The 57,225-nt window shown below is 66.1% G+C and carries 56 protein-coding genes and 1 pseudogene (1 of these 57 only partly in view); 39 read left to right on the top strand and 18 right to left on the bottom strand.

Annotated elements, in window-relative coordinates:
- Positions 1 to 169: 169 nt before the first annotated feature.
- Positions 170 to 952, bottom strand: coding sequence for a septation protein SepH (gene sepH / locus AWC19_RS13760; protein WP_085078621.1), 783 nt, complete (start codon positions 950 to 952; stop codon positions 170 to 172).
- 121 nt (positions 953 to 1,073) lie between these two features.
- The gene (gene serC / locus AWC19_RS13765; protein ID WP_085078622.1) at positions 1,074 to 2,192 is read right to left on the bottom strand and encodes a phosphoserine transaminase; all 1,119 of its coding nucleotides are present in this window, start codon (positions 2,190 to 2,192) and stop codon (positions 1,074 to 1,076) included.
- 220 nt (positions 2,193 to 2,412) lie between these two features.
- Between serC and AWC19_RS13770 the strand changes: the two genes are divergently transcribed.
- Positions 2,413 to 3,438 carry an AurF N-oxygenase family protein gene (locus AWC19_RS13770; RefSeq protein ID WP_085078623.1) on the top strand — a complete coding sequence of 342 codons (1,026 nt, stop codon included), beginning with the start codon at positions 2,413 to 2,415 and terminating at the stop codon, positions 3,436 to 3,438.
- Positions 3,439 to 3,454: 16 nt separating this feature from the next.
- Positions 3,455 to 5,143, top strand: a complete 1,689-nt coding sequence (locus tag AWC19_RS13775; protein WP_085078624.1) for an FAD-dependent oxidoreductase — start codon at positions 3,455 to 3,457, stop codon at positions 5,141 to 5,143.
- Here the strand turns inward: AWC19_RS13775 and AWC19_RS13780 are convergent.
- Positions 5,140 to 5,598, bottom strand: a complete 459-nt coding sequence (locus tag AWC19_RS13780) for a VOC family protein (protein ID WP_085078752.1) — start codon at positions 5,596 to 5,598, stop codon at positions 5,140 to 5,142. The genes AWC19_RS13775 and AWC19_RS13780 overlap by 4 nt on opposite strands.
- Positions 5,599 to 5,742: 144 nt before the next feature.
- The gene (locus AWC19_RS13785) at positions 5,743 to 6,864 is read right to left on the bottom strand and encodes a citrate synthase 2 (RefSeq protein WP_085078625.1); all 1,122 of its coding nucleotides are present in this window, start codon (positions 6,862 to 6,864) and stop codon (positions 5,743 to 5,745) included.
- 71 nt (positions 6,865 to 6,935) lie between these two features.
- Here AWC19_RS13785 and pdxH point away from each other — a divergent pair, with 71 nt between their 5' ends.
- The 3 genes from pdxH (at position 6,936) to AWC19_RS13800 (ending at position 9,947) form a co-directional block, all read left to right on the top strand.
- Positions 6,936 to 7,595: a pyridoxamine 5'-phosphate oxidase gene (pdxH, locus tag AWC19_RS13790; protein ID WP_085078626.1), complete on the top strand. Its 660-nt coding sequence runs from the start codon at positions 6,936 to 6,938 to the stop codon at positions 7,593 to 7,595.
- Positions 7,596 to 7,632: 37 nt separating this feature from the next.
- Positions 7,633 to 8,529 carry an amidohydrolase family protein gene (locus AWC19_RS13795; protein ID WP_085078627.1) on the top strand — a complete coding sequence of 299 codons (897 nt, stop codon included), beginning with the start codon at positions 7,633 to 7,635 and terminating at the stop codon, positions 8,527 to 8,529.
- A gap of 122 nt (positions 8,530 to 8,651) precedes the next feature.
- Positions 8,652 to 9,947: a citrate synthase gene (locus tag AWC19_RS13800; protein WP_085078628.1), complete on the top strand. Its 1,296-nt coding sequence runs from the start codon at positions 8,652 to 8,654 to the stop codon at positions 9,945 to 9,947.
- Positions 9,948 to 10,037: 90 nt separating this feature from the next.
- Here AWC19_RS13800 and AWC19_RS13805 read toward each other — a convergent pair whose 3' ends face one another.
- Both AWC19_RS13805 and AWC19_RS13810 read right to left on the bottom strand, forming a co-directional pair.
- Positions 10,038 to 11,606: a phytoene desaturase family protein gene (locus AWC19_RS13805; RefSeq protein WP_085078629.1), complete on the bottom strand. Its 1,569-nt coding sequence runs from the start codon at positions 11,604 to 11,606 to the stop codon at positions 10,038 to 10,040.
- A complete protein-coding gene (locus AWC19_RS13810; protein WP_085078630.1) occupies positions 11,603 to 11,866 on the bottom strand; it encodes a DUF2630 family protein in 264 nt (87 codons plus the stop codon). Before AWC19_RS13810 ends, AWC19_RS13805 begins: the two co-directional genes overlap by 4 nt.
- Positions 11,867 to 11,972: 106 nt before the next feature.
- Between AWC19_RS13810 and arfA the strand changes: the two genes are divergently transcribed.
- From arfA to arfC, 3 genes are read left to right on the top strand one after another with little or no spacing between them, the layout of a single operon-like run.
- Entirely contained in the window at positions 11,973 to 12,956 is a 984-nt protein-coding gene (gene arfA, locus AWC19_RS13815) for a channel-forming protein ArfA/OmpATb (protein ID WP_085078631.1), read from the top strand.
- An 11-nt stretch (positions 12,957 to 12,967) separates the two neighbouring features.
- A complete protein-coding gene (gene arfB, locus AWC19_RS29655) occupies positions 12,968 to 13,120 on the top strand; it encodes a channel accessory protein ArfB (RefSeq protein ID WP_158090867.1) in 153 nt (50 codons plus the stop codon).
- On the top strand, positions 13,117 to 15,198 hold the full coding sequence (gene arfC / locus AWC19_RS31610) for a channel accessory protein ArfC, sunset domain variant (protein ID WP_085078632.1): 2,082 nt from the start codon (positions 13,117 to 13,119) through the stop codon (positions 15,196 to 15,198). The genes arfB and arfC overlap by 4 nt, the downstream gene beginning before the upstream one ends.
- On the opposite strand, the gene AWC19_RS13825 is transcribed toward arfC, so the two are convergent.
- From AWC19_RS13825 to AWC19_RS13835, 3 genes are all read right to left on the bottom strand, one after another.
- Positions 15,195 to 16,535, bottom strand: a complete 1,341-nt coding sequence (locus AWC19_RS13825; protein ID WP_085078633.1) for a sensor histidine kinase — start codon at positions 16,533 to 16,535, stop codon at positions 15,195 to 15,197. The genes arfC and AWC19_RS13825 overlap by 4 nt on opposite strands.
- Positions 16,536 to 16,547: 12 nt before the next feature.
- Entirely contained in the window at positions 16,548 to 17,258 is a 711-nt protein-coding gene (gene prrA, locus AWC19_RS13830) for a two-component system response regulator PrrA (protein ID WP_120313517.1), read from the bottom strand.
- An 81-nt stretch (positions 17,259 to 17,339) separates the two neighbouring features.
- Positions 17,340 to 18,596, bottom strand: a complete 1,257-nt coding sequence (locus AWC19_RS13835; RefSeq protein ID WP_085078634.1) for an MFS transporter — start codon at positions 18,594 to 18,596, stop codon at positions 17,340 to 17,342.
- Positions 18,597 to 18,757: 161 nt separating this feature from the next.
- Between AWC19_RS13835 and AWC19_RS13840 the strand changes: the two genes are divergently transcribed.
- Positions 18,758 to 19,936: a glycosyltransferase family 4 protein gene (locus AWC19_RS13840; RefSeq protein ID WP_085078635.1), complete on the top strand. Its 1,179-nt coding sequence runs from the start codon at positions 18,758 to 18,760 to the stop codon at positions 19,934 to 19,936.
- Positions 19,933 to 22,059, top strand: coding sequence for an amylo-alpha-1,6-glucosidase (locus AWC19_RS13845; protein ID WP_085078636.1), 2,127 nt, complete (start codon positions 19,933 to 19,935; stop codon positions 22,057 to 22,059). The genes AWC19_RS13840 and AWC19_RS13845 overlap by 4 nt, the downstream gene beginning before the upstream one ends.
- 175 nt (positions 22,060 to 22,234) lie before the next feature.
- On the opposite strand, the gene AWC19_RS13850 is transcribed toward AWC19_RS13845, so the two are convergent.
- On the bottom strand, positions 22,235 to 23,725 hold the full coding sequence (locus AWC19_RS13850) for a carboxyl transferase domain-containing protein (RefSeq protein WP_085078637.1): 1,491 nt from the start codon (positions 23,723 to 23,725) through the stop codon (positions 22,235 to 22,237).
- 27 nt (positions 23,726 to 23,752) lie between these two features.
- Here AWC19_RS13850 and AWC19_RS13855 point away from each other — a divergent pair, with 27 nt between their 5' ends.
- Together AWC19_RS13855 and AWC19_RS13860 are read left to right on the top strand one after the other, a co-directional pair.
- A complete protein-coding gene (locus AWC19_RS13855; protein ID WP_085078753.1) occupies positions 23,753 to 24,487 on the top strand; it encodes an enoyl-CoA hydratase in 735 nt (244 codons plus the stop codon).
- A gap of 5 nt (positions 24,488 to 24,492) precedes the next feature.
- On the top strand, positions 24,493 to 25,611 hold the full coding sequence (locus tag AWC19_RS13860; RefSeq protein WP_142281162.1) for an MBL fold metallo-hydrolase: 1,119 nt from the start codon (positions 24,493 to 24,495) through the stop codon (positions 25,609 to 25,611).
- Here AWC19_RS13860 and AWC19_RS13865 read toward each other — a convergent pair.
- Positions 25,589 to 26,239, bottom strand: a complete 651-nt coding sequence (locus AWC19_RS13865; RefSeq protein ID WP_085078638.1) for a hypothetical protein — start codon at positions 26,237 to 26,239, stop codon at positions 25,589 to 25,591. The two genes, AWC19_RS13860 and AWC19_RS13865, sit on opposite strands and share 23 nt — an antisense overlap.
- A 126-nt stretch (positions 26,240 to 26,365) precedes the next feature.
- On the opposite strand from AWC19_RS13865, the gene AWC19_RS13870 reads away from it, so the two are divergent.
- The 6 genes from AWC19_RS13870 to AWC19_RS13895 all read left to right on the top strand — a co-directional run bounded on the left by AWC19_RS13870 (position 26,366) and on the right by AWC19_RS13895 (position 32,403).
- Positions 26,366 to 27,940, top strand: coding sequence for a serine hydrolase (locus AWC19_RS13870; protein WP_085078639.1), 1,575 nt, complete (start codon positions 26,366 to 26,368; stop codon positions 27,938 to 27,940).
- Entirely contained in the window at positions 27,937 to 30,339 is a 2,403-nt protein-coding gene (locus AWC19_RS13875; protein WP_085078640.1) for a cation-translocating P-type ATPase, read from the top strand. The genes AWC19_RS13870 and AWC19_RS13875 overlap by 4 nt, the downstream gene beginning before the upstream one ends.
- 35 nt (positions 30,340 to 30,374) lie before the next feature.
- Positions 30,375 to 30,572, top strand: coding sequence for an antitoxin (locus AWC19_RS13880; RefSeq protein WP_085078755.1), 198 nt, complete (start codon positions 30,375 to 30,377; stop codon positions 30,570 to 30,572).
- Between the two features lie 4 nt (positions 30,573 to 30,576).
- The gene (locus AWC19_RS13885; protein ID WP_085078641.1) at positions 30,577 to 31,050 is read left to right on the top strand and encodes a type II toxin-antitoxin system Rv0910 family toxin; all 474 of its coding nucleotides are present in this window, start codon (positions 30,577 to 30,579) and stop codon (positions 31,048 to 31,050) included.
- Between the two features lie 95 nt (positions 31,051 to 31,145).
- Positions 31,146 to 31,919 carry a VOC family protein gene (locus AWC19_RS13890; protein WP_085078756.1) on the top strand — a complete coding sequence of 258 codons (774 nt, stop codon included), beginning with the start codon at positions 31,146 to 31,148 and terminating at the stop codon, positions 31,917 to 31,919.
- A gap of 55 nt (positions 31,920 to 31,974) precedes the next feature.
- A complete protein-coding gene (locus AWC19_RS13895; RefSeq protein WP_085078642.1) occupies positions 31,975 to 32,403 on the top strand; it encodes a hypothetical protein in 429 nt (142 codons plus the stop codon).
- Positions 32,404 to 32,435: 32 nt separating this feature from the next.
- Here AWC19_RS13895 and AWC19_RS30610 read toward each other — a convergent pair whose 3' ends face one another.
- Positions 32,436 to 32,978 (bottom strand): helix-turn-helix transcriptional regulator, encoded by a 543-nt coding sequence (locus AWC19_RS30610; RefSeq protein WP_342743794.1) that lies wholly within the window; start codon positions 32,976 to 32,978, stop codon positions 32,436 to 32,438.
- Positions 32,979 to 33,289: 311 nt separating this feature from the next.
- Positions 33,290 to 33,559: pseudogene (locus AWC19_RS13905) on the bottom strand (NAD(P)-dependent oxidoreductase); the annotation flags it as partial.
- A gap of 215 nt (positions 33,560 to 33,774) precedes the next feature.
- Here AWC19_RS13905 and AWC19_RS29660 point away from each other — a divergent pair.
- The gene (locus AWC19_RS29660) at positions 33,775 to 33,918 is read left to right on the top strand and encodes a hypothetical protein (RefSeq protein WP_158090868.1); all 144 of its coding nucleotides are present in this window, start codon (positions 33,775 to 33,777) and stop codon (positions 33,916 to 33,918) included.
- Positions 33,919 to 33,990: 72 nt separating this feature from the next.
- Here the strand turns inward: AWC19_RS29660 and AWC19_RS13910 are convergent, their stop codons facing one another.
- The 4 genes from AWC19_RS13910 to AWC19_RS13925 form a co-directional block, all read right to left on the bottom strand.
- On the bottom strand, positions 33,991 to 34,449 hold the full coding sequence (locus AWC19_RS13910; protein ID WP_245848963.1) for a VOC family protein: 459 nt from the start codon (positions 34,447 to 34,449) through the stop codon (positions 33,991 to 33,993).
- 20 nt (positions 34,450 to 34,469) lie between these two features.
- A complete protein-coding gene (locus AWC19_RS13915; RefSeq protein WP_085078645.1) occupies positions 34,470 to 35,984 on the bottom strand; it encodes a carotenoid oxygenase family protein in 1,515 nt (504 codons plus the stop codon).
- Between the two features lie 4 nt (positions 35,985 to 35,988).
- Positions 35,989 to 36,186, bottom strand: a complete 198-nt coding sequence (locus AWC19_RS13920; protein WP_085078646.1) for a hypothetical protein — start codon at positions 36,184 to 36,186, stop codon at positions 35,989 to 35,991.
- Between the two features lie 214 nt (positions 36,187 to 36,400).
- The gene (locus tag AWC19_RS13925; protein ID WP_372508644.1) at positions 36,401 to 37,822 is read right to left on the bottom strand and encodes an MFS transporter; all 1,422 of its coding nucleotides are present in this window, start codon (positions 37,820 to 37,822) and stop codon (positions 36,401 to 36,403) included.
- Positions 37,823 to 38,132: 310 nt separating this feature from the next.
- Here AWC19_RS13925 and AWC19_RS13930 point away from each other — a divergent pair, with 310 nt between their 5' ends.
- Positions 38,133 to 39,638, top strand: a complete 1,506-nt coding sequence (locus AWC19_RS13930; RefSeq protein WP_085078758.1) for a glycoside hydrolase family 183 protein — start codon at positions 38,133 to 38,135, stop codon at positions 39,636 to 39,638.
- 120 nt (positions 39,639 to 39,758) lie between these two features.
- On the opposite strand, the gene AWC19_RS13935 is transcribed toward AWC19_RS13930, so the two are convergent.
- Entirely contained in the window at positions 39,759 to 40,577 is an 819-nt protein-coding gene (locus AWC19_RS13935; RefSeq protein WP_085078647.1) for an SMP-30/gluconolactonase/LRE family protein, read from the bottom strand.
- 993 nt (positions 40,578 to 41,570) lie between these two features.
- On the opposite strand from AWC19_RS13935, the gene AWC19_RS13940 reads away from it, so the two are divergent.
- From AWC19_RS13940 to AWC19_RS14025, 19 genes are all read left to right on the top strand, one after another.
- A complete protein-coding gene (locus AWC19_RS13940; RefSeq protein ID WP_308207191.1) occupies positions 41,571 to 42,728 on the top strand; it encodes an adenylate/guanylate cyclase domain-containing protein in 1,158 nt (385 codons plus the stop codon).
- A 376-nt stretch (positions 42,729 to 43,104) separates the two neighbouring features.
- Positions 43,105 to 43,242, top strand: coding sequence for a hypothetical protein (locus AWC19_RS29665; RefSeq protein WP_158090869.1), 138 nt, complete (start codon positions 43,105 to 43,107; stop codon positions 43,240 to 43,242).
- A gap of 523 nt (positions 43,243 to 43,765) precedes the next feature.
- Complete coding sequence (locus AWC19_RS13945) at positions 43,766 to 44,515, top strand: HXXEE domain-containing protein (protein WP_142281163.1); 750 nt, start codon at positions 43,766 to 43,768, stop codon at positions 44,513 to 44,515.
- A 383-nt stretch (positions 44,516 to 44,898) separates the two neighbouring features.
- The gene (locus tag AWC19_RS13955; protein WP_245848964.1) at positions 44,899 to 45,729 is read left to right on the top strand and encodes an ABC transporter permease; all 831 of its coding nucleotides are present in this window, start codon (positions 44,899 to 44,901) and stop codon (positions 45,727 to 45,729) included.
- Complete coding sequence (locus tag AWC19_RS13960; protein ID WP_085078651.1) at positions 45,729 to 46,595, top strand: MlaE family ABC transporter permease; 867 nt, start codon at positions 45,729 to 45,731, stop codon at positions 46,593 to 46,595. The genes AWC19_RS13955 and AWC19_RS13960 overlap by 1 nt, the downstream gene beginning before the upstream one ends.
- 16 nt (positions 46,596 to 46,611) lie before the next feature.
- On the top strand, positions 46,612 to 47,652 hold the full coding sequence (locus AWC19_RS13965; protein WP_085078759.1) for an MlaD family protein: 1,041 nt from the start codon (positions 46,612 to 46,614) through the stop codon (positions 47,650 to 47,652).
- Positions 47,649 to 48,707 (top strand): MlaD family protein, encoded by a 1,059-nt coding sequence (locus AWC19_RS13970; protein WP_085078652.1) that lies wholly within the window; start codon positions 47,649 to 47,651, stop codon positions 48,705 to 48,707. The genes AWC19_RS13965 and AWC19_RS13970 overlap by 4 nt, the downstream gene beginning before the upstream one ends.
- Entirely contained in the window at positions 48,704 to 49,663 is a 960-nt protein-coding gene (locus AWC19_RS13975) for an MlaD family protein (protein ID WP_085078760.1), read from the top strand. Before AWC19_RS13970 ends, AWC19_RS13975 begins: the two co-directional genes overlap by 4 nt.
- Positions 49,663 to 50,757, top strand: coding sequence for an MlaD family protein (locus AWC19_RS13980; RefSeq protein WP_085078761.1), 1,095 nt, complete (start codon positions 49,663 to 49,665; stop codon positions 50,755 to 50,757). Before AWC19_RS13975 ends, AWC19_RS13980 begins: the two co-directional genes overlap by 1 nt.
- Positions 50,754 to 51,749 (top strand): MlaD family protein, encoded by a 996-nt coding sequence (locus tag AWC19_RS13985; RefSeq protein ID WP_085078653.1) that lies wholly within the window; start codon positions 50,754 to 50,756, stop codon positions 51,747 to 51,749. The genes AWC19_RS13980 and AWC19_RS13985 overlap by 4 nt, the downstream gene beginning before the upstream one ends.
- Positions 51,746 to 52,699, top strand: a complete 954-nt coding sequence (locus tag AWC19_RS13990; RefSeq protein WP_085078654.1) for an MlaD family protein — start codon at positions 51,746 to 51,748, stop codon at positions 52,697 to 52,699. Before AWC19_RS13985 ends, AWC19_RS13990 begins: the two co-directional genes overlap by 4 nt.
- Positions 52,700 to 52,711: 12 nt before the next feature.
- Positions 52,712 to 53,386 carry a hypothetical protein gene (locus tag AWC19_RS13995; protein WP_085078655.1) on the top strand — a complete coding sequence of 225 codons (675 nt, stop codon included), beginning with the start codon at positions 52,712 to 52,714 and terminating at the stop codon, positions 53,384 to 53,386.
- A gap of 44 nt (positions 53,387 to 53,430) precedes the next feature.
- On the top strand, positions 53,431 to 54,108 hold the full coding sequence (locus AWC19_RS14000; protein ID WP_085078656.1) for a hypothetical protein: 678 nt from the start codon (positions 53,431 to 53,433) through the stop codon (positions 54,106 to 54,108).
- A 38-nt stretch (positions 54,109 to 54,146) separates the two neighbouring features.
- Complete coding sequence (locus tag AWC19_RS14005) at positions 54,147 to 54,641, top strand: hypothetical protein (RefSeq protein WP_085078657.1); 495 nt, start codon at positions 54,147 to 54,149, stop codon at positions 54,639 to 54,641.
- A 33-nt stretch (positions 54,642 to 54,674) separates the two neighbouring features.
- Positions 54,675 to 55,073 carry a hypothetical protein gene (locus AWC19_RS14010; RefSeq protein WP_085078658.1) on the top strand — a complete coding sequence of 133 codons (399 nt, stop codon included), beginning with the start codon at positions 54,675 to 54,677 and terminating at the stop codon, positions 55,071 to 55,073.
- Between the two features lie 155 nt (positions 55,074 to 55,228).
- Positions 55,229 to 55,657: a hypothetical protein gene (locus AWC19_RS14015; protein ID WP_085078659.1), complete on the top strand. Its 429-nt coding sequence runs from the start codon at positions 55,229 to 55,231 to the stop codon at positions 55,655 to 55,657.
- A 218-nt stretch (positions 55,658 to 55,875) separates the two neighbouring features.
- Positions 55,876 to 56,292, top strand: coding sequence for a hypothetical protein (locus AWC19_RS29165; protein ID WP_142281164.1), 417 nt, complete (start codon positions 55,876 to 55,878; stop codon positions 56,290 to 56,292).
- A gap of 39 nt (positions 56,293 to 56,331) precedes the next feature.
- A complete protein-coding gene (locus AWC19_RS14020; protein ID WP_142281165.1) occupies positions 56,332 to 56,733 on the top strand; it encodes a hypothetical protein in 402 nt (133 codons plus the stop codon).
- Between the two features lie 342 nt (positions 56,734 to 57,075).
- Positions 57,076 to 57,225, top strand: partial view of an amidohydrolase family protein gene (locus AWC19_RS14025; protein WP_085078661.1) — the 5' portion only. 1,251 nt of this gene lie beyond the right edge of the window; only the first 150 of its 1,401 coding nucleotides appear in the window; it begins with the start codon at positions 57,076 to 57,078; its stop codon lies off the right edge, out of view.

A 57,225-nucleotide genomic window follows, 5' to 3' on the forward strand; every position in this document is an offset into this window, starting at 1 on the left:
ACACTCAACGCCGCCACAGCGCACTCAGCGGCCTACCACCCATCAGCCGCCTGTAACCAACGTTATGGCCGGGTACATCTAGCGGTCCGCGCTGGCGGTGACCGCAAGCGCGGCGTAGCCGGGCGCCGGGGGTGCCCCGCGGAGCTGGCGACGGGTCGCCGCTGTCGACCTAGCGTTGCCCGCCCGAGCGGACCCCGAGCAGCACGTCCTCCCACGCCGGAATGACCGGCTTGCCGCGGCGGGTGTGCACCGGCTTCTCGGGCGGCGGGGGGGTCACCGGCTCGGCGTTTTCCGCCTCGGGGGCGGGCGAGGCCGGCGCCTCGAAGTCGATGCGCGCCACCCGCGCGAGCGGCCGCAGCGGACGCTCGAAGTCGGGGTCGATCAGCTCGCTGGCCGCGTCGTCGATCGCGGTGACCGTCCCGCCGTGCGCGCCGGGAGTGAAGCAAAAGTGCGCGATGTTGTCGGAACGGCCGACCTTCCAGGCCAGCTGCACGGTCCAGCGGCTGTCCTCGTTGCGCCAGGCGTCCCAGCTCAGCCTGTCCGGTTCCAGGCCACGGGCAACCAAGGCGGTGCTGACGGTTTCCAGCAGGGTCAGCACCGCGGGGCCATCGGCGAGCATCGGGTGAGCCGCGGTTGCCAGCTCCGCGGCACGCGCGCGTTCCAAGAGCACGGGATGCGCGAACCGACGGATCCGCGAGATGTCGGAGCCCGACGCCGCGGCCACCTGCTCGACGGACGCGCCGGCACGGATCTTGGCCTGAATTTCCTTGGGGCTCAACATGTTCGTCACCTGCATGTCGAGGGCGGGCTGTTCCGGCGGAAGCGGTTCGCCCCGCAGGGCGGCTCGCAATCGGTCGTCGACCACCAGCTTGAACTGTTGGGCGGGTTCGCCACCCTCGCAGAGGATGTGTTTGCCGTCGTGATCGAAACCGACCACTTTGAGTTCCCGCATGGCTTCTCCTCGCAGGCTCCGCGCCGGTCAGCGACGGACCCGTCAGGTCCGCACTCTAGTGCAGCAAACACCGACAACCCGATCTGACACGCGGGCGGGTTGCCGGCTCGTGACCGCGCGGTTAAAGCCGTTCGACCACCCAGTCGATGCACCGGGTCAGCGCGCTGACGTCCTCGGGGTCGACCGCGGGGAACATGGCGACCCGCAGCTGGTTGCGGCCGAGTTTGCGGTACGGCTCGGTGTCGACGATGCCGTTAGCCCGCAGAATCTTCGCGACGGCCGCGGCGTCGACGTCGTCGATTAGGTCGATCGTGCCCACCACCTGCGAGCGCAACTTCGGGTCGGCGACGAACGGCGTGGTGTAGGGCCGCTCCTGCGCCCAGGAGTACAACCGCTGCGACGAGTCGGCGGTGCGCTTGACCGCCCAGTCCAGCCCGCCGTTGCCCAGCATCCAGTCGAGCTGCTCGGCCATCAATGCCAGGGTGGCGATGGCCGGGGTGTTGTACGTCTGGTTTTTCCTGCTGTTTTCCACCGCGATCGGCAGCGACAGAAAGTCGGGAACCCAGCGACCCGACGCGGCGATCGACTCGACGCGGGCCAGCGCCGCCGGGCTCATGATGGCCAACCACAGCCCGCCGTCGCTGGCGAAGTTTTTCTGCGGCGAGAAGTAGTAGGCGTCGGTCTCGGTGATATCGACCGGCAAGCCGCCGGCGCCGGAGGTGGCATCGATGACGACCAGGGCGTCGTCGGAGCCGGCGGGACGACGGATGGGCACCGCGACCCCGGTGGACGTCTCGTTGTGCGCCCAGGCGATCACGTCGACCGACGGGTCGCCCTGCGGTTCGGGGGCGCTGCCGGCCTCGGCCTTGACCACGACGGGATCGCCGACGAAGGGGTTCTTTGCGACCGCCGAGGCGAACTTGGAGCTGAACTCGCCAAAGGACAGGTGCAGCGAGCGCTTGTCGATCAGTCCGAAGGCCGCGGCGTCCCAGAACGCCGTCGCCCCGCCATTGCCCAGGATCACCTCGTAGCCGTCGGGCACGGAGAACAGCTCGGTGATGCCCGACCTGACCCGACCCACCAGGTCCTTGACGGGCGCCTGCCGGTGCGAGGTGCCGAACAGGGGGGCCGCGGTGGTGGTCAACGCCTTCAACTGTTCGGGCCGGACCTTGGACGGACCGGAGCCGAAGCGGCCATCGCGGGGTTTGATGTCAGCGGGGATCTCGAGCTGGTCAGCCATATCGATCAGCGTAGTGAGCGGCGGCGCGGCGCACTGTCGTGGGCGGGTAACCCCTGCGTGAGCGCCCCGCGGGGGCCGCCGGTGTGAGACCGGCCACACCGGTGGCATGACCACTGGTCACGCCACAGCGCCCGCGGGGACCCTGGAAATTACCCGGTACCTGCGGTACTGTCTAGACACAGCACGTCCAAATGTAAACCTCGTTGGGGAGGGGCTCGGAATGGCCAGGACGCGAATGGTCCGGCGTTGGCGCCGCAACATGGAGGTGCGCGATGACGCCGAGTACGTGAACATGCTCGCCACACTGTCCGAGGGGTCGGTGCGGCGAAACTTCAATCCGTACACCGACATTGACTGGGACTCACCCGAATTCGCCGTCACCGACGACGACCCACGGTGGATCCTGCCGAAGACCGACCCGCTGGGCCGGCATCCGTGGTACCAAGCGCAGTCCGACGAGCGCAAGATCAAGATCGGCATGTGGCGGCAGGCCAACGTGGCCAAGGTCGGGCTGCACTTCGAGTCGATCCTGATCCGTGGCCTGATGAACTACACGTTCTGGGTGCCCAACGGGTCACCGGAATACCGGTATTGCCTTCACGAATCGGTCGAAGAGTGCAACCACACCATGATGTTTCAGGAGATGGTCAACCGCGTCGGCGCCGACGTCCCGGGCATGCCGCGGGTGCTGCGCTGGATCTCGCCGCTGATTCCGTTGGTCGCCGGACCGCTGCCGGTGGCATTTTTCATCGGGGTGCTGGCCGGCGAAGAGCCGATCGACCACACGCAGAAAAACGTTCTGCGCGAAGGAAAGTCGCTGCATCCGATCATGGAGCGCGTGATGGCCATACACGTGGCCGAGGAAGCCCGCCACATCTCGTTTGCCCACGAGTTCTTGCGGAAGCGGTTGCCGCAGTTGACCAAGCGGCAGCGTTTCTGGGTGTCGTTGTACTACCCGCTGACCATGCGGGTGCTGTGCCAAGCGATCACGGTGCCGCCCAAGGCGTTCTGGCAGGAGTTCGACATCCCGCGAGAGGTCAAAAAGGAACTGTTCTTCCGGTCACCGGACTCGCGAAAGTGGTTGAGCGACATGTTCGCCGACGTCCGGATGCTCGCCTGCGACACCGGCCTGATGGAAACGCGCTCCGCGCGGTTGATGTGGCGGCTCTGCAAGATCAACGGCAAGCCGTCGCGCTACCGCAGCGAGCCGCAGCGTCAGCACCTGGCCCCCGTCGCGGCGGCCTAGCGGTTTCAGGAGTTCCATGCCGCACGTAATTACCCAGTCGTGCTGCAACGACGGGTCCTGTGTTTTCGCGTGCCCGGTGAATTGCATTCACCCGACACCCGACGAGCCGGGCTTCGCCACCTCGGAGATGCTCTACATCGACCCGGTGGCGTGCGTGGACTGCGGTGCGTGCGTCAGCGCCTGCCCGGTCGGCGCGATCGCCCCCGCCGCCCGGCTCGAGCCCAAGCAGTTGCCCTTCGTGGAGATCAACGCGTCGTTCTACCCCGAGCGACCCGCCGGCGTGAAGTTGCCGCCGACGTCGAAGCTGGCCCCGGTGATCCCGGCCGCCGAGGTGCGTCCGCGACGCCGGCCGCTGACCGTGGCGATCGTGGGATCGGGGCCCGCCGCCATGTATGCCGCCGACGAGTTGTTGACCCAGCATGGGGTGCGGGTCAACGTCTTTGAGAAGCTGCCCACCCCTTACGGGCTGGTGCGGGCCGGGGTGGCACCGGATCACCCGAACACCAAAAACGTCACCCGGCTCTTCGACCGGGTCGCCGGCCATCGGCACTTCCGGTTCTATCTGAACGTCGAGATCGGCAGGCACCTGAGCCACGCCGACCTGCTGGCGCACCACCACGCCGTGCTGTACGCGGTCGGCGCGCCCGACGATCGTCGGCTAGACATCGACGGCATGGGTCTTGCCGGCACCGGGACCGCCACCGAGTTGGTCGCCTGGATCAACGGCCACCCCGACTTTGCCGATTTGCCAGTCGATCTCAGCCACGAACGGGTCGTGATCGTCGGCAACGGCAATGTCGCCCTCGACGTGGCCCGGGTGCTGACCGCAGACCCCGACGATTTGGCCCGCACCGACATTTCCGATCGGGCGCTGGAAGCGTTTCGCGCCTCGGCGGTCCGCGAGGTGGTGATCGCGGCCCGGCGCGGGCCCGCGCAGTCGGCGTTCACCCTGCCCGAACTGATCGGGCTCACCGGCGCTTCCGAGGTCGTGCTCGACGCCGCCGATCACGAACGCGTGGCGCACGACCTGGCGACGGTGTCGGACCCGTTGACCAAGAGCAAACTCGAGATCTTGACCAAGCTGGGCGACGGTTCGGCGGCGCCGTCGCGGCCACGGATCCGGCTGGCCTACCAACTCACGCCCAAGCGCGTTGTGGGTCAGCAGCGGGCCGCCGGGGTGGAGTTCACCGTCACCGGCACCGACGAGGTGCGCCGGCTCGATGCCGGCCTGGTGTTGACCTCAATCGGCTACCGCGGCAAGGCGATTCGCGATCTGCCGTTCGACGAGTCCGCGGGCGTCGTCCCCAACGACGGCGGTCGCGTCGTCGATTCGTCGGGACGCGCGGTGCCCGGCGCATACGTCGCGGGGTGGATCAAGCGCGGGCCGACCGGGTTCATCGGGACCAACAAGTCCTGCTCCATCCAAACCGTCCACGCCCTGGTGGCCGATTTCAACGCCGGCGCGCTGGCCGACCCGGCGGCCAACCCCGCGGCGCTGGACAGGCTGGTGCGCGCGCGTCAGCCCGACACCGTCGATTCGGCGGGCTGGCGCGCGATCGATGCGGCCGAGATCGCGCGCGGCAGCCGCGACGGACGGCCCCGCAACAAGTTCACCGACGTCGCAGACATGCTCGCGGCGGCGGCCACCGCACCGCCGGCGCCGCCGCGGCGACGCCGGCTGCTTGCCCGGCTGCGCGCGACCTAGCCGCTGGCCGGCGCGGCCATCGCCGCCTGCATCTCGTCCATGCTGACCTCGCGAATCGGCTGCCCCAGCGACCAGTGGTGGCCAAACGGGTCGGCGACCACGCCGTAGCGGTCTCCCCAGAACTGGTCCTCCAGCGGTGCCACCACGGTGGCGCCGGCGTCGAGGGCCCGCTGGAACTTGGCGTCGATGTCGTCGACCGTCAGGTGAATGGTGACCGGGGTCCCGCCCAGCGACTTGGGCGTCATCGACTTGCCGCCACACACTTCGGGGAAGTCGTCGTTGAGCATCACGGTGAAACCGTTGATGCGCAGCGCGGCGTGGATCAGCTTCCCGTCGGGACGCGGCACGCGGCCCAGCTCGTCGGCCCCAAACGCCTTGACGTAGAAGTCGATCGCCGCCGGCGCGTCGTCGACCACGAGGTGCGGGGACAGGGCGGGTTCGAAGTTGATCGCCATGATGGCCTCCTTGGTGTCGGTCTCCCGTGCCCGCACCGGGTGGGCGGGCTCACGGTTATTGACTCGCCCCGCGACACCAACTCATCGCCGTGGTCGCGGCGGCTTCAGTCAACCGCCGGGCACCGACAACTACCGGAGAACGCCTCAGGCGTGGGTGAGAACCCGGTCCCAGCCCTCGACGGCCTCGGGGCTGCGCGGGCCGGGGCCCACGTAGACCGCCGACGGGCGGACCAGCTTGCCGAGCCGCTTCTGCTCGAGGATGTGGGCGCACCATCCCGCGGTGCGCCCACAGGTGAACATGGCCGGCATCATGTTGGCCGGCACCCGGGCGAAGTCGAGGATCACCGCGGCCCAGAACTCGACGTTGGTTTCGATGGCCCGGTCCGGACGCCGCTCGCGCAACTCGGCGAGCGCCGCCTGCTCGACGGCCATGGCGACCTCGTAGCGCGGGGCGCCCAGCCGCTCGGCGGTGGCCCGCAACACCCGCGCCCGCGGGTCCTCGGCGCGGTAGACGCGGTGCCCGAAGCCCATCAGCTTTTCGCCCCGGTCCAGGATCCCCTTCACCAGGCCTCGGGCATCGCCCGTGCGTTCCACCTCTTCGAGCATGGGCAGCACCCGGGCCGGGGCCCCGCCGTGCAGGGGGCCACTCATCGCGCCGATCGCCCCGGACAGCGCCGCCGCGACGTCCGCGCCGGTCGAGGCGATCACTCGCGCGGTGAACGTCGAGGCGTTCATCCCGTGCTCGGCGGCCGACACCCAGTAGGCGTCGATGGCCTCGATGTGTCGGGGGTCCGGCTCGCCCTGCCAGCGGGTCATGAATCGCGCTGTGACAGTGGGGCATTCGTCGATGACGCGTTGCGGGACGGCGGGCTGATAGATGCCGCGTGCCGACTGCGCGACGTAGGACAGGGCCATCACCGAGGCGCGGGCCAGCTGATCGCGGGCGGTGGCGTCGTCGGTGTCGAGCAGGGGCTTGTAGCCCCAGATGGGCGCGAGCATCGCCAGTCCGGCCTGCACGTCGACCCGCACGTCGCCGGTGTGGATCGGCAGCGGGAACGGCTCGGCGGGCGGCAACCCGTGACCGAACTTTCCGTCGACCAGCAGCGCCCACACGTCACCGAAGGTGACCTGCTGATTCACCAAGTCTTGAATGTCGACGCCGCGGTAGCGCAGGGCGCCGCCGTCTTTATCCGGTTCGGCGATCTCGGTGGTGAAGGCGACCACACCCGCTAGGCCGGGGACAAAGTTTTCGGGGACAACGGTCATGGGAAAATTCTCGCACCCCGCCTCGGGGCCGACGCTACCGGCCGGTAGCGCCCGTCGGTAGCGTTGGCCCAATGGCCGGATCAAACGAGCAACGCCTGCAGACGATGCGCGTGGAATACGGGTCCGTGGAAAAGGACGGCAGCCCCGACCTGGACGTGGATTGGCTGGCCGACGGTTGGCTCACGCTGTTCCGTAACTGGATTGACGACGCCGAACGCGCCGGGGTCGCCGAGCCCAACGCTTTCGTCCTGGCCACCGTCGCCGAGGGCCGTCCCGTCAGCCGGTCGGTCTTGTGCAAGAGCGCCGACGAGACGGGAATCACTTTTTTCACCAACTACGACTCCGCCAAGGGGCTTGAATTGGCGGCGACGCCGTACGCCTCGGCGACCTTCCCTTGGTACGAGTTGGGACGGCAGGTCCACATCCGCGGCGGCGTCAGCAGGGTCGACCCGCAGGTTACGCAGGACTACTGGTCCAAGCGGCCGCGCGGCTCACAACTGGGCGCGTGGGCGTCGCACCAGTCGCGCCCGATCGCGTCGCGTGCCGCGCTGCTCGACCAGCTGAGAGAGGTCACCGAGCGCTTCGCCGACTCCGAGTCCGTCCCGGTGCCCCCCAATTGGGGCGGATACCTCATCGCGCCCGAGGTGGTCGAATTCTGGCAGGGGCGCGAAAACCGGGTGCACAACAGGATTCGGGTCATCGGCTCTCACGTCGAACGTCTGCAGCCCTGAAGGCCGCCGCTGACCCGTCCTGCCATCCTGGCTGACGATGGACGAGACGACGTTGGTGCGCGACATCTGGCGGCCGCTCGGGCTGCCGGGGCTTGTCGACGTGCACACGCATTTCATGCCCAAGCCGGTCATGGACAAGGTTTGGCGGTACTTCGACGACGTCGGCCCGCTGGTGGGACGGCGCTGGCCGATCGCCTATCGCACCGACGAGCAGCAGCGGCTGGCCGCGCTGCGCGGATTCGGCGTGCGGGCCTTCACGTCGCTGGTCTACCCGCACAAGCCCCAGATGGCGGCCTGGCTAAACCAGTGGGCGGCGTCGTTCGCCGCGGCGACGCCCGAGTGCCTCCACACCGCGACGTTCTACCCGGAACCCGGCGTCGAGGGCTACGTCGGCCAGGCGATCAGCGCCGGCGCGCGAGTGTTCAAAGCCCACATCCAGGTCGGTCGCTACCACCCGATCGATCCGCAACTCGACCGGGCATGGGGCGTCATCGAGGACGCAGCCGTGCCCGTCGTGATCCACTGCGGTTCCGGCCCCGTCCCTGGCGCCCACACCGGAGCGGAGCCGATCGCGGCGCTGCTCGCGCGACATCCCCGCCTGCGGTTGGTCGTCGCACACATGGGCATGCCCGAGTACTCCGACTTCTTAGACCTCGCCGAGCGGTACGAGGAGGTGCGACTCGACACCACCATGGCGTTCACCGCCTTCGTGGAGGAGACGATGCCCTTCCCGCACTCTGAATACGCACGACTTCGCGACCACGGCGACCGCATCCTCTTCGGGAGTGACTTTCCCAACATCCCGTATCGCTTCGTCGACGCCATGCGCGCCCTGACCGAGGTGCCCGGCGTCGACGACGAATGGCTGCGGAAGGTCTTCTACGACAACGCCGCCGAGCTCTTCGGTTTGGGTGCTCGCGACGGGGCCATCTGATGATTGGTTAAGGAAATCAGGCAGACCCACCCCGGGCAGGCGCGTGGTCGCGATAACGACTACCTTCAGCTGTAAGCACCTAGTCAGGGCAGCCATACCAGCCGGAGCGCAAAGGGGTTCTCGTGGCCGACACAGACGACACCGCAACTCTGAAGTACCCAGGGGGCGAGATCGACCTGCAGGTCGCCCGCGCCACCGAAGGTGCGGACGGCATTGCGCTCGGCTCGCTGTTGTCCAAGACCGGCTACACGACGTTCGACGTCGGCTTCGTCAACACCGCCGCGTGCAAGAGCTCGATCACCTACATCGACGGCGACGCCGGGATTTTGCGCTACCGCGGCTACCCGATCGAGCAGCTGGCCGAGAAGTCGACCTTCATCGAGGTGTGCTACCTGCTGATCTACGGCGAGCTGCCCAACAAGCAGCAGCTGGGCGAGTTCGATACCCGGATCCAGCGGCACACCATGTTGCACGAGGACCTCAAGCGGTTCTTCGACGGCTTCCCGCCCAACGCCCACCCGATGCCGGTGCTGTCCAGCGTGGTGAACGCGTTGAGCTCCTACTACCCCGACTCGCTGGACCCGATGGACCAGGAGCAGGTGGAGTTGTCGACCATCCGCCTGCTGGCCAAGCTGCCCACCATCGCCGCGTACGCCTACAAGAAGTCGGTCGGGCAGCCGTTCCTCTACCCGGACAACTCGCTGTCGCTCGTGGAGAACTTTTTGTGGATGACCTTCGGGTTGCCCGCCGAGCCCTATCACGCCGACCCGGAGATCGTGCGGGCGCTGGACATGCTGTTCATCCTGCACGCCGACCACGAACAGAACTGCTCGACGTCGACGGTGCGGCTGGTCGGGTCGTCGCGGGCCAACCTGTTCACCTCTATTTCCGGTGGCATCAACGCGCTGTGGGGGCCGTTGCACGGCGGCGCCAACCAGGCGGTGCTCGAGATGCTGGAGAGCATCCGCGAGAGCGGCGACGACGTGGGCGAATTCGTGCGCAAGGTGAAGAACCGCGAGGCCGGCGTCAAACTGATGGGCTTCGGGCACCGCGTCTACAAGAACTACGACCCCCGGGCGCGGATCGTCAAGGAGCAGGCCGACAAGATTCTGGCCAAGCTCGGCGGCGACGACGACCTGCTCGGCATCGCCAAGGAGCTCGAGGAGAAGGCGCTCACCGACGACTACTTTATCGAGCGCAAGCTCTACCCCAACGTCGACTTCTACACCGGCCTGATCTACCGGGCGCTGGGATTCCCCACCCGGATGTTCACGGTGCTCTTCGCGCTGGGGCGGTTGCCCGGGTGGATCGCGCACTGGCGCGAGATGCACGACGAGGGCGACAGCAAGATCGGCCGTCCGCGCCAGATCTACACCGGTTACACCGAACGCGACTACGAAACCATCGACGGGCGCTAGTCTCCTTTCCCTTCCGCGACGGTGCGTGTTTGGACGCGGACACGCCGCTGGGGCCGTGCAACTACGCACGCTCGTCGGATGAAGGGGTAGCTACACCGACGCCAGCACGGCCATGGCGGCGTTGTGCCCTCCGATGCCCGACACCGCGCCGCCGCGACGGGCACCCGAGCCGCACAACAAGATTCGCTCGTGGGCCGTGGCGACTCCCCACCGGCGCGCCGGGGTGTCCAGCGGCTCGTCGTCGTCGGCGAACGGCCACGCTAAGCCGCCGTGGAAGATGTTGCCCGCGGTCATTCCGAGCGTACGGTGCAGGTCCAGGGTCGTGGTCGTCTCGAGGCACGGGCGGTCATTGGCGTCGCGCATCAAGACGTCCTGAATGGGTTCTGCCAGAACCGAATTCAGCGAGGCCAGCACCGAATCGGTCAGCCGGTCGCGCAAGGCGCCGGAGTAGGTGCCCTCGAACAGCGAGTGCGGGGTGTGCAGGCCGAACACCGTCATCGTGTGAGCGCCCGCGTCGCGCAGCCCGGCCGACAGGACGCTCGGGTCCGCCAGCGAATGGCAATACGCCTCGCAGGGCAGAAGGTTCGGCAGTTGCCCGGCCTCGGCGCGCACGTACGCCGCGTCCAGCTGGGTCCACGTCTCGTTGGCATGGAAGGTGCCGGCGAAGGCCTGTTCGGGTGTGACGTTGCCGTCGCGCAACCGGGGTAGCCGCCGCAGCACCAGGTTCACCTTCACCTGCGCGCCCTGCGCCGGACGCGGCGGGCGTTCCCCGAGCAGGCCGGCCAGGACCGTCGGGGTGACGCCCGCCAGAACGAACCGCCCGCGGATTGCGCGTTCTTCACCGGCTTTGCGGTAGCAGACCCGACCGCCTGGCTCGATGGCGAAAACCTCTGCGCCCGTTGTGATTTCGGCACCATGACGGACCGCCGCCCTGCTCAGGGCCTCGCTGATCGCGCCCATCCCGCCGACGGGCACGTCCCATTGGCCGGTGCCGCCGCCGAGCACGTGATAGAGGAAGCAGATGTTCTGCTGCAGCGAGGGGTCGTCGAGGCGGGCGAAGGTGCCGATCAGCGCGTCGGTCGCCATGACGCCACGCACCAGGTCGCTGGACACCGAGCCGGTGATGGCGTGCCCGATCGGCTCGTCGACCATGGCCCGCCAGGCGCCCGCCGCGTCGGCGCCGCCAGACTCGACGACGTATCGGCGGGCCTGAGCGCGGGTCCGCAGCGGTTCGAGCAGCGTCGGCCAGAGTCGTTGGGTCACCAGCCGGCAGCGTTGGTAGAACGCCGCGAAACCGCGCTCGTCGGCGCCGGCGCCGATGGCGGCGAAGGTGTCGGGCCGCCCGACCAGCAGCCCGGTGCGGCCGCCGGTGGCCGGGTCCGGTGTGTACGACGAGAAGCGCCGCCGGACCAAGCGCACGTCGGCGCCGAGGTCGTCGACGATGCGGGGCGGCAGCAGGCTGACGAGGTAGGAGTAGCGCGACAGCCGGACATCGACGCCGTCGAACGCTTGCGCCGAAATCGCGGCCCCGCCGACGTGTCCCAGCCGCTCCAGCACCCGCACCCGAAGGCCCGCTCGGGCCAGGTAGCCGGCCGCCACCAGTCCGTTGTGGCCGCCGCCGACCACGACGGCATCGACGTTGGCTGGGCCCTCGCTCAGCTCAGGTAGCCCTCGACCTGGCCGGGCGGGCGCACCTCCGCTTCGCGGGGATCACCGCCGGTCTCGCGCAGTGCCCGGCGCTGTCGCAGCAGGTCCCAGCACTGGTCGAGCTCCACCTCTACCTGGCGCAGGCGATCGTGCTCCTCCGACGTGTCGATCTCGCCGTGTTGAAGCTGCTCGCGCAGGGACTTCTCCTCATCGACCAGGTGGCGGATGTAGGCCAGGGTGTCGCGGTCGGTCGGTTTTTTGCCGTTTCCCATCGCTCTAGTGTGCCCGACTTGGGAATTGTCGCCGCGCCGAATGGGTAGGCTGCATATCGCCTGCGGGACCGAGAAGTCCTCGGCGAGGGAATTAGGGGAGGGGAAAGTGGGCTTAGGCGCGGGTTTGCGGGAAGCGGCCGCAAGCACCGACTCTGAGCGGGCTCCGGAGGATTACCGGCGGTCGCTTGGCCTTCCCTGGCTTATTGCACTCGTGCTTATCCCATTGCTGATCGCGGCAATCGGCTACGGCGCGTCGCACCGGGCGAGATCGGCGGCGGGGCCCTCGGGCGCGCAACCCACGTCGGCGCCGTCCGGCAAGCCCGGTGCGCCGAAATTGTCGTTGGCGCCCCTGTCAATCACGCGCAACGGTAACGAATTCGTCCTCAGCGGAGAGTTTCCCGACGATTCCGCGAAGGGGGCCTTGATCAAGGCGCTTAACGGATCGTTGACACCCGACGTCACGATCATCGATCAAATCCGTATCAACCCCAATGTCGATGCGCTCGATTTCTCGAAAGCGGGACCGATCTTCAAAGACAGCGCGTCGATTCTCGATTTCGCCCTGACGGTGAGCGGAGACACCATCACGGTGACGGGCACCGCCGCGACGCAAGACCAGAAGAACACCGTCGAACAGGAGGCGACCCGCACCTGGTCGAATCTGAATGTGGTTGGCAAGCTTGCCGTTAACGTTCCGGTGCCGCCGATTGGACTGCCCGCTCCGGCGTCGTGCGCCAGCCTGGCGGAGGCCATCACCGCCCTGACGGGCGGACCGATCACGTTTGCCAACGACGGGTTCAGCATGACCCCGGTCGCAAACCAGATTTTGAGCGAGGTGGCGGACAAGCTCAAAGCGTGCCCGACCGCGCACGCGGCGATCAATGGCTACACCGATAATTCGGGCACCGAAGCCATCAACATTTCGTTGAGTAACCAGCGGGCCCAAACCGTCGCCAACTTCCTCATTGCCCATGGGGTTGCTGGCTCGCAGCTCGAAGTCAAGGGTCTCGGTTCGGTGAATCCCGTTGCCCCAAATGACACGCCCGAGGGGCGTGCCAAAAATCGCCGCGTCGAAATCGTTGTGAGCTAAGGAGAACCAGCATGGATTTCGTGATCCAGTGGTTGTGGTACCTGCTCGCTTTCCTGGCGGGCTCGGGTGTTGCCCGGGTAATCGCCAATATTTTGAACAAACGCCCCGGTGTCGAAATGTCTCCGGCCGATTCGCCTAAGCCAGGAGTAGGCGCGGGAAGATGAGCCAGGTGCATTGGTGGCTTTTTGTCCTGTCCTTTGTGATGGGATTGACGCTGACGCTGGCCCTCACCGTCCGCCCCGTCACACGCCGGGTGTCGGTGGGGGCGCCGGCGAAGGGGCCGGACCCCGAGCCCCATGCCGCGCCCGAGCCGTCCTGGCCCGAGGCTCCCGGCTGGCCCGACTTCTTCGGGGCCGACGTCGCGGCCAGGGATGACGTCGCGGGCAGGCATGAGGCGCCGACGACGACCATTGCGGCCGGGGAAGAGCGCGCGACGGTGGCGGCTACGGCCGAGCAGGAGCAACCGACCGTCGCGGTTGGCATCCGGCACGATTTGTTCGGGGTCGCTGACCCGGGCGAGCGTGAGGCGCCGACCGCGATGATTCCGGTCGAGCAGGAGGACCCGGCGACCCGCGAGCCAGTCGACGAAGGGTCGCAGACCTCCGAGGTGCCGGTCGGACCCGAATCGCCGACGAGAACCATCCCGGTGCCGCACGACTTGTTAGCGCCGATTACCCCGACGAGGAAGGACTCGCCGCCGGCGGCCCCGCCCGAGCACGAAGCGGAAGTGACCGACGCGCCTGTCGAGCCGGCGTCGAGGACATCTGAGGTCCCCGCGAAACCGTCGTTCCGGACCGCAGCGGTTCCCGTCCCGCACGACCTGTTCGGGCTCCCCGTGCCGCCCCCCGACGCATCGCCTTCGGCAAGCCCGGCTGAGGAAGAGTCCGAAGCGACTGAGGTTGATGCCGACCACGAGTCGCGGGTGTCCGTGGAGCCCGTCGACCCAAAGCCCGAAGCGACGGGAGCCGTTGTCGAGTCCGGCGATGTGGTGGCGCCCCACGCCGCGGCGGAAGTCGCATCGCCCCCGGTAAGCCCCGTCGAGGAAGTCGAGGAAGAGGCCGAAGCGACTGTCGTTCCTGCAGAGCCCGAGTCGACGACGCCCGAGCTCTCTTCCGAACCGGAGTTCCTCACCGCAACGATTCCCGTGCCGCGCGATCTGTTCGGGCCCGGCGTCCCGTCCGACGATGAGCCGCCAATGGCGATCCCGGTCGAAGACGGTGCGGAAGCGGCTGAGATTTTCGACGAGGAGCCGGCCCCGTCTGAGGTTCCTGTCGAGCCAGAGTCGCAAGTGGCTGCGATACCCGAGGACTTAGATCGCGAAGCGGCGAAAGGCGCCGTCGAGTTCGACGACTTGCCGGCCGCTGAGGTAGCGGCGGAACGTGCGTCGCTGACGGCGAACCCGGCCGAGGAAGGGCCGGAAGCGACCGAGGTTTTCGCCGAGCAAGATTTGCAGCCCGCCGACCCCGAGCTTCCGGGCGCCGTCACCGACGACCCGGCTGCTAAGGATCCGAAAGAACCGACGAAGTCCAAAGTTTCGTTCCTGCGCAGATTGCTGGGCAGGAAGGACCCCGCCGGCAAGAAGGCGCCGGCGCGCGAGATCCCACGCGAGCAAGAGACGCCGACGACGGAAATCCCGGTCCGGCATGACGTTTCGACGACGGAGAATCCCGTCGGGCAGGACCTCCCGACCACCGAGATCCCGATCGAGCATGACTTGCCCACGACCGAGATCCCGATTGCGAAAGATGCGTCGCGAGGCCGGCTTTCGTTCCTCGAGTGGTTTCTGGCGCCCGACGACTCCCCGACGACGAGACGTACCGCCGCGAAGAAGGCGCCACCGAGGAAGCCTCGGCCACCGGCCAAACGCGTGCCGGCGGGCAAGATCCCCGCGAAAAAGGTTCCACCGCGCAAGCTTCCGCCTGGCAAGGCGGTGCCGCCGCGGACGAAAGTCCCGCCCGCCAAGGCCGGGCCGGCTAAAAAACGTCCGATGCCCAAAACGCCGCCGGAAAAGTGGCCGGTGTTGCCATACGAGCCCTACGGCCCCGGTTCGGCTCGCGCCACCCCCGACGGGGGCGGACCGGACGGGTGGCTGGTGAAGGGCCGCTCGGACACCCGGCTCTACTACACGCCCGACGATCCCACGTACGACGCGATCGTCGCGCAGGTCTGGTTCAAGGACGAGCAGGCCGCCGCGCGCGCCTACTTCATCGCGTGGCGCAAGAGCTCCGGGAGTGACGCCTAGCCGGGTGCGGGGATGAACAGCAGCAGCCGCGCCCCGCCCAGCGGACTTTCTTCCAGCGACGCCGTCCCACCGTGCAGGTGCGCCTGCTGGGCCACCAGCGCCAGCCCCAGGCCCGACCCCGAATGCGACGCCGTCGACCCGCGGGAGAACCGCTCGAACACCACCTGGCGCTCGGCTTCCGGGACCCCGGTCCCGTTGTCGTCGACGGCGATTTCCACCCCGGCCCGCGAGCTGACCGCCGAGAGCTGAACCTTGGTGGCGCCGCCATGCTTGACAGCGTTGGCGATCGCGTTGTCGACGGCCAGGCGCAACCCCGCCGGCAGCCCCACGATGATGCAGGTCGGCGACGGCACCAGCGAGACGTCCAGGGCGGGGTAGACCCGCATGGCGTCGTGGGCGGCGCGGTCGAGCAACTCGGTGATGTCGACCGGCACGTGATCGTCGGAGGTGGACAGTTCGCCCTGGGCCAATCGCTCGAGGGCGCTCAGCGTGGCCTCGATCCGCGACTGGGTGCGGATGACGTCGTTGAGCACCTCTTTGCGCTGGTCGTCGGACATGTCCAGGGTGGACAACACCTCGAGATTGGTGCGCATCGCGGTCAGCGGGGTGCGCAGCTCGTGGGAGGAGACCGCCGCGAAGTCGCGGGCCGACGCGAGCGCCTCCTTGGTCCGGTTCTGCTCGTCCCAAATCCGCTGCAGCATGCCCCGCATCGCCTCGGCGATCTCGACGGCCTCGCTGGCGCCGTGCACTTCGACGCGCGGCGCCTCGTCACCCGCGTCGATCAATCGGGTCTGCTGGGCGAGCTGTTTGAACGGGCGCACCGCGAAAGCGGCCAGCAGCCAGGCGAAAACGGCCGCCGCGCCGATGGCGAAGCCACAGATCAGCAACACCCGACGGTGCAGGTTGTTGGTCTCGGCAATGGTGGCGTCATACGTCGCGCCCACCGCGAGCGACGTCGGCACCGGCCCGGGGATCTCGACCGTCCGGACCCGATAGCGCACCCCCCGGACGTAGGTGTCGGCGTAGTCGTCGCTCAGGCGGGGAAGCGTCACGTCGGAATTGGACTTGACCTGGTCGCCGTGGCGGATCGTCATGATGGCGTCGCGGTTGTTGGGCGAGCGTGGGATCTCGTCCAGGCCGCGCGGCAGGAAGGGGATTGCGAAGCCCGCGGCCTCGTCGAGTCGGCGGTCCAGGCGCTCCTTGCGGTCGTTGGTGATTCCCACCCACACGACGGTGCCGACGATGAGCACGGGAATCGCGGCGCCGATGGCCGTCGCCACCACTACGCGGGTCCGCAGCGAAGGCGTACGCGCGAAGATCCGGGACAGGACGTTCATGGCCGGTTCATGTCACTGCATTCGCAGCACGAACCCTACTCCGCGGACGGTGTGCAGCAGGCGGGGTCCGCCGTTGGCCTCCAGCTTTCGGCGCAGGTAGCCGATGAACACGTCGACGACGTTGGTGTCGGCGGCGAAGTCATATCCCCACACCAGCTCGAGCAGTTGCGCGCGCGACAGCACCGCGGTCTTGTGTTCGGCCAGCACGGCCAGGAGATCGAACTCCCGCTTGGTCAGGTCGACGTCGACGCCGTTGACCCGCGCCCGCCGGCCGGGGATGTCCACCTCCAGCGGACCGACCGTGATGGTTTCCGAGGACGACGTCGCGGTGGCGCCGCGGCGGCGCAGCAGCGCCTTGACCCGCGCGACCAGCTCGGCCAGCACGAATGGCTTGACCAGGTAGTCGTCGGCGCCGGCCTCGAGCCCGGCCACCCTGTCGTCGACCGAGCTGCGCGCCGAGAGCACACAGACCGGCACGTCGTTGTCCATGGCCCTCAGCGCCGTCACGACGCTGACCCCGTCCAAGACCGGCATGTTGATGTCGAGCACGATGGCGTCAGGGCGCGTCTCTGTGGCGCTGCGCAAGGCCTCGGCGCCGTCGACCGCCGTCGACACCTCGAATCCGGAGAGGCGCAAACCACGTTCCAGCGACGCGAGCACGTCGGAGTCGTCATCGACGACCAAGACCCGGGGTGAGGTGGGACCAGTGTCCATGCCGCCCATTTTGCCGGATTGTCGACGTCGGCTGGGGGAGGCCGGCGGCCGGTCGCCGCGGGATTGTCGAGTGCGTCGGATCCCGACTGCTCAGGCCGCGCCGGCGGGGGCGGGAACCGCGGCCGCGTTCTCGTCGACCCGCCGCAGCACGGGCCTGAACCGAAGCCAGATGAGCAGCGAGCCCAGCGACAGCGTCCCGAGCATCGTGAACGCGGCGGGGAATCCGAAGTGCTGGGCGACGACGCCGCCCAACACCGGGCTGAGTGCTCCGCCGAGACCCTGTGCGGCCATGATGGCGCCCTGGCCGGCGTTGACGTGTCCGGTGCCGTCGAGGATGCGGGCCACCAGGCCGGGGACCGCCACCGACAGCAAGCCCGTGCCGACCCCGTCGAGCACCTGCACGGGGATCACGCCCCAGGAAGTGACGAGGCAGGCGGCAACCAGTGCGCGTACCGGTAGGGCGGTGAACGCGACCAGGATCACCAGCCAATAGCCGCGTGCCTGGGCCAGCCGCATCGCGACCAGCGAAGTGACGATCATCATCGCCTGCGCGACGACCACGGTGCTAGCCACCGTGGTGAACGGGTTCGCGTGGGTGGCCACTACCGCCAGCCCGTAGAGCGGCAGCATCGCCGCGTTTCCCAGGTGAAACAGCACCAGGGCAGCCGCCAGCGCCAGCAGCGGCCGGGACTCAACCAGCACCCGCAACTTTTTGACCGGGGCCTGGTCCGTGTCCCGCAGCTCGCCGCGCGCGACATGATGGTCGATGCGAGCGGCCGGGATCGCCAGCACCGACACGACGGTCATTACCGCGAACCCGGCGGCCAGCCAGAACACGCCGGCGTATCCGAAGAGCCGGCCCACGAGCCCGGCGGCGGCGGCGCCGACCATGTTGCCGGCGTGGTTGTATGCCTGGTTTCGGCCGTTTTGGCCGGTGAAGCGGGCTTGGCCCACCAGGCCGAGCGTGATGCCGATCACGGCGGGGGCGATCGTCGCACCGGAAATGCACATGACGGCCTGCGCGGCGGCGATGACCCAGAAGTGCCGTGACGTCAGGATGACCGCCGAAGCCGCGACGGCGGACAGGCCGACCACGATGACACAGGCCCGCTTGCGGGTGGTGGCATCGACCAGCGCCCCCGCCGGTGCGACCGTGAGCATGCCGACGATCGCGCCCAGGGTGATTACCGCGCCGATAGCGCCGGTGGTCCAGCCGCGGCTGGCCAGCAAGACACCCAGGAAGGGGCCCATGCCGGCCTCCATGTCGGCCATGAAGAAATTGACCGCCTGCAGCGCGGCCCGATCGCGGGCACCTGCCTGAGGCGGCGGCGCGTTCCGGTTCGACATGCCTCGATTTTCGCGGTGCCCCGCCGGCTCGCCGCAAGTCCGCGGCGCGCGCGGGTGAGGGCCCGCCCCACTTGGCGGACGGTCCGCCGGCGGCCCATAATTAGCACTCATAGGTTGAGACTGCTAACGCGCGTGGTGAGTAGTTTAAGGAGGAACTGTCAATGCGCGGCGCCGATTCCGCCTTACCGACCGACATCTTGGACTCCAGTCGTCCCCTCCGGATCGTGCTCGTCGCGCCGCCCTATTTCGATATCCCGCCGAATGGGTATGGCGGAGTGGAGGCCGTCGTGGCCGACCTCGCCGACACGCTCGTCGCTCGGGGACACCGGGTCACCGTGCTCGGCGCCGGCGAAGGCGGCACGGCGGCCACGTTCGTGCCGCTGTGGGAGCGCACCGTGCCCGACCGGCTGGGTCAGCCGTACCCGGAGGTCATGCACGCGTTGAAGGTGCGCGCCGCGATCACCCGGATCGCCGCGACCGACGGCGTCGATATCGTGCATGACCACACCTTCGCCGGCCCGATGAATGCGCCGACCTACCATGCGCTGGGGGTGCCGACCATGGTCACCGTGCACGGCCCCATCGACGACGACCTGTATCCCTACTATCGAGAACTCAGCACCGACGTCGGCCTGGTGGCGATCAGCGACCGCCAGCGGGAGCTGGCCCCCGACCTCAATTGGATCGGCCGCGTGCACAACGCCCTGCGGGTCGAGGAGTGGCCATTTCAGGCCGAAAAGGACGACTACGCACTGTTTCTGGGTCGGTTCGCTCCGTACAAGGGCGCCCACCTGGCGCTGGAGGCGGCCCACGAGGCTGGGCTCCCGCTGGTGCTCGCCGGCAAATGTAGCGAGCCCCCGGAGAGGGAATATTTCGAGGACTGTGTCCGGCCGTTGCTGACCGACAACGACCATGTGTTCGGTGAGGCCGATGCCGTCAGCAAGCGGCGGCTTTTGGCCCGCGCGCGCTGCCTGCTGTTCCCGATCCGGTGGGAGGAGCCGTTCGGCATCGTAATGATCGAGGCCATGGTTTGTGGTACGCCCGTCGTCGCGTTGCGCGGCGGCGCCGTGGCCGAAGTCGTGGTCGACGGAGTCACGGGGTTGGTGTGTGACCGGGCCGAGGAGCTGCCCGCCGCGATCCGCCGGGCCCAAACCCTGGATCCGCATGCCTGCCGACGGCACGTTGCCACCAATTTCGGTGTCGCGCAGTTCGGCTCGGCGTACGAAAAGATCTACCGCGACGTCCTGCATCAGGCGTCGGGCGGGCGTCGGATGAGGTCTCAAGGCGTCGTCGAATCTCGCCGGCGAGGCGCCCACGACTTTCGGAAGGCCACCGCGTGACCGTGCCGGCGGCGCTCAACAGCGGCCCCCCGGTGTCCATCGGCGTCGGCAGCGAAACGGTGACCCTCATCGAGGGTGGGACGTTCTGTTTGTCCGACCGTCGCGGAGACGTGCTGGTCGGGACCTCGCACGGATTGTTCTTCCGCGATGCGCGGGTGCTGTCGCGGTGGGAGCTGAGGGTGGACGGCCAGGTCGCCGAGTCTTTGACCGTCGAGTCGACCGAGGGGTTCGCGGCTCAGTTCATCCTGCGCAGGGCCCCGGCTCCGGGCCGCGCGGACAGCACGCTGCTGGTGGTCCGGGAGCGCCTGGTCGCCGACGGGCTGCGGGAGACGATCCGGCTGCACAACCTGGACAAAGAGAGCACGGTGGTGTTCCTCGAACTGCACGCCGACGCCGACTTCGCCGACCTGTTCGCGGTGAAGGAGGGACGCGCGCCGGTGGCGGGCGCGGAGGCGACCGTGGTCGGCGGGGAGCTGATGCTGCGGGGGCGGGCCGACAATGTGCGTGGCCTGTCGGTGGCGGCCACCGGGGATCCGGTCGTGCTGCCCGGGTGCCTGAATTGGCGGGTGGTGGTGCCGGCGGGAGGGCAGTGGCAAACGGAAATCATGGTCCAGCCGACCTGGGCCAACCGCAAGATCCGAACCCGCTTCCCGCGTGGCGAGAATGTGCAGAGCAGCGCGCCGGCCCGCAAGATCGAGACGTGGCGCTACACGTCCACGACGGTCGAGACCGACCACGTCGTTTTGGCGCGGGTGCTGCGCCAGACCGAAAGCGACCTCGGCGCCCTGCTCATCCAGGACGAGGACGGGCGTAGCCGGCCGTACGTCGCGGCCGGGGCGCCGTGGTTCATGACCCTGTTCGGGCGGGACAGCCTGCTGACCGCGTGGATGGCTCTCCCGCTGGACGTGGGGCTGTCGCTCGGCACCCTGCAGCGGTTAGCGGCTGCGCAGGGGCGGTGCGTCGACGCACTCACCGAAGAGGAGCCCGGTCGCATCATGCACGAGGTGAGGCGGGGCCCGGCCAGCGCCGATGTGTTGGGCGGCAGCGTCTACTACGGCACCGCCGACGCCACCCCGCTGTTCGTGATGCTGCTGGCGGAATGCTGGCGGTGGGGCGCCGACGAAGCCGCCGTCCGGTCATTGCTGCCCGCGGCCGACGCCGCGCTCGCCTGGGCGGAGCATTACGGCGACCGCGACGGCGACTCGTTCATCGAGTATCAGCGCGCCACCGACCGGGGCCTGATCAACCAGGGCTGGAAGGACAGCTTCAACGGCATCAACGACGCCGCCGGCCACGTCGCCGAACCGCCGATCGCGCTGTGCGAGGTGCAGGGCTATTTGTATGCGGCTTTGCTGGCACGGGCCGAACTCGCCGAAGCGCTGGGCGATGCGTCGCATGCGGAGCGGTTGCGCGAGCGCGCGCGCCGGTTGCAGACCCGATTCATTGAGGCGTTCTGGTTGCCCGAAAAAGGTTGGTATGCGGTCGCTTTGGACGGACACAAGCGCCCGGTCGACGCGTTGACGAGCAATATCGGCCACTGCCTGTGGACCGGTATCGCGACCGACGAGCATGCCGCCGCCGTGGTGGAGCGGCTGGCGAGCGCCGAGATGGATTCCGGATTCGGGTTGCGCACGCTGGCCACGACCATGGGCGCATACAACCCCATGAGCTACCACAACGGCTCGGTGTGGCCGCACGACACCGCGATCGCGGTGGCCGGCCTGTTGCGATACCGCCACGTCCCCGGGGCGGTGGCGTTGGCCGAGCGGCTGACGTCCGGCCTGCTCGACGGGGCAGCGGCATTCGGCGGGCGCCTCCCCGAGCTGTTCTGCGGGTTCCCCCGTTCGCAGTTCGCGTCCCCGGTGCCCTACCCCACGTCGTGCTCGCCCCAGGCGTGGGCCAGCGCCGCGCCGCTGCTGCTGCTGCGGTCATTTTTGGGGCTCGACCCGCACGTGCCGCACCGCACCCTGTCGCTGTCGCCGCGTTTGCCCGGGGAGTGGGGCAGGGTCGCGCTGACCAACCTGCGGCTGGGCAATGCGACCGTTCAGATCGAGGCCGAGGGGGAGAAGGTCGACATTCACGGCGTGGGCGACGATTGGCAGCTGGTGACGCCTTCGGGCTGACATTCTCAATCGCCACCCCGGTTGCCGGCGGTGTTGCGGATCGGGCGCAACGACCGGGGGCCGTGGCCATACGGGTCGGCCGTCCGGTCAGTTTCAGCACCCGCTCGGCGCCTCGACACCGGCAGGCCTCGGCCGTAAGCCGCCGCCGGCGGCCGCGGCGCCATCGGCGTGTCGTTCATGTGTCGCGAGCAGAAGGGGGCAGCCCGATGCGCCGGTAGCGCCGCAACCGTGCGGCCATCCGTTCGGCGTCCGGTATTCCGCGCAGGGCGTGCACCTCGGCGGCGATGGCGCGCGAGAGTCGTTGGGAGAACTCCGCCGGTTCGTCGGCGGCGTCGGAGTGCTCCGGCACGATGGCGTCGACGATTCCGGATGCCAGCAGATCGGCCGATCGGATGCCTTGGGCCGCAGCGAGTTCGGGGGCGTGCGCGGTGTCGCGGAACACGATGGCGCTGGCACCCTCCGGCGGCAGCGGCGCCAGCCAGCCGTGCAGCGCGGCCAGCACCCGATCGGCGGGGACCATCGCCAGCGCCGGCCCGCCGCTGCCCTGGCCCAGCAGCACCGACACCGTCGGCGTGTCCAGCGTGACGAGCTCGGCCAGGCACTGGGCGATCTGGCCGGCCAGGCCGCCCTGCTCGGCCTCGGCCGACAACGCCGGCCCGGCGGCGTCGATCAGCAACACCAGCGGCAGGCGCAGCTCGGCCGCGAGCGCCATGCCGCGCCGCGCCTCGCGCAGTGCCGCCGGCCCGACGAGACCGCCGGTGATGCGTTGCTGGCCCAGCACCACCGCGGGCTGACCGTCGAAGCGGGCCAGCGCCAGCAGCGTCGTCGCCGCCTCGCCCCGACCGGTGCCCGACAACAGCACCCGGTCGGTGGCGCCGTGCCGCAGCAGATAGCCGACGCCCGGCCGATCCGGTCGCCGTGACGACACGACCGAGTCCCACGCCCGCACATCGGGCGTCGGCTCGGGTCGGCCGGGGCCCTGAGGCGGCCCGGGCGGGTCGGCGATCACCGTCAGCGCGCGATCGACCGTGCGGCGCAGCTCGTCGAGCGCGACGACGCCGTCGATCACCCCGTGGCGCTGCAGGTTTTCCGCGGTCTGGATGCCGGGCGGGAACGGTTCGCCGTAGAGCAGCTCGTACACCCGAGGCCCGAGGAACCCGATCAGGGCGCCCGGCTCGGCCACGGTGATGTGGCCCAGCGAGCCCCACGAGGCGAACACCCCGCCGGTCGTCGGGTGGCGCAAGTAGACCAGGTACGGCAGGTGTGCCCGCTTGTGAAGCTGGACGGCGGCGGCGATCTTGACCATCTGCAGGAACGCGACCGTGCCCTCCTGCATGCGGGTGCCGCCGGAGCTCGGCGAGGCCAGCAGCGGCAGCCGCTCGGCGGTCGCGCGTTCCACCGCGGCGGTGATTCGTTCGGCCGCGGCCACCCCGATCGAGCCGCCCAGGAAGCCGAACTCGCAGACGACCACGGCCACCCGGCGCCCGAAAACGCGTCCCTCGCCGGTGATTACCGCTTCGTCCAGCCCGGTGGCGGCGCGGGCGTCGGCCAGCTCCCGCGCGTAGGAATCCGACACCGGCAGCGCCAGCGGATCGCTGTCCCAGCTGACGAAGGATCCCTCGTCGAGCACCGCGTCCTGCAGCTGTTCAGTGGTGATACGAGTCACGCGATGAGGCTATATATGGTGGGTTTCATGATCGGTGTCACCCAGGCTGAAGCCGTCATGACCATCGAGCTGCAGCGCCCGGAGCGCCGCAACGCGCTCAACTCCCAGCTCGTCGACGAGCTGCGGGAGGCCATCGCCAAGGCCGGCGACGACGGGTCGACGCGCGTGATCGTGCTGACCGGTCAGGGGACCGTGTTCTGCGCGGGCGCGGACCTGAGCGGTGACGCGTTCGCCGCCGACTATCCCGACCGGCTCATCGAGCTGCACAAGGTCATGGACGCAGCGCCCATCCCGGTGATCGGTGCCATCAACGGCCCCGCCATCGGCGCCGGCCTGCAGCTGGCCATGCAATGCGACCTGCGGGTCGCCGCCCCGGACGCGTTCTTCCAGTTTCCGACGTCGAAATACGGCTTGGCCCTTGATAACTGGAGCATCCGTCGGCTGTCCTCGCTGGTCGGCCACGGCCGGGCCCGGGCCATGCTGCTGACCGCGGAGAAGCTGAGCGCCGACGCGGCGCTGCAGACCGGAATGGCCAACCGCATCGGCACGCTGGCCGACGCCCAGGCCTGGGCCGCGGAGGTCGCCGGCCTGGCGCCGCTGGCGATCCAACACGCCAAGCGGGTGCTCAACGACGACGGCGCCATCGAAGAGGCCTGGCCGGTGCACAAGGAGCTGTTCGACAAGGCCTGGGCCAGCCAGGACGTCATCGAAGCGCAAATCGCCCGCATCGAGAAGCGGCCGCCGAGGTTCCAGGGGGCCTGAGGGTCATGCTGCGCGGGGCGCTGCGACTGGCCGCCGGGACGGCCTCGCTCACCGCGGGCGGCTGGTTGGTGCGCGCGCTGCACGGAGCGCCGGCCGCCCTGGGCGCGTCGCCCGCGTCGATCCGCGCGGTGGTCCAGGGATCGCCGCACTACTCCGACGGCGCGTTCGTCAACCTCGAGCCCGCCTCGGTCTACAAGATGGACCGCGAGCAACTGCGGCTCATCCTGTGGGAATTAGCGGGCAATCGCGGCGGCAGCCGGCCCTCGGGGCCGATCCCGTTGGCCGCGCCGCAAATCTTCGACGTCGATCCGGGCCGGCTCGCCGTCAGTTGGTTCGGCCATTCGACGGCGCTGCTGGAGATCGACGGTTATCGCGTGCTCACCGATCCGGTGTGGAGCGACCGGTGCTCGCCGTCGGATGTCGTCGGGCCGCAGCGGCTGCATCCGCCGCCGTTGCAGCTGGAGGGGCTGCCCGCCGTCGATGCCGTGGTGATCAGTCACGACCACTACGACCACCTCGACATCGACACCGTGATGGCGCTGGCCGTCACCCAGCGGGCGCCGTTCTTTGTGCCGCTGGGTGTCGGTGCCCACTTGCGCGCGTGGGGGATTCCCGAGCAGCGCATCATCGAGCTGGACTGGCATCAGGGCGCAAAGCTCGACCAGCTGACCGTGGTTTGCGTTCCGGCACGCCACTTTTCGGGCCGCTTCCTGGACCGCAACAACACGCTGTGGGCGTCGTGGGCGTTCGTCGGTCCCCGCAATCGCGCGTACTTCGGCGGCGACACCGGCTACACCAAGAGCTTTTCAAAGATCGGCGACGACCACGGGCCCTTCGACCTGACGCTGTTGCCCATCGGCGCCTACAACACGGCGTGGCCGGATGTCCACATGAACCCCGAGGAGGCGGTTCGGGCACATCTGGACGTCACCGACTCGGGCTCGGGCTTGCTGGTGCCGATCCACTGGGGCACCTTCCGGCTGGCGCCCCATCCGTGGGCAGAACCGGTGGAACGCCTGCTATCGGCGGCCGAGCCCGCGGGAGTCGACGTGGCCGTACCTATGCCCGGTCAGCGCATCGATCCCGCCGCGCCGCGCCGATTCAATCCGTGGTGGCGGTTGTGAATTCTCGTCGCGTGTACACCGACACGCGGTCGCGCTGACCCCACCACCGCACCGGCCGGCGGGAGTCGACTTCGGCCCATTGGGTCTCGAGTATCGAATGCATGCGATCGTCGCCGGTGCCTCCGCCGCGGCCCTCGCCGACAAAGATGACCCGTTTCCCTTTGTAGGCCAACAATGTTCGGGCGCCCACGTCCCGGCCGTGCGGCGGCCACGAGAGCAACAGCGTCCGGTCGGGATGCAGCGCGGCCGCTTCGGCGCAGTCCTTCGCGCGGATTTCGACATAGACGTCGTCGCCGTGCCACCCGTTGGTGGTCAGCGCCGTACCGGGGTTGAGGTCGTAGCACACGACGTCCACGCCGAGCTGGCCGAGCAGGTAGGCCCAGTACCCGGTGCCCGCGATCGGATCGACCAGGCCGCCGTGCGCGTGCCCGGCCACAAACGCCACGGTGTCGGGGTCCGGAATGGTCCAGCAATACTTCCTGACCAGCAACTGCCGATTCGGTGTCCGGGCCATGCTCTCTTCCACGGACCGGTCCAGCCGGAACTCGCCGACCACGGGATTGCCGCGGAAACTGTCGGGCTCCACGCAATCCTTGACCGCATCCCAAAAAGGATTGTCGATGGTCATGTGCCATACACCCTCGTCAGCCGTCCCCCAGTTTTGACTGTGACGCCATCTGATGTCGATCGGAAGTCTTGGACGTAAATCGATTGTTATCCCGGGCGCGCATCGTCGTCGCGCTAAAGTGCGGCCATGACGAGGCGCGCGGCGACCATCGCAGTCGTGGCTTTGCTCGCGTTGGCGGCATGCGCGCCGGCCCCACCGATGTCCGGTCCGCCGCCGGCCGGCGCACCGCCCAACGAGGCGTCGGGCCTGACGATCCCCGCCGGTCGCATCGACGAGGCCATCGCCAAGGTCGACGGGCTGGTCACCGACTTGATGAAGTCCACCGGCGTTCCGGGAATGGCCGTCGCCATCGTTCACGGCGGAAAGACAGTGTATGCCAAGGGGTTTGGCGTCAAGGATGCCAGCAAAGGCGGCGGACAGGACAACAAGGTCGACGCCGACACGGTGTTCCAGCTGGCGTCGGTGTCCAAATCGGTCGGCGCGACGGTGGTAGCGCACGAAGTCAGCCAGAACGTCATCAACTGGGACGCACCCGTGGTGTCCAAGCTGCCCTGGTTTGCGCTGAGCGATCCCTATGTCACCGGCCACGTCACCATCGCGGACCTGTATTCGCACCGGTCCGGGCTTCCCGACCACGCCGGTGACAAGCTGGAGGATCTGGGCTACGACCGCCGCCAGACGCTCGAACGGCTGAAGTACCTGCCGCTGGCGTCCTTCCGAAACAGCTACGCCTACACCAACTTCGGGGTGACCGCCGCTGCCGAAGCGGTCGCGGCGGCCGCGGGCAAGCCGTGGGAGGACCTGTCCGACGAGGTGTTGTACCGCCCGCTGGGGATGGCGGCCACGAGTTCGCGCTTCGCCGACTTCATCGCCCGGCCCGACCACGCCGTCAACCACGTCAAGGTGGGGGATAGGTGGGAGCTGCGCTTTCAGCGCGATCCGGATCCGCAGACACCCGCGGGTGGGGTGAGTTCGTCGGTCAACGACATGGCGCGCTGGCTGATCATGCTGCTGGCCAACGGGACCTACCACGGACAGCGCATCGCGTCGCCGGAAGCGCTGCTGCCCGCGACCACCGCTCAGGTCGTCTCGGTCCCCGCGACGACACCCAAGGCGCGTTCCGGCTTTTACGGTTACGGTTTCAACGTCTCGGTGACCTCCTCGGGACGCACCGAGTACAGCCATTCGGGGGCCTTCGCGTTGGGTGCGGCGACGAACTTCGTGGTGATGCCGTCGGAGGACGTCGGCATCGTCGCACTGACCAACGCCGCACCCATCGGCGTGCCGGAGACGCTGACCGCCGAATTCATCGATCTCGTGCAGTACGGCCAGATCCGGGAAAACTGGGCGGACCTCTATAAGCAGGCGATCGGCTGGATGAACAACCCGGAGGGGTCGCTGGTCGGCAAGCAGCCCCCGCCCAGCCCCGCACCGGCCCGGGCGCTCAGCGACTACGCCGGCGTGTATGCCAACGACTACTGGGGACCGGCCGTCGTCGCCGAACGCGACGGCGCGCTGCAGCTGTCGCTCGGACCGAAGAACCGCACCTTCACCTTGGCGCACTGGGACGGTGACACCTTCACGTTCCCGGTGACGGACGAAAACGCCCCGCCGGGAACGCTTTCCAAAGCTAGCTTCGACGCCGACACGCTGAACCTCGAGTACTTCGACACCGAAAAGCTCGGGACATTCAGGCGATGACCCTCGCCAACACGACGGGACTCACCGACGCCGAGGTGGCACAGCGGCTGGCCGACGGCGAGGGCAACGCCGTCCCGGAACGCGCTACCCGCAGCATCGCCGCGATCGTGCGGGCCAACGTCTTCACCCGCATCAACGCGATCCTGGGCGTGCTGCTGGCGATCGTGCTGGCGACGGGCTCGGTGATCAACGGGCTCTTCGGCCTGCTCATCGTCGCCAACAGCGTCATCGGCATGGTCCAGGAGATCCGAGCCAAGCAGACGCTGGACAGACTGGCGATCATCGGGCAGGCGAAACCTATGGTGCGCAGGCAATCCGGAACCCGCGCCGTAGCGCCGAGCGAGGTGGTGCTCGACGACATCATCGAGCTCGGCCCGGGCGACCAGGTGGTGGTCGACGGTCAGATCGTCGAGCAAGAGAACCTCGAGATCGACGAATCGCTGCTGACCGGTGAGGCGGACCCCGTCGCCAAGGCCCCCGGCGACACGGTGATGTCGGGGAGCTTCGTGGTCGCCGGTATCGGCGCCTACCGCGCCACCCGCGTCGGCCGACAGGCCTACGCCGCCAAGCTGGCGGAGGAGGCCAGCAAGTTCACCCTGGTGAAATCCGAACTGCGCAACGGCATTAACCGGATCCTGCAGCTGGTCACGTACCTATTGGTGCCCGCCGGCCTGCTAACCATCTACACCCAGTTCTTCGCCACCCACGCGGGGTGGCGGCAGGCCGTCCTGCGGACGGTCGGCGCGCTGGTGCCCATGGTGCCCGAAGGGCTCGTCCTGCTGACGTCGGTCGCGTTCGCGGTCGGGGTCGTGAGGCTGGGGCGACGCCAATGCCTCGTGCAGGAACTGCCCGCCATCGAGGGGCTGGCCCGCGTCGACGTGGTGTGCGCCGACAAGACCGGCACCCTGACCGAAAGCGGGATGCGGGTTTCAGACGTCGAGCAACTGGCCACGCCGTCCGAGAACGTGGGCGACGTGCTGGCCGCGCTGGCCGCCGCCGACCCGCGACCCAATGCCAGCATGCGGGCGATCGCCGAAAGATACTACCGGGCGCCGGGCTGGATTGCCACCGCCACAGCGCCTTTCAAGTCCGCCACCAAGTGGAGCGGGATGTCCTTCGGCGACCACGGCGACTGGGTGATCGGCGCGCCCGACGTGCTGCTCGAGCCGGGTTCGGCCGCGGCGGAGCGGGCCGAGCGGGTCGGGGCCGAGGGGTTGCGGGTGCTGCTGTTGGGCGCGGCGGAGGTGGTCGTGGATCACCCGCGAGCGCCGGGCCGGGTCTCGCCGGTCGCTCTCGTGGTGCTCGAGCAGAGGGTACGGCCCGACGCCCGGGAGACGCTGGAGTACTTTGCGGCGCAGGGTGTTTCGGTCAAGGTGGTTTCCGGCGACAACGCGGTGTCGGTGGCGGCGGTGGCCGGCAAGCTGGGCTTGCGCGGCGACACGATGGACGCGCGGCGACTCCCGTCCGAGGCGGCCGACCTGGCCGACGCGCTGGACTCCCACACCACCTTTGGCCGGGTGCGGCCCGACCAGAAGCGCGCCATCGTGCACGCCCTGCAGTCGCACGGGCACGCCGTGGCGATGACGGGCGACGGCGTCAACGACGTGCTTGCCCTCAAGGATGCCGACATCGGCGTCGCGATGGGCGCGGGCAGCCCCGCGTCGCGCGCGGTGGCCGACATCGTCTTGCTCGACAACAGGTTCGCCACCTTGCCCTATGTCGTCGGAGAGGGCCGACGAGTGATCGGCAACATCGAACGCGTCGCCAACCTGTTCTTGACCAAGACCGTCTACTCGGTGCTGCTGGCGCTGTTCGTCGGCATCGAATGCCTGTTAGCCAGGCCGCTTAAGGCCGACCCCTTGCTCTATCCGTTCCAGCCGATCCACGTCACCATCGCGGCGTGGTTCACCATCGGGATCCCGTCGTTCATCTTGTCGCTGGCGCCCAACAACGAACGTGCCCAGCCCGGCTTTGTGCGCCGGGTGCTGACGTCCGCGCTGCCGTCCGGGTTGATCGTCGGCGTCGCCACGTTCGTCTCCTATCTGCTGGCCTACCGCGGCCGCCACGCGACCTTCCAGCAGCAGGACCAGGCGTCGACGCCGGCGCTGATCACATTGCTGGTGAGTGCGCTGTGGGTGCTGGCGGTGGCGGCGCGGCCCTACCAGTGGTGGCGGGTGGCGCTGGTGCTCTCCTCGGCCCTGGCCTACCTGGTGATTTTCAGCATCCCGCTGGCCCGCGAGAAGTTCCTGCTCGACCCGTCGGACGTGGCGGTGACGTCGACCGCGCTCGGCGTCGGGGTGCTCGGCGCCGCGGCGATCGAGGCGTCATGGTGGGTCAGGGCCCGGATGCTGGGGGTGCGGCCGCGCCTGTGGCGCGAGCCGGTGCCGGCCGCCAAGTAGGATTTGCGGGGGTCCTCGGGGAAGGAATGGCAAACATGGGATTCCTGGACAAGGCCAAAGACCTGTTGTCGCAGAACGCCGACAAGGTCGAGACGGCGATCGACAAGGCCGGCGAGTTCGTCGACGGCAAGACGCAGGGCAAATACTCCGACACGATCCACAAGGTGCAGGAAGGGGCGAAGAAGGCGGCCGAATCCGCGGCGTCCCCTCCCAAAGACGACCAGCAGAACTGAGCACATGGCGAAACTTTCCGGATCCATCGACGTACCGTTGCCGCCCGAGGTGGCCTGGAAGCATGCCTCCGACCTGTCCAGGTACAAGGAGTGGCTGACCATACACCGGGTGTGGCGCAGCAAGCTGCCCGACGACATCGAGAAGGGGACCGTCGTCGAGTCCATCGTCGAGGTCAAGGGCATGTACAACCGGATCAAGTGGACGGTGGTGCGCTACAAGCCGCCGGAAGGCATGACGCTCAACGGCGACGGCGTCGGCGGGGTCAAGGTCAAGCTCTTGGCCAAGGTTCAGCCGGCGGGCGAGGGCTCCGTCGTCAGCTTCGACGTGCACCTCGGCGGGCCGGCGCTGTTCGGGCCGATCGGCATGATCGTCGCGGCCGCGCTGCGCAGCGACATCAACGAGTCGCTGCAAAACTTCGTCACGGTCTTCACCCGGCCCGACCCGAGCTCGAACGGCGCCGGCGGCGTCCGGCGCTGACCGCTGGGGCCGATGAGTTTTTCCCTCGGCGCCGGTCAGCATCGGTGAACCCCGCTGAATTCCACTGTGGGGCCAGAAACACCGAGGAGGTCACCATGCCCATCCGTGATCGCGCGCCGCTGGGCGCGCCCTGTTGGATCGATCTGACGACATCGGACATCGACCGTGCCCGACAGTTCTACGGCACGGTCTTCGGCTGGACGTTCGAGTCGGCCGGGCCCGACTACGGCGGATACGTCAACGCCGCCAAGGACGGCCAGTCCGTGGCGGGCCTGATGCCCAACCGGCCCGAGGCCGGAGGCCCCGACAACTGGGCCACCTACTTTCACACCTCCGACGTCGACGCCACCGTAGCCGCGGCGACGGCCGCGGGCGGCTCGGTGTGCATGGGACCGATGGAGATACCGGCGAAGGGCCACATGTGCCTCGGGACCGACCCGTCGGGCGCATTCTTCGGGCTGTGGCAGCCGCTTGAGCACCGCGGCTTCCAGGTGATCGGCGAGGCCGGCGCCCCGGTGTGGCACCAGCTGACCACGCGCGACTACCGCGGCGCGCTCGACTTCTACCGCGAGGTCCTCGGCTGGCGCACCGAGCAGGTTTCTGACACCGACGAATTTCGTTACACCACTGCATCGTTCGACGGGGAGCAGCTGCTCGGCGTGATGGATGGAGCCGGCTGCCTGCCCGACGGCGTCCCGTCGAACTGGTCGATCTTCTTCGGAGCCGAGGACGTCGACAAGACGCTGCGGGTGATCGCCGACAACGGCGGCGCCGTGGTGCGCGACGCCGAGGACACCCCCTATGGCCGGCTCGCCGCGGCGACCGACCCCACGGGCGTCGTGTTCAACCTGTCGTCGCTGCAAAGCTAGCCGGGCCGGGCGAAGATCCCGCGGGGGCGGGTGCGAGTCGGCTAATCTCGCAACCGTGACTCGCCGGCTGCGCCCTGGGTGGCTGGTGGCATTGTTCGCCCTGCTCGTGTCGGCCAGCGCCTGGATGCCGTGGCTGACGACGGCGGTCAACGGCGGCGGCTGGGCCAGCGCCGTTGGCGGCACCCATGGCAACCTGGAGCTGCCGCCCGGGTTCGGGGCCGGTCAGCTGATCGTGTTGTTGTCCTCCATGCTGCTGGTGGCCGGCGCGATGGTCGGTCGCGGCCTGTCCGTGCGGCTGGCTTCGGTTGCTGGGCTTGTTATTTCGTTACTCATCGCGGCGCTTACGGTGTGGTATTACAAACTCAACGTCAACCCGCCGGTGTCGGCGCAATACGGCCTGTATGTCGGCGCCGTGGGCGCGATCGGCGCGGTGCTGTGCTCGATTGTGGCGGTGATCGCGGCGTTGGCCTCGGGTCGGCACTGACCGATAACAGACGCGATATCGACGTGACGCGTCTAGCACTCCAGCGTGTCACGCCCCGGTGCCGCGCGTAGCGCGGAGATCGCGTCGCGCAGTGCCGCGCGGGTGGTGATTCCCAACTTCGGATAGATGCGGTAGAGGTGGCCGCCGACGGTTCGCGGCGTGAGATAAAGTTGCGCGCCGATCTCCTTGTTCGACAGGCCTCCGGCGGCGAGTTCGGCGATGGTCCACTCCTGCGGCGTGAGGGAAGGCGTCACCTCGTGGCCGTCCAACTTGTCGCGGGCCGCGCGCAATTCGTTTCGTGCGCGCACAGCCCACGGGCGCGCCCCGATGGACTCGAACGTTGCCAGGGCTGCGTGCAGCACGGCTCTGGCTTCCTCGATGCGCATGTCGCGGCGCAGCCGGGCGCCGTAGGCCAGCTGCACCCGCGCATGGTCGAAGGGCCATGACGCGGCATCCACGGAACTCAACGCGTTCTTGAATGTCGTTAGAGCTTGCGGTGTTTGGTCGACCAGGGCGGCGCCACCGGTCAGTAGGCCCAGGCGCGGCGATACTTTTGCCAAGTTCGATTCCTGCATCGCCGCCGCGTGTGCCGCCGCCGCATCGCGCCGACCCGTGCGCAGCGCCGATTCCACCAGATCATAGGCAACCCAGAGCGCCTCGGGCGCATAGCGTTCGAGCGTTCCCGGCGCACTGAGGGTGGTCGCGTGCCGGTACGCACTCTCCCAATCCTCCAGCGCCTGGGCGATCAGCGTGCGGGCGTGGCGGGCGAGTCGGTTAGTGCCGAAAGCCTCGCGCGACAAGGCCGAGCGTTCGAGGCCAGATGCCCGCTTGCCGGCTTCCGTCACATCCCCGCGCACCGCGGCCAGTAGCGCCTCGGCGTAGACGTCGTCCGCCACGGGTGGTCCTTCGTGGGCGGTTGCGGGAACCACACGTCGCCGGCGTAGCCGGCGAGCTGGCCGCTTTCGAGCGCCGCGACAATGGCCCGCTGGTCGGTCTCTTCGGCGCGGGCGGTATTGACGATGTAGGAGCCACGCCGCATCGACTTGAGCAGCTTCTCGTTGAACATGCCGTGGGTCTGCGAAATCAGCGGCGAATGGATCGACACCACGTCGACCGACCGCGCCAACGAGTCCACGTCGGGGTGGTAGGTCGCCCCGTTGATCAACCGTGGCCGCGCCTTCGAAGGGCTGACGCCGAATCGGGTCGACGTCCTGAGTCATTTGACCTGTGACAGCCGGCCGCCCGGGGCGCGGTGACGCAGGAGTCAAATGACTCATGACGCCGACCCGGTCGTTGTGTTGTCCTGGGCAGAGCCGAGTTGTAGCGACGAAAGAACGTGCCCGCCATCCGGTTTGACGCACTGCTGGCCCGGTGTTGCCGGCAGAGGCGCGCTGCCTGGTGCTCACCCCGACGGACGACGGGGGAATCCTGATCTACGCGCGGGAAACCCACCATGGCGCCGTGTCCGGGTGGCTGCGGCCGATGCTGGCGCCAAGGATGCGCGAAATGCATTGACGCTGGGTCGACGGCCTGTCCCGCATCGCCGAGAGCGGACAGCGGCCGTAACCGCGTGCGGCACTGACGGTTTCACGCCGACGGGAATTCGTGTTTGCCGTTGCCGACGCTTTCCTCGGGTTCGTTGACGCCGAACACGAAGGGCGCGAACACGACTTCGCGTCCGTCCGGGTCGCGGTAGGTGACCGCTCCCGTCGCTCGCCAGTACGGGTGCTGCTCGGCGGGCGGTATGCTCGCCGCCTGAAGGCGCGCGATCGCTGCTTGCTGCGCCCGCTCGTTGGGGAAGTAGAGGCACAGCTGCTCGTGTTCGTCTACGGCGACGGGTTCGGTCGACTCGACGATCTCCAGCGTCAGGTTCCAGCTGGGCAGGCCGAAGATGGCGCCGTTGCTGCCATAGCTGCCCTCGAACGTCTCGAAGAGCGGCAGCCCCACCAACTCGCGGTAAAACCGCACCGTCTCCGCGAAATTGGAGGACCGGCGGGCGAAGCGCAGGCCGCCGATCGAGGCCAGCTGCGGGGGCCAGTGTGTCATACGACGGCGATGCGGCATCGTCACAGTCCAATCGCGCCGGCCGCCGATTCGGCGGTGTGCCAGCGCCGCAGCTGCGCGCCGGGCGCCCACGTCGAATGGGTTCCGCTGGAAATGCGTTCGGGGAGTTGGAGCTTGCAGACGGGGCCGTCGGCGATCCGCGCGGCGTCGAAGACCAGACAATACGATGCGTCGGCGTTCATGTCGGTAATCAGGGTGACCAGGTAGCCGTCGTCTTCGCCGCGGCCACCCGCTCGCGGTGCCATCGCGGTCTCGCTTCCGTAGACGCCCTCTCCGAAGGAGACGCCCTCGTGGTCGCCGGTGTGCAGGTCGTGTTTGACCAGCCCGTCGAACAGGAACCAGCCGGGTTTACCGGTGGCGGCGTAGGTGTACCGGTAGTCGCGTGCGGCGTAGTCGGGATTGATGGTTCCGAACTCGGTGATGGCCTCCGACAGCCGCTCTTCGGTCACCGCGCCGGTGGCCAGGTTGAAGCGCCACCGATGCAGCCTGGCCTGCAGCCGGTCCAGCGCCAGGAACCGAAACAGCTTGTCCCACTTACTCCGTCGCGTATCCAGCGGTTGGGGGTCGCCTTCGAAGAAGCCGTCGAGCACGATCTCGTCGCCGTCCTCGTAGGCGTTGACGAAATGCAGCACGAACGTCGGATCCGCCTCGAACCAGCGGATGTCGGCGGTCGATCCCCGGCGCGGGAGCACGGCGAAGCGCGACGGGATATCGGGATAGAACCGCGGCAGGTGCACGTCGTGCTCGAGCAGCCGCGGGTCCCAGAACAGCGGGAAATCGTTGAGGATAACGTAGTTTTCGGTGAACGCCATGTCGTGCGGCAGCCGTGGCCCCGGCAGCGGGATGTCCACATAGTGAGCCAGCTCGTTGCTCTGGTCGACCACGCCGTAGCGCATGTAGGGCTCTTGCTTGCTGTAGTTGAAGAACAACAGCTCGCCGCTCGTGTTGTCGACCTTGGGGTGCGCCGACACACCCCAGTCGGCCGGGAAGCGTCCGTTCCAGGTTTCCTTGCCCAAGGTGTCGGCCGAGTAGGGATCGAGCCGGTACAGGTCGCCGCACTGGTAGAAGCTGGTCAGCGCGATACCCCGGTGGACGATCACGTCGGTGCTCGACGCGTCCTTCATCAGGGTGCGCGCGCCCCAGCCGTCTTCCCGTTTGGCCAGCTGCACGGGCTCGGCCAGGCCCGGCCACAGCGGCTCGCCGGCGTCGTTCTCCGCCAGGAAGCCCTCCGTCCGTACAAAGCGGTTGCGGTAGAAGGCCGTTCCGTCGCGGAAGCCCACGACGTGCACCATGCCGTCGCCGTCGAACGGGTGATAGGTCCGCAGCACCGGGTGCAGCGGGTTTTCGGTGTTCCGCAAATAGACGCCGTCCAGGTCGCGTGGGATTTCTCCCGCCACGGCGGTGAGGTCGTCGGCGTCCCATTCGGCGGTCTGGGGCCGCCACGGCCCGGTCCGGTAGGGGTGGTCGTCGTCCTCGGGCAGGGTGGACAGGAACTTGCCGACGATCTCAACGTGCATGTCACTAACCTCGTTCGACAACGAAACCGATCGTCTTGGCGGTGCTGCCGCCGAAGCTGAGGGTGTTGAGGCTGACCGGCTTGGCAGCGTCCGGCAACAGGCGCGCGCCGGGGCCGCAGTCGCGCGCCGCGAACCCGTCCAGGTCGCCGAGGGTATCGCTTTGGTAGCCGCTGAGTATCCACACTTTCGCCGTGCGGTCCATACGCCGCACGGTACTCCTGGACGGCGCGCGCGTTCGTCCATATCCGCAAGGAGGGGATTGGCGAGGGCGGCCCCGTCGGCTCTCGGGCTGAACCGACGGGACCTCGGTGTGCGCGTAGGCCGGCCGACGCGCTCACCTCTGTTGCATCATTACCGCCGCGGGCAGTGGGCAAACATGCGGACTCGATCTCGTCGTCCGGCTTGGGCCGGCGACGCTAGACGGCGTCCTCGACGAGCTCGGTGGGCTCCGGGCCGTCCGGGCGCCGTGCCGGCGTCGCGTCGTGTCGTTGGAGCCGCTGGGCGTCGGCGCGGTCGACGGCCGCCAAGTCGATGCCCCGCGTCTCGCGCGCGACGACGGCGGACGCGGCGCTCACCGCCGCCGTCGCCGCCAAAAACCACGAGATCGGCACCGAGGATTTGTACGTGTCGAGCAGCCGAACCGCGATGATTGGGGCAAGCGAGCCGGCCACGATCGAGGTGACCTGGTAGCCCAGCGAGATCCCGGAGTAACGCATGCGGGTGGGAAACATTTCGGCCATGGCCGCCGGCTGGACGGCGTACATGAGGCCGTGGAACACCAGGCCGATCACGACGGCGGCCAGGATCAGCGCGTTGCGCCGGGTGTCCATCATCGGGAAGGCGAAGAAACCCCAGGTGCAGGCGCAGAGAGCGCCGATGAAATAGATTGGGCGCCTCCCGAATAGGTCGCTGAGCCGGCCGGCCAGCGGGATGACCGCAAAGTGCACGGCGTGCGCGGCCAGCAGCCACCACAGGATGACGTTGGTGTTGGCGTGCACGTGCACCTTGAGATAGGTGATCGAGAAGGTGACCACCAGGTAGTACATGGTGTTTTCGCCGTAGCGCAGCCCCATGGCGGTGAAAACGCCACGCGGGTAATGCTTTAGCACCTCCACGGCGCCCAAGCCGGTCCGCTTCTCGCGTTCGGCTTCCTTCTGCGCCTCGAGGAAGATGGGTGCATCGGTCACCTTGGTGCGGATGTAGTAGCCGATCAGGACGACGACCGCGGACAACCAGAACGCGACGCGCCAGCCCCAGCTGAGAAACGCCGCCTCCTTCAGCGTCGACGTCAGAACCAGCAGCACGACGGTGGCCAGCATGTTTCCGCCGGGCACGGCGGCCTGCGGCCAGCTGGCCCAGAAGCCGCGGCTTTCCTTCGGGCTGTGCTCGGCGACGAGCAGGACCGCGCCGCCCCATTCGCCGCCGACGGCGAAGCCTTGAATGAAGCGCAGGATCACCAGCAGCGTCGGCGCCCAGTATCCGATCTGGGTGAACGTCGGCAGGCAGCCCATCAGCACGGTGGCGGCGCCGACCAGCAGCAGGCTGAACTGCAGCAGCTTCTTGCGTCCGTACCGGTCTCCGAGCTGGCCGAACACCAGGCCGCCCAGCGGGCGGGCGGCGAAGCCGACGGCGTAGGTCACGAAGGCGGCCAGGATGGCGTCGAGGTCGCTGGCGCTGTGCGGGAAGAACACCTTGCTGAACACCAGCGTCGCGGCGGTGCCGTACAGGAAGAACTCGTACCACTCGACGACCGTGCCGGCCATGGAGGCGGCGACCACGCGGCGCAGGAACGGCGAGCCGTCGAATGGGTCGGGTTGCACTTGGTCGCGCACACTCACCGCAGCTCCTCCTCGCCGGATTGCCTGCGCAACGGCGGCGCTGGCGGATCGGAGCGTAACCCCGCCGGATGATCCGTTGACAGGTCGTCTACGCAGAGTTTGACCGCGGTTTGCCTGTTGGTTCCGTCGGAATCAGCGCGCTTATCCCACGGCTGCGATCCCTCGGACCGCGGCGCAACGCGGTTGCGACACGGTCACGGATGCATACCTATCCGCCGATCACTGGTCACATCAGCCCCGCAGATCACTATCGTCACATGAGCCAACTGCGGACGTCAATGCGGCGGCCTGCTCTGGGAAAGGTGTGACATTGCCGGCGATTCCTCGGATCGTTTCGCTATCGGTGGCGTCGTCGACGGTCATCGGTTTTTTGATCGCGGGGGCCCCCGCGCCGATGGCCAACGCCACCCCGTGCAGCGCGCCCGAAGCGAACGTTGATCCGCCGGCCGCGCCGCCGGCGATGCCCGCGCCGCAGCCGGTGGTGCAACCCCCGACCGGCCGCCGGCCCAGCCACACCAACGACCGTGCGCCGCTGCCCAAGGTGGGTCCGCTGATTTCGTCGTTGCTGAGGCCGGGGGCGGGGGGCCAGCGGTACTCCGCGCCGATCCAACAGCAGGCCGGGGTGGTGCCGCCGCCCGGCCCCAACCCGCCCGCACCCGGTGTCCCGCAGTCGCCGAACGCCACTCAGCTGCAACCCAACGCCGCCCCGGTTCAGCCGCAACCCGCACCGCAGCCGGCACCGCAGCCGGCACCGCCGCCACCCGCCAACATCGCCGGGGCGCCGACGTCGCTGGTGGACTGGGTGACCGGAACGAACGGGCCGAACAAGACCCTCGAGCGTTTCGGCATCTCCGGGACGGACCTCGGGATCGCCTGGGACAACGGCGATCCCGTCCACCGCCAGGTTCTGATGGCCTTCGGTGACACCTTCGGCTATTGCAAGGTGCACGGCCAGCAATGGCGTTACAACACCCTGTTCCGCAGTTCGGACCGCGACCTGTCGCACGGCATTCACATCGCCGATGGGGTGCCCAACGACCGGTACTCCGGTTCCCCGGTGTGGACGACCGGCCTGTCCAAGCAGGTCGTCAACACCATCCACAAGGCGGCACACGAGACGGGAATCATCCCGACCGCGGGCATGTCACTGGGCCGGACCCAGTACATGAGCTACATGTCCATCCGGCAGTGGGGCCGCGACGGCGAATGGTCGACGAACTACTCGGCAATCGCGAGATCGGTTGACAATGGCCAAAACTGGGGCATCTTCCCCACTACCATCCGCACGGCTTCGGCGGACGCGATCCCGGGAATGGGCTTCACCCCGGGTAACGAGAACTTCCAGATGGGCGCCTTCCTGAAGGGCAACGACGGCTATATCTACCAGTTCGGGACCCCGTCGGGCCGCGGCGGCGCGGCGTTCCTTTGTCGGGTTCCCCCCAACTACCTGCCCGACCTCTCCAAGTACCAGTACTGGAACGGCGACAATGGCGGGCGCTGGGTCCCCGCCAACCCCGCGGCGGCGACGCCGATCTTCCCGGGACCGGTGGGCGAGATGTCGGCCCAGTACAACAGCTACCTCAAGCAGTACCTGGTGCTCTACACCAACGGCGGCAGCAACGACGTCGTGGCCCGGACCGCCCCGGCGCCGCAGGGCCCGTGGAGCCCCGAGCAACCGCTGGTGTCGTCGTTTCAGATGCCCGGCGGCATCTACGCGCCGATGATCCACCCGTGGTCGTCGGGCCGCGACCTCTACTTCAACCTGTCGCTGTGGTCGGCCTACGACGTGATGCTGATGCACACCGTGCTGCCGTAGTCCCTAACGCACAAGTCGGAAGGGCGCTGGGTATTGCCGAGCGGATATAAGGGAACCCAGAAGCGCCATCCGGGTAGCGACGTAGCTGGCCTGTCGTGGAGGCCAGCCGCATGGCGTGGCTCATGGGAGCCCGCTGCCCGGAATGTCAACGATCGTCGCGCGCACTCGAGAGACTTTGGCCCCGCTGGGCTTATGACCTTGGGCGTCGGTGCTGGTGAGCAGGAAGAGGGTTTTGCGCTGAGGACCTCCGAGCGCGCACGCGGTCGCGACCTGGTCGGCCGTCTCGATGCGGTTGGTCACAGATCCGCCCTCGACGAGCCGCTCAAACCGGTTGGCCAGCGTCATCGAGACCCAGACCCCGTCGTCAACGTCAAGCGCGATACCGGCCGGCGGCCCGTCTAATCCGTCGGCGAAGATGCGCCGATCTGACAGCGACCCGTCCGGATAGACCGTGTACGCGGTTAATCGTCGCCCCGTCGACTCGGCCACAATGAGTCGTTTTCCGTCCGCGCTGATGGCCATTCCGCTGGGGTTTTCGAGGTCATCGGCGACGACCGCGACATTACGGTCGGGGTCGGCCCGCAAGATCACGCCACCCTGCGAAGTCTGGGAACCGATGTAGGCGCGCCCGCTATGGTCGACCACCATGTCGCCGAGATCGGTGTCGACCGCTTCGGAAAGCTCAGCGACCACAAAGATCTCCTCGCCGTCGTAGCACAGCAACTGACGGCTATCGGCCGACGCAATCAGGAGGGAGCCGTCCGGGCGAAAGCCGAGTCCGAAAGGACGATGGCCCGACACGGGTAGAGCGGTTATCGACCCCTTGAGGTCGACGGTGTGCACGCTCTCGCCAATCATGTCCGAGAACCACAGCAGCCCTTCGAACCAACGGGGGCTCACCCCGCAGCAGAAGCCGTTAGCCAATTCGACTAGAGTCATTTAGCCAAAGCCATTCGCTCAACCCTCTCGATCCTTCGAGGCAAGGCGCTGCCGGTAGGAAAACCGGGTGGACGCCGACCGTGTTCACTACCCGTAGCGAACAGCGTGCGTTGATGCCGTCCCCGTTGGGACCGGACCGCCTTGGGCCGCGCGAACTCGCACAGCGTGTCGGCGCGGACCTCCACCCATACCCGCTTTCCGGGTAAGCTCACGGATCATTCGCTTGTTTCCACAGTGCTTCTTCGGTAAACCGCCATTAACAATTTATAGCAGCCTATGCCGTGGACGCGCCCAACTCAGCTGCATGACCGTTGCCATGGGCAACCTCAAGCCACGGCAGAATCGCCCTTCCTACCCGGCGCACCGTCGCCCGTGACAGAGCAGATACCCGGTCTTACCGGCATAGACGCGTCCTGCCTCCGGTACAACGGCTGACCGAAGCTGCCTGCGCCGAAGCCACAGGGCAAATCGCGGAGCGCCTTCCAACGGCCCCATAACGCGGGCAACGAGACGGGGCGCGAACCTTAGTGGTTGCTAAGCGGAGATGGTCTCACGGATTATGCTCGACGATCAAGGCCAGAGTTGGACGCAGCGACCGCACGTTCGACGAACGACCCAGAGCGGTCGGTGGCTCCCACGGCTCGAAACGCAATTCGATGGCAAGGGTGCCCTAATGGCGATCGAGCGGCGGGCGTTGCTCGCCCGCTACACCGCGTGGCTCGCGGTTGCGCATCTCCTGACGGCGGCCGAAGTAACCACGGTCGCGGTATCGCTCAGCGGTCACACGACGGGCCCGGCGAGAACACTCGTTTCTGACAAGAACTCGGTTCTCGCCGCGGCGCTTGTCGGCGTCAGCTCGGTGGCCGTAGCAGTCAGCGGCGCTTTGATTCTCGGCCCATCCCTGCGGTGGTTTGCCGCCGGACTTCAGCCCAATCCGGCTCAGTGCCGGCAGGTCGCCGGCATAGTGCGCCGGCAAATGGCGGCCCTCGCTGGATGGCGACGAGAGCGGTCGCCCTCCTCGCCAACTTGAACGCCGGCTTTTCCGCCGCGGTGTTGATCACCTCCTCGGTCGTGTTCGGTGCCGCCGCTACGACGACGACGGGGGTGCTATTCACCCACCGCACATTTAGGCCGATAATGGCGGCCGCCTACGCGAATTTCGAGAGTCGCGAGAGAGTGCCCGGCGTGCTCACCCGGATGGCGCTGATGTGGAGCCTGCACAGCGGGCTTCCGGCTCTGGCGATCGTCGCCATTATCGTGATGCGGTCGCGGAAATGGATCATCGAGAAGAACGCACCGGTGGAAGCCCCAATCGTGATGCTGTCGCTCATATCCGTTTTGATCGGGGTGCGGGCAATGGTGTTGGTGACCCGGTCAATCTCGGATCCCATGCGTGATGTCATCGCGGCGATGGCCGATGTCGAACGCGGACAACTCGACCGCGGCGTCGATGTCTACGAGCAGTCCGAGATCGGTCGCCTGCAGCGCGGATTCAACCGGATGGTGGCCGGGCTCCGCGAGCGCGACCGGTTGCGTGATCTGTTCGGCCGCCACGTCGGCGTCGACGTCGTGCGCCTCGCCGTCGCACAGGACGAGAGCCTCGCAGGAGACGTCCGGGATGTGGCGGTGCTATTCATCGATCTCGTCGGGTCCACGAGGCTCGCGGCGACGCGCCCCCCGCGGGAGGTCGCCGATGCACTCAACGACTTCTTTCGGATTGTGGTCGCCGCGGTCGACGAGCACCGTGGCTTGGTCAACAAGTTCCAAGGCGATGCGGCGCTAGCCGTGTTCGGGGCGCCGCTGCGCACCGACGAACCAGCGTCGGACGCATTGGCCACGGCGCGGTCGCTTGCGGGAAAATTCGACCGGTTTCCCCTGCTGGACTTTGGAATCGGGGTCTCGGCCGGTCCCGTCTTCGCGGGCAACATCGGCGCAGAGAATCGCTACGAGTACACGGTGGTCGGCGATGCCGTCAACGAGGCGGCCCGGCTGGCCGATGTCGCCAAGACCGTCGATGGTCGCATCCTGTGCTCCGGTGCCGCCATCGAAAGAGCCGACGCGACCGAGCGCCAGCACTGGGTCGCGCGCGGAACGGTTGTGCTGCGGGGCCGTTCGGAAGCGACTGCGGTATCAGCGCCTCACTTTGGCTGACGGCGTTTGCCCACCGTTCGACAACGGAGCCCTCGATCAGGTCCGCAGAAAAGTGCGATTCGGCGATTTCGTGTTCGTCTCGTTGACGTCGTGACTTTTTGTAGCGGGCGCTGCGATTGCCGACCAAAACGGCGGGCAATGTAGTTATCCCCTCCGTTGCAGCCGTCGTTCAAACGAGGGCCGCGATACCCATGACATCGCCCTTATTCGCCACTAAGGTCATGCGCATCGTGGAGCCTCCATACGGGCATGGCCTCAACCTGGTCATGCAGAACGTTGCGACGATTGTGCTGTGGGCCGGGACCGCGACAGCCCTCGGCTGGGCCATCGTGGAGGCTCGGCGCAGAGGCGACCATGCCGCCCCGTAGTGCTCATCGTGGCGGTTGCGGTAAGAAGCATCCTCGAGCCGATTTGCGACATCACCTACCACTTGCTGTGGTACACCGGCGGCTTTGTCGACGGCAACATCATCGGACACCAGTGGACGCTGTTCACCCCGCCCCGGGCGAAGTGATGGACCTAGATTAGATCTGCGCTGGACGGTGCTCATACCATCACCGGCCTGTCGATCTCACGCCTTCCGGTCACGACGCAACTTTTGGTAATGTCGCGCCATGACTACAGCTGGCTTGCGAGATCTTGATCGAGCCACGGCTGAGGTCGTCGTGTGGCCGCGGCTGGCCGGATCGCTCATTGGGAGGACCGATTGGTTCGACGTAATTAACGGGCGCGGCAATGACCTGGCTGGGCCGTGCGTCGTTGAGGGAGAAGGTATCCAGGAAAAGACCGCGTTGGCGGAAACAAACCGCCACGCTGTTCAACCCAATCCGCTTGGGGCACCTCGGCGTTGGCCGGGGCAACCACGGTTCGTCCTCAAATCGGGGATCGGCCTGAGCGCCGGCAATCGACGCTTGCTGCTGTGGCGAAGCTCGCCGCCGTCTTGAATCCCACCACAGGCCAGCTAGCTACACCCGCTTCGACGGCGGGCAGGCGACTCTTTCAAAGCGACACAGCCCTGCAGCCTGAAGGACCTGATCGTGACGACGTGGTCACTCAAAAATTACCGTGAGAATTGGCCCTGGGTGGGCGCGGTGGCGGCGAAGGCACTGGCTGGAGCAAGTGTGCTGGGCGGCCGGGAAAAGATGACCAACCTGCGCGCCCTGTCCGTGATGAACGCTCTCGCGTTGGCGGTCCACCAATACGAGGAATACGTCGACCCCCGGTATTTCGTAGGTCAGGCCAGCGCCGGCGGCATGCGGAGCAGCCAGCCCCGCAACTACCCTTCGAACAGGCAATCATCACTGTGCACCAATACCGTCCTGGCCTACCCTTTTCACCTCGCGCCGATCGTCTTTCCGCGAATCAAGTGGCTGGGGCTGCCTCTGCTGTTCGGACTCGCTCAAGCGGTCGACCACGGGATTGTCCTTCCCGGCCTGGCCCGCGCAAGGTACAGCCCCGGCTTCCTTGCAGCGATCCTGCTGCACGTCCCGATCGGCTTGACCTACAGCCGTGCGCTGCGTACCGACGGGCCGATCGCACGCGGCACGTGGCGCAAGAGCGGTGGCGCTACGTTGCTGTTTTTGCGCTGCCTTGATGGTTCCGTTTTTCGGCTACCTAGACAAGAACAGCCCCTACGCCTTCAGCGCCAAACACATGGGCCGCTACGACACCGAGACAGATCAGTCCGTGGCCGGTGCGCCCAGCGTAACGAAAGCGAGCTAATCACGACAAACAGATACGGGCACTGCTGGACCCTTGATGGACTAGAGTCCGCGCTGTATAGATGACATGCTGGTGTTAGTGGCTGCTAAGTAATTGGGCGGGTCGGCGGCCCCGCGAGGCGGTGGTGGCCGGCACAGACAGGGGACAGACAGGGGGCAGGAGTGCAGCGCAAGCAACGACGCACTCACTGCCGCCAAGACAACTTTCACCGCATCCATTACAAGAGGCGGAGGCGGACCTTTGTGAGATTGGTCCTGGTGACGAAGATCCTGGTTGCTAGCGCGGCGAACGCTGCGCCGATGCGCTGTTGCGACGGTCCGACGTGACGGCCCGGGTCAGCCGCGACGGGAATCTCGTCGAAGAGCCAACCGTGCCGATCGGGGGGCTCCCCGGTACATCTGACCTCGCCCATGCTCACGACGGCCGTCCAGAAGCCTCGTGGCGAGCCGTGGCGACTCCCGCGCTCCTCGGTGCGCGCCGAGCGGGGTCGCGGATGGGTGCGATACCTGGGCGCAGCGCGGCATCAACCGGCCGCGGTTTGCAGATGCTGGTGGACGTTCTTCGGTACGCGGTGACCGACGCGGTCTCGTGGCGGTTGCCGGTCGGCGAGGCCGTGGTGCAGGCGTGGACGTTGTTCAAGGTGACGGCGGTCCCCGCGCTGCTGATGGCAATCCCGTTCGGCGCTCTGATAACCGTTGTGACTTCGGGGCTGGTCAACCAGATAGGAGCGACCTCGCTTCTTGGGGCGGCCAGCGGCGTGGGTGTTATTCGCCAGGGGGCGCCGATCACTGCGGGGCTGCTGATGGGTGGCGCAGCGGCGTCGGCCATCGCTTCGGACTTCGGGGCACGGGCCATCCGCGAGGAGCTCGATGCGATGCGCGTGTTAGGTATTGACCCGGTGCGCCGTTTGGTGATGCCTCGTTTCTTGGCGCTTCTGTCCATAGCTCCCATTCTGTGCGTCTTCATCATCGTGTCGGGAACAGCAACTGCTTTTGTGATGGCAGTGAACTTCACCGAAGTGACGCCAGGAAGTTTTTGGATGTCGTTCGGGACATTCGCAAAGATGGTAGATGTCTGGTTTGCCATCGGTAAGACGGTCGTGTTTGCGGCGATTGTCGTGATCGTTTCATCGCTTCGCGGCATGGAGGCAAAAGGCGGCCCGCGCGGCGTCGCCGATTCAGTGAATTCATCGGTAGTGCTCAACGTGGTTTGCATCGTTTTCGCCAACCTGGCTATCACGCAGTTGGAAACCATGTTCTTTCCGATGGAGGTGGCGTAGTGGTTTCCAGTACCAGCGCGGTACCGTCCAAGCATTGGAGCGCCCGACTCACGACAGCGTACGCACCGCCGCTCGAAGTATTTCGCTTAACCGGACAATGGGCACTGTTCGTCGCCCAGACCTTCTGGTTGCTGCCCATAACGGTCCGCAAATACCAGAAAGCCACGTTGCAGCAGATGAATAGCCTCGCCTGGGGCCGTGGATCGATCATCGTGGACGGCGGAGTGATAAGCGTTTTGCTGCTCCTCGGTGTTGCCGTCGGTGGCTCCCTGGCTGTGGAGGCTCTGGCCACGTTGAACCAGATCGGGTTCGGAGCGCTGTCAGGGATTATGTCCGGGGTGGGTTGTGTTCGCGAGATTGGCCCGCTGGTGGGGGGTATCGCGTTCGCGGCACAAACGGGATGTCGGATGACGGCTGAGATCGGCGCCATGCGAATCGGCGAAGAGATTGATGCTTTGGAGGCAATGGGGCTACGGCCGATACCGTTCGTAATTGGTACGCGCCTGATCGGCGGGTTGGCCTGCGTGATCCCGGGATATATGTTGACGCTGATTATGACTTTCCTGGTAATGGACCTGGTGATTGTCCAGTTCAACGGTGAATCGAAGGGTACATTCAACCACTACTTCGTCGAGTTTTTGACACCGCGTGACCTCATGTACTCCGTCCTAAAAGTCGCCGTCTTCTGTGTAATCGTGACGTTGATCCATTGCTATTACGGATACTTCGCTTCGGGCGGCCCGGTGGGCGTAGGTCGGGCATCGGGCCGCGCCGTACGCGCAAGCCTGGTCATGATCATGGTCGCTGATCTCGCCATGACCGTGACGTTGTGGGGCCTTCAGCCGCTGTTCGTGTTTAAAGGTTAGGTGGGCAGACGTGCTACTGGAAACTTCCGCAGAATCCGAGGCGCGAACGGTAACCATCATCGGCGCAGCACTGGTGCTGTGTTGTGTCGCGGTGGCGGGCTTCTTCGTTGTCAACCCCTTTGCCGGTAAGACACGTACTGACCAGATTTCGCTGGCAATAGACACGCCGTATCTCGTTCAAGGTGTGGTCCCAGGCACCGCACTGATCATGCACGGGGTTCAAGTCGGCAAAGTGGTGTCCGTGTCGAATCTGCCTGGCGGGGCGGTTCGGCTGGGGGCTGACCTGCAGAAAGCGTCGGTCGCCGGATTGACCGATTCCATGCAGATCGACTTCCGGCCCGCCAACTACTTCGGGGTTACCGGCGTCAATATCACCCCTGGGACTGGTGGCCAATTGCTCCGGGACGGGATGCAGATTGAAAAGGCGCCGACGGGCAATTTTACCCTTCAAGCGTTGCTGACTCGTCTCGGTCAGCTCTCTACCGGAGTCATAACACCGCAACTGGTCTCCGTGATTGATAGGACCACGCGGTACACGGCTGCGTTGGATCCGCTGATCGAAACTATCTTGATCGCCGCCAATGCGGTCGCCAAGGTGCAAACGGTGCCCACCGCACAACTCTTAGTCAATACCACGGGTTTGAGCGTCGCTTTTCCGGGTGCGCTCAATGCGACCTCTGATGTTGGGGACTATCTCGCGCACGGAAATGTCAATTATTTGCACAAGGGTCTCGGGGACGACAGCCCGGAAGAATTTCAAGCTATCATTTCCACGATTGAAGCGGTAGCAAATGGCCTATTTGGGTCAATCGGCAGGCTGGAATATTCGCATGTAGCCGATTTGCTTCCCTTGGTCAACGGGGTCCAGTCGATAACCGACGCCGTTCCTCCGCTGCTGCGGCCAGACGGCGTCGCGCAGACGCTGGTGGAGCTGCGTACCCGTTTTGAGAAGTTGTACAGCGGGACCCCGGAGCAGCGCGCTCTGCGGGTTCGAATTGTTCTTGACAGTCTGCCCGGCATCGCGGCACCGCTTGGTTTTGGGGGTGGCCAGCAATGAAGCCTGCGGCGGCGGTCTGGCGACTGGGAATACTCAGCGCCGTCACGATTGCTCTTTTCATCTTGCTTGCGAATGCCATTACGCAGCCGGTAGCGCCGAACGTGCGCGCCTACACCGCGGAGTTTACCGATGCATCCGGTTTGTATGCGGGCGCTGACGTTCGTGTTCGCGGAGTTCGAGTCGGCAAGGTTCAATCGGTCGAGCTCAAGCGAAGAAATGGGCAGAGCGTCGCCGCTGTGGCGCTCACTCTCGAGCGACGGTTCGGTATCGTGCCGGCGACGCGCCTTGCGATCAAATATCAGTCTCTCACCGGTTCGCGATATGTCGATGTCGTGAACCCGTCGGAAAGCTATAAAGACGCTGAGCTCGTTCGCAATGTCTCAACGGCGATGACGCAACCGTCATTCGACGTCACCGCCTTGTTCAACGGACTGCAGCCTGTGCTCGCCACCCTCAGTCCCGACGACATCAACGCTTTTGTAGCCCATGCAGTGGATTTTCTGTCTGGCAATGGTGGTGGCTTGGCGCCGATGCTGGACAGTATCCGTACCCTGACCAAGTTTGTGTCGGATCGCGAACAGGTCGTCGCAACGGTGATGCGAAATCTGTCCACGGTCGCCGACGCCATGGGCGGCCAGTCGCCGCACATGATCCAGATATTGGAATGGATTAACAGGCCGCTGGATGCGGCTCTTTCGGTCATAAAAGAGTTCAGGAAAACTGCGCTCAACCCCGATTATATGAGTGCCGCGGAGCGATTATTGGAGAATATCGGATTTCCATCCACCGGGAATCATGGTGATCACTTCGTCATGCAGCCCCCCGGCGCCCCAGCTACAGATCAGGTCACAAACCTCGATGAAGGACTCGACCGGGCGATCAACAATCTGGACGACTTCATCAGCGCGATCAAGCTCGTGCCGGTCATGTGGGACAACATCGGCCCCCCGCCGCACGCGAGCGCGCCCCTGCCGTGCTCGCACGGCCACTTCCAGCTTCCCGAGCAAATGGACATCCTTCTGAACGGGCAACGGGTGGTCTTGTGCAAACACTGAAAATTCTGCGACACCCAACATTGTGGGGCGCCGGTGCGCTTGTCCTAGCGACCGTCATCGCGCTGGTAGCGGCTTGGCTTTACGTGAGCCCACCAGGTCAGACGAGCGTCACGTTCTACACAACCGATGCGGCGTCGATCCGTGGCGGAGAGCAAGTCCGCATCGCCGGCATCCCAGTGGGCAAGGTCAAAGATCTGACGTTGGAGCGTGATCGGGTGCGCGTCCGCGCGCTGGTCGACCGTGACGCATTCGTCGGAGACCAGTCACAGATAGACGTGCGCATGCTCACCGTGGTGGGCGGATACTATGTGAACCTCACGTCGCTGGGCAACAAACCGTTGGGCGCTAATTCGATTCCGAAGGAGCGCGTGACGATGCCCTACAACCTGATGCAAACGCTGGCCGATTCGACCAAAATCACCGAAAAGATCGATCCTAAGCCGCTCAGACAGTCGCTAGATCAGCTCCAGAGTGGACTTTCGGGCGAAAATATAGAAGCGCTGTCGGCGATAGTCGATGCCGGCAACAGCCTCATGGCCACAATTGAACGACAGCGGGGCCAGGTATCGGCTATACTGAATTTCTCCGACGAGTACATCCGGGCCTTAAATAATTTCAGCGACGGGCTCCGCGAAATTGTGAACAAGGTCGCCATCGCCGAGCAGACGCTCGATCTCTACAGCAAGCAATTTGGGGATACGATGTTAGACTTTGGTCGCGTCTTCGATTCCCTGGCGCCGATGGGCCAATTTTATCTGAATCATCGCGAAGACTTCTTGGAAAAGGTGCGAAACTGGCAGGAAAAAGCGCGGATGTGGGCCGAGAACAATGGTGTGATAATCCGAAGCCTTCGCGCTCTGCGTAACAAGATCGAACGAGTCCTTAACGCGCAGAATGCACCCCCACAGCTACTCGCCACCGACATGTGTATCCCGTTACCGGGGAGTCCGTGCTGATGGCGGCGGCGAATGCACGTCGTGTCGGCCGGGCCGTCGCCTCGGCCCTTACAGCCGCGGGGTTGGTGGCCTTCGTCGGTTCATGTGCATCGGTAACCGGTGAATCCCGCGCCGACTACTGCGCGATCATGCCCGACAGTGTTGGGCTTTACCCGGGTAACGCGGTCACCCAGATGGGCTATCAGATCGGAACAGTCAAATCGATCGCCCCCGGTATCACCGACGTCCGTGTCGACTTCACGGTCACCGACCAACGCCAGTTGCCCAGGAATGTCAAAGCGATCGTCCGGTCGACATCGATTCTCGCCGACCGGTCCCTTGAACTGGTCGGTAATCCCGACGGAGGCCCGCCGCTGCGTCCATCCGAATGCATACCACTAAACCGATCGTTCACCCCCAAGAGCTTGTCTCAGACAATAGGTTCTGCGACAAATTTCGTGAATTCCCTTAACCCCTCCGGGTCAGCGAACATCGCTGATGTGGTCCGTGGGATTGATCGGGCGATCAATGGTAATGGCCCTGGCATCAATCGCCTGTTCACCACGACTTCGTCGGTGCTAGATAGTCCCGACCAAGTAATCAGTTCCCTGGGATCCGTCATCACGAATCTCGCACAGCTGACTTCGCTGCTCAGAGAACTCAGGGGACCGCTGAAACAGATTCTTCTCGATGTGCAAAAGACCACACCGGACATTGCTAGGGCGGTGGACGGCGGCAACCGGGTGTTCGTGAACATTCTTCCGATTGATATCCTGGTTTCAGATTTGGAGGTCAACCTCGGCCAGGAGACGCAGTTCACGCTGGATGCGACCGCTATGGCGGTGCGTAAGTTGGCGGCACATGCTCCGGCGATCGCGGATCTACTGACGCCAGTACCTTGGTGGATCAACACCATCGCCAACCACTACAACAATCGGCCTTGGAATCTTTTGCAATATCGGCCGCCGCTGTATCGTGTCCGGACGCCGGATGGGGTCGCGCTGTGCAACATCATGAACGCCTCGGCGCCGGGAAGCTGCGCAAACGTCCAGGGGCAGCCTTACGCGGTCGACGTTGCACTGTTGCAGTACGTCCTTACGCAGGCGCACCGATGAAGCGCCGGACCTGGCTGGCCGCCGTAGTCGTCGCAAGCGGCTTCGCGCTGTCGTCGTGTACATCCCTCAATCCCAATGCGTTGCCCCAGCCGGGCAAGAGCTTTCGCGGTGGTTACGACATCGTCATTGAATTCGACAATGTCCTCAATTTGCCAGAACGGGCGAAGGTGGTGATGGGCGGAACGGAAGTAGGGGTCGTGACTAATGTGGCGGTCAAAAGCCGTCTGGTGGACGTCACCGCACGTATTGCCCCCGGCGTCAACGTTCCGTCGAATATCAAGGCCGCACTGCAGCAGGCCACCGTCTTGGGCGACATCTACGTCACCCTCGACCGGCCTCAAAATGAAGCGGCTGCACCAGCATTGGCTCCGGGCGCCACGATCCCGTTGAAGCAGACCACCTCTCCGGCGCAATTGGAAGACACCATCGCGCACCTGGCGAATTTTGTGTCCAGCGGGTCCATTTTGCGAATCCAGAACACGATCATCGGCCTCAATCGGGTTGTGCCGCCAGAGCAAGGCGCGGTACGCAGGCTGGCGTCTCAGGCCGCTTCCGACATGGCGGACCTGTCGAATAACCTCGATACCGTCGACCAATGGCTTGACGGTGTGCGCGGAACAACCGACGTTCTGTACACCCGACTCCCGTCGGCTCAATTCTGGTTTTCGCCGAAGGGCATGTTGAGCTTCGATCGCGCGACGATCCTGGGAACCTATCTGTCTTCCATCTTTCCCTCTGTCGGCAGCGTGTATGAGGGCGGATACTGGCTGGTGCCCCTGCTGAATTCGCTGGCCGATGCCTTCGGGGCGCTCCAGCAGTCAAAATGGGCGTTCGAGGACGAGTGGCCGGCCTGGCGCAAGCTGTTCACCGACGATTTTTTGCCGCAAGACAAATACCCTGCGATCAACATCACCTCAATCGTCGGACCCGACGGTCGCGAAATGTCCGGTGATGTCGCAAATGTGCTACGAATTTTGGGGGCCGCGCCATGAGAATACGCGACGTCGTGACATTTATCGCCTTTGCATTGATGGTCGCCGGGGCAGTGGCGTATATTGCATTGCTCGGCGTGCGGGTCGGACCGCCTTCGCACCGCACCAATGTGTCGATGCAGGTGGCCGACATCAACGGCCTCGTCGTCGATTCGAATGTCCTGCTGCGGGGTGTGCCCGTCGGCAAAGTCACCAATATCCGATCCACGTTGAGCGGTGCAACCGTAGACTTTTACATTGATGGCCAATACGCAATCCCTGTTGACAGCGAGGTGCGGCTGGAAAACCTTTCAGCCCTCGGCGAGTCATATATCGGGCTTTTTCCGCAGACCCGCGGTGGGCCTACGTTGCGCGACGGCCAACGCATCGCCGCTGAGCGGGTGAGAGCGCCGGCATCGATCTCAGAATTGACAACAAGTGTCGTGCGCGTTCTCAACCAGGCCGATCCCGATGCGCTCAAACGGATCGTGAACGAAGTCGATACCGCATTACCCGACACCAAGGCGGTGCTGCCCAATCTGTCCCACACCAGCATGCTGTTGAGAAACGTCGCGGCCGATATGCACGGGCGCGGGCGCGACCTGCTCGACAACTTTCAAACTTTGCTTCAGAACGCGGGATGGGTGGGGCCCACGCTCGCTGACGTCACGCCAGTGCTCCCTTTGGTTGGCAGGGATACCGGCAGAATCTTTAGCGATGTGAATACTTTTCTCGCCTACAGGGCGGACCTGCTGGTCCCAAATTTGAACAAGTATCTCGACCGAATACAAAAGTTCTTAGATGACACCGGCGGCGATCTCAAACTTGTCGGAAACGCGATGCTGCCGAAGCTCAAGGGAATCGGCGGTGCATTGATGAACTTCGATACCGGTCAGATCCTTGCCAATATTCTGGCTACCATGCCGGAGGACGGCGCGGTCACGCTGCACGTCACCATCCCCCCGAAATAGGCGAGTTTCACCATGACAGATGAGAAATCAACCGTTACCGAACAATCTGCGAACGGCAGCGACGAGGCGGTGAGTGAGAAGCCGCCTGCTGTGACCGAGACAGTGGAACCCGAAGGTGACAAACCAAAGGTCCGTGCTGAGGTCGCCGATGAAAAGCCATCGCGCCGGCAGGTGTCGATTTCGATTCGTGGCCTGCTGCTGGGCATCTTGGTCGCGGCCTTGGCCGTCGGGGTGGGCGTGCTGGCTTGGCTCTATATCGGAGCCGAACGCCAAATCGACGCACAGGCTCGTCAATCCGACAATAAGGCTCGCGCCGAACAGGTCGCCCTCGACTATGCGGTGAACGCCGCGGCGATGAACGCCCAAGACCTCAATGGCTGGAAGAGCAAGCTGGTGGCGGGGACCAGTCCACAACTCAAGGAAAAGCTCAGCAAGGCCGCGGACCAAATGGAACAAATCCTGGTTCCCCTGCAATGGAATTCGACGGCACAGCCGATTGCGTCCAAGGTTCGGTCCAGCACCGGCGGCGTCTATGTGGTCGACTCTTTCGTTAGCGTCCTGACCAAGACCGCCCAAGGCCCCGAGCCGTTGCAGTCCACTGCGACCTACAGCATCACCATCGACAGCAACAAGGACTGGCAGATCACCGATGTCGGCGGAATCGGCGCTGCCATGCAGGGTAGATGAGGCCTCCTTGATGTCGGCGAAGCTGGCTGGGTGAAGGGAGCGGCATGAAAAAAACCGTTCGTTATGCCGGTGCGGTGTTGGCAGGCATGAGCATTGCGTTGTCCGCGGGTGTCGTCGTGTTCTCGGGGCCGAGGTCTAATGCGGATCCACCACCGCCACCCTGCATATTCCAGTGTCTCCGCCCTGACAGCGAGATGATCCAGCCGATGCCGGTTATCGTTCCCACCCCGAGCAACTGGCAGCCGAGATTCCCCTTTCCGTTTAACCAGACCCGGAACCGCGTGACGGATGCGGATATCACCGCCGAGAGGGAGATGTGTCAGTGGTACAACGCCCAGTATGAGCAGCTCAAGGATCAAATCGACAGGGTGCAATTCATCCGAATCCAACAGAATGGACCAGGCTCCCGAATCGGTTCCGGTACGGATTGGGACTACAGCGCCGGCGGCATTCAGCAGCAGGTCGACATCGTCGCCACCAACCTCGACCAGGCGGTAGCGTTTCTCACTCCGCGCGCCCAGGCGCTCACGGTCGATCAAGACATGGCCAACGACAATTTTTTCCCACTGTATGAGGGTGAAAGTTTCTACAGGCTGTGGCAGCAGCTGTCCAACGTGGACGACGGCATCAAAGCCCATCAGCCCGACTGGTTCACCGGACCGTCGGTCCAACAAGCAAAGCGGTGGGGCGAGAGGATCCACCGTTCACATGTGTGCGACTAGCGGTGCTCCGCACGCGTGGATCGAGGAAGTGAGGGCTCGTGAGCGATCAGTCGCTGCTTGAGGGACGCGGCGCCCGACCCCAGCTGGTGATGTCGGCAGCCGCAGTCATGACGGTGCTTTCGGTGGGCGTCACGCTGGCAGCGTCGGCCGGCGCCGATGAGGTGGACATGGTGACGAATGCGGTGACGGCGGCCCGCGCCGGAACGCCATGCGGGCCGCTTCACCCTAATCCCACAGTCCAGCGGGTAGCCGAGGTGATCAACAAGTCGTTCAAAGATTGGGCGGACCATGCCGCTTCGCACGCCCCGATCGAGGATCCGCTACCGGGCCTGAAGGAACTCGGCTACCGCGGCAGTAAGGGTGTCTATTTCGGAGGCGCCAGTACCAAGAGTCAAGCCGAAGCTATTCGTGCCGCCCTGCTAGAGGGCTACACCTCGATTCCCGATTGTTCGTACAGCGACATCGGGGCAACCATGGTGTTGGACGAGCGCAGTGGGCAAAACCTCGTCGCGGTGGTCTTAGCCGGCCCGTAGGGCGGCGTGAGTCGTTGAACTACAGGAGAACTCATGATTCGTCTTCTACTCGGCGTCGTCTCGGTCTTCGCTGTCATCTCGGCCGGGTGGCTGGCTCCAGCAGCCCGCGCCGCCGAGAACGTCACCTATGAAGTCGTTTCAGACAACGTCGCCGTGGTCGATGGGATCGAGTACTTCGACGGCACACGGAGAATACTGCTCCGGAATGTCCCGTTGCCCTGGCGCACCACGGCGCAGGTCGCCAACCCACGCAGCTTGGGCACAGACGGGGCCGAAGTGCGTGCCAACTGGTACACCGGTCGGCTGGGCAAGTTCGTGATGGTACGCATCTACTTTGGCGACGTCGTCAGATGCGAAAACGCACTCGACCTCGGCAATGCCGCTTGCTACGGCAGCACATCGTTTAGCACTGCGATTAATGGCGACGAATGAAAACTGTTCTTGCACAACGGCACAACACTAGTATTCGCGCTTTGGGGTACCGGTGGCTGATGGCGCTCGGGTCTGCGGTAGTCCTTGCGTTCGCCGGCGCAGTCCCGGTCCATGCCGACCCGCCTCCCGTCGGCCCGGGCAGTCCATTCCCCGACATGACGACCGTCACCTCCTACTACACTAAACGGGCGCCGGACGAATTCTTCATTCCCGACCATGCCGGCGTGTGGTTCCTAACCCCCTCGGGACTCAACTGCGGCATCTGGGATAGGGGTGGGTTCGGCTGCAGCGGTCCCTACCCCGGCGCCCCCGCGGGCGACGACCACATCGGGTGGTTCAACGGAAACCGCGCAGTGCATCACGGTTGGACCGCGGCCATTCAATTCCCTCCCGGCCAGGCGCAGCGTCCATTGCCGCCGCTGAACTATGTGACCTCGAATTCGACCACCTGTGCGGTCACCTCGGAAAGCAACACCTACTGCGAGCACGGTGAGTTCAAAATGTTCATGACCCCGGCCGGGACGTGGTTCAAAGGTTGGGATGATCGGCAATCCTGGGCTTGCCTTAGCTACGGGTCCTGTTGACGGTGTCCCTTGTGCTGCATGGACATTCGGCCGGGCAACCACCCGTGGGAGCCGCCGCGCCTCGATCATGTGGCGGCCATACACCGAAATTGTTGGCGCGACTCTGCAATGATGGCGGGAGATGCTGTGTGATGGCTTCTCGACGTTTCGCCCAATCGCCCGAGCCGCCGGCGGCGCGGAATGGGCCCCGCACGAGTGAGCCCGCAACGGCGGGTTTTTTGAACCGGAAGCACGCGACCGTAATCGGCTCGCTGGCAGTCACATTCGCGCTGACACTCGGGTTCAGCGTTTGTGCGGCGTTGCCGGCTAACGCGATGAATGGGTCGCTGCAGTTTTGCCCATACCTTCCTTACCTCACGCGTGGCGAGGGTCAGTTGCTTCAGGACGACTACTCGTGGACGCTGTTCAACGTCGATCCCGCGGGACGCAGCGTCGTTGCGCAGTCGGGACGAGACCGGGGGTGTCATGCGGTGTCGCCGGCGGGGAATGCGGCATACAAGATCGCCGTGCAGACCGACTGCACCCTGGGAGGCGCGGGGAACTTCCGCCTTACCGGCACGTCTGCGGTGATCTGGGTTCCCGAGGACGCAACCCAGGTACACGCCCGGGTGAACAGCAATTGGTCGAGCTGTTAAAGGGACACGATGAAGGCGAAGCGCAAAGTGCTAAACAGGTTGACAACCGTCGTTGCGGCAGCCGCGATCGCGTCCGGGCAGGTCCTGGCGACATCAACAGCACACGCCGACCCGAACAATTGCACGGTGCCGGCGGCGCACCTGGACCTCCATCACTCCAGCGGCTACGACGTCGCGGTCAAGGCCCTTGTCGCGACGCTGGGGCCGACGGCGACGGTCCGCGTCAACCCGGACCTCACTTCGGTGGGGAACGCCAGCGGCGGCATAAACCTCCGCACCGTTGATTTCGTAATCACCTGGACGGGCACCCGGAATGTCGTGCACTTCACGGGAACGGTCGATAACAACGGCGTCGCGCATGGCACGTCCACCGGGTTGACGTATCCGGTCAAGCTGGACCCCGGGCCTTGGGACTCCGCTACTCGGCTCGCTTGTCCCTGAAACAGGAACCACCGCACTCGGCGCGGCGCCGCGGAAGCGGCAGATTCAGGTGTAGGGAGGGGTGTGGGACATCCCCGACTTTGTCTCGATTAACGCCTCAGACGGCGTGCCATCGTCACGACTCAGCAGCGGTAACCAGTCGCCGCGTCGGGCTGAAGCGCGTGGCACCTCGGACAAAACACGACGCCAGCGTGCCAGCGGGCGACCCGGCTGGACAACCGAAGTCGCGATGGGTTAGCGTTCAATAACCCGCGTGTGCCCGCGCGTGAAGGTGGGCGCCGGGTCCGAAGGCGTTCAGTTGGGAACGTCTCGAGAACATTCTGTGTGGGAGGACGTGTCACCATGGACCCATTAATCATCTTTTCCGGGGACGGCCACATCGGCCAGCCCTTTGGCGGGTATCGCGACTACATCGATCCGGCGTACCGGGACAGGCTCAGCGACCTTGCCGAGATTCAGGAATTTTTTGCCACCGTCGTGTTCGGCGCAATG

The sequence above is a fragment of the Mycobacterium palustre genome (assembly GCF_002101785.1).
In the GTDB taxonomy this organism is placed as follows: domain Bacteria; phylum Actinomycetota; class Actinomycetes; order Mycobacteriales; family Mycobacteriaceae; genus Mycobacterium; species Mycobacterium palustre.

Coding starts and splice junctions, on each gene's coding strand:
- sepH (WP_085078621.1), bottom strand. CDS start 952: ATGCGGGAACTCAAAGTGGTCGGTTTCGATCACGACGGCAAACACATC.
- serC (WP_085078622.1), bottom strand. CDS start 2,192: ATGGCTGACCAGCTCGAGATCCCCGCTGACATCAAACCCCGCGATGGC.
- AWC19_RS13770 (WP_085078623.1), top strand. CDS start 2,413: ATGGCCAGGACGCGAATGGTCCGGCGTTGGCGCCGCAACATGGAGGTG.
- AWC19_RS13775 (WP_085078624.1), top strand. CDS start 3,455: ATGCCGCACGTAATTACCCAGTCGTGCTGCAACGACGGGTCCTGTGTT.
- AWC19_RS13780 (WP_085078752.1), bottom strand. CDS start 5,598: ATGGCGATCAACTTCGAACCCGCCCTGTCCCCGCACCTCGTGGTCGAC.
- AWC19_RS13785 (WP_085078625.1), bottom strand. CDS start 6,864: ATGACCGTTGTCCCCGAAAACTTTGTCCCCGGCCTAGCGGGTGTGGTC.
- pdxH (WP_085078626.1), top strand. CDS start 6,936: ATGGCCGGATCAAACGAGCAACGCCTGCAGACGATGCGCGTGGAATAC.
- AWC19_RS13795 (WP_085078627.1), top strand. CDS start 7,633: ATGGACGAGACGACGTTGGTGCGCGACATCTGGCGGCCGCTCGGGCTG.
- AWC19_RS13810 (WP_085078630.1), bottom strand. CDS start 11,866: ATGGGAAACGGCAAAAAACCGACCGACCGCGACACCCTGGCCTACATC.
- arfB (WP_158090867.1), top strand. CDS start 12,968: ATGGATTTCGTGATCCAGTGGTTGTGGTACCTGCTCGCTTTCCTGGCG.
- arfC (WP_085078632.1), top strand. CDS start 13,117: ATGAGCCAGGTGCATTGGTGGCTTTTTGTCCTGTCCTTTGTGATGGGA.
- AWC19_RS13825 (WP_085078633.1), bottom strand. CDS start 16,535: ATGAACGTCCTGTCCCGGATCTTCGCGCGTACGCCTTCGCTGCGGACC.
- prrA (WP_120313517.1), bottom strand. CDS start 17,258: ATGGGCGGCATGGACACTGGTCCCACCTCACCCCGGGTCTTGGTCGTC.
- AWC19_RS13835 (WP_085078634.1), bottom strand. CDS start 18,596: ATGTCGAACCGGAACGCGCCGCCGCCTCAGGCAGGTGCCCGCGATCGG.
- AWC19_RS13840 (WP_085078635.1), top strand. CDS start 18,758: ATGCGCGGCGCCGATTCCGCCTTACCGACCGACATCTTGGACTCCAGT.
- AWC19_RS13855 (WP_085078753.1), top strand. CDS start 23,753: ATGATCGGTGTCACCCAGGCTGAAGCCGTCATGACCATCGAGCTGCAG.
- AWC19_RS13860 (WP_142281162.1), top strand. CDS start 24,493: ATGCTGCGCGGGGCGCTGCGACTGGCCGCCGGGACGGCCTCGCTCACC.
- AWC19_RS13865 (WP_085078638.1), bottom strand. CDS start 26,239: ATGACCATCGACAATCCTTTTTGGGATGCGGTCAAGGATTGCGTGGAG.
- AWC19_RS13870 (WP_085078639.1), top strand. CDS start 26,366: ATGACGAGGCGCGCGGCGACCATCGCAGTCGTGGCTTTGCTCGCGTTG.
- AWC19_RS13875 (WP_085078640.1), top strand. CDS start 27,937: ATGACCCTCGCCAACACGACGGGACTCACCGACGCCGAGGTGGCACAG.
- AWC19_RS13880 (WP_085078755.1), top strand. CDS start 30,375: ATGGGATTCCTGGACAAGGCCAAAGACCTGTTGTCGCAGAACGCCGAC.
- AWC19_RS13885 (WP_085078641.1), top strand. CDS start 30,577: ATGGCGAAACTTTCCGGATCCATCGACGTACCGTTGCCGCCCGAGGTG.
- AWC19_RS13890 (WP_085078756.1), top strand. CDS start 31,146: ATGCCCATCCGTGATCGCGCGCCGCTGGGCGCGCCCTGTTGGATCGAT.
- AWC19_RS30610 (WP_342743794.1), bottom strand. CDS start 32,978: ATGCAGGAATCGAACTTGGCAAAAGTATCGCCGCGCCTGGGCCTACTG.
- AWC19_RS13910 (WP_245848963.1), bottom strand. CDS start 34,449: ATGACACACTGGCCCCCGCAGCTGGCCTCGATCGGCGGCCTGCGCTTC.
- AWC19_RS13915 (WP_085078645.1), bottom strand. CDS start 35,984: ATGCACGTTGAGATCGTCGGCAAGTTCCTGTCCACCCTGCCCGAGGAC.
- AWC19_RS13920 (WP_085078646.1), bottom strand. CDS start 36,186: ATGGACCGCACGGCGAAAGTGTGGATACTCAGCGGCTACCAAAGCGAT.
- AWC19_RS13935 (WP_085078647.1), bottom strand. CDS start 40,577: ATGACTCTAGTCGAATTGGCTAACGGCTTCTGCTGCGGGGTGAGCCCC.
- AWC19_RS13940 (WP_308207191.1), top strand. CDS start 41,571: ATGGCGACGAGAGCGGTCGCCCTCCTCGCCAACTTGAACGCCGGCTTT.
- AWC19_RS13970 (WP_085078652.1), top strand. CDS start 47,649: ATGAAGCCTGCGGCGGCGGTCTGGCGACTGGGAATACTCAGCGCCGTC.
- AWC19_RS13980 (WP_085078761.1), top strand. CDS start 49,663: ATGGCGGCGGCGAATGCACGTCGTGTCGGCCGGGCCGTCGCCTCGGCC.
- AWC19_RS13985 (WP_085078653.1), top strand. CDS start 50,754: ATGAAGCGCCGGACCTGGCTGGCCGCCGTAGTCGTCGCAAGCGGCTTC.
- AWC19_RS13990 (WP_085078654.1), top strand. CDS start 51,746: ATGAGAATACGCGACGTCGTGACATTTATCGCCTTTGCATTGATGGTC.
- AWC19_RS13995 (WP_085078655.1), top strand. CDS start 52,712: ATGACAGATGAGAAATCAACCGTTACCGAACAATCTGCGAACGGCAGC.
- AWC19_RS14000 (WP_085078656.1), top strand. CDS start 53,431: ATGAAAAAAACCGTTCGTTATGCCGGTGCGGTGTTGGCAGGCATGAGC.
- AWC19_RS14010 (WP_085078658.1), top strand. CDS start 54,675: ATGATTCGTCTTCTACTCGGCGTCGTCTCGGTCTTCGCTGTCATCTCG.
- AWC19_RS14015 (WP_085078659.1), top strand. CDS start 55,229: ATGACGACCGTCACCTCCTACTACACTAAACGGGCGCCGGACGAATTC.